The following is a 57,671-nucleotide window of genomic DNA, read 5'->3' on the forward strand; positions in this document are numbered from 1 at the left end:
CCCCCCCCCCCCCCCCCCCCCCCCCCCCCCCCCCCCCCCCCCCCCCCCCCCCCGGTCCCACTGTTTCAGCACCGTCTCACCCCGTCTCAATGTGCAACAGCATAGTCCCTGGCACTCAACCTTGATCGCGCACCAAACCCTTGTCATTCAAGGCCATTGCCACACCCGCCTCGCCTTGGCACGGCCATTGCGCAGGTGCCTGCACACTCCAATGACAAGAGGCACCGAACTATGCATTGCGAACTGCCCCTCCTCCCTGCCACCCGTGCGTTTCTCGAGCGCAAGCTGAAGATGCGCATCGGCGCCGATTGGCAGGACGCCGCCAGTGGCCGGACCATGAGTTTTCGTAACCCGGCCACTGGCGAGGTACTGGGAGAAGTGCCCTCGGCCGACCCGCAGGATGTGGACCGCGCAGTCAGCGCCGCGCGCCAGGCCTTCGACGACTCGCCCTGGAGCCGCCTGCGCCCACGCGAGCGGCAGAACCTGCTGTGGCGCCTGGCCGACCTGATGGAACGTGACGCCCAGGTACTGGCCGAGCTCGAGTGCCTGAACAACGGCAAGAGCGCTGCCGTGGCCCAGGTGATGGACGTGCAACTGGCCATCGATTTTCTGCGCTACATGGCCGGTTGGGCGACCAAGATCGAAGGCAGCACGGTCGAGCCGTCCCTGCCATTGATGCCGAACGAGCAGTTCCACGGGTTCATCCGCCGCGAGGCGGTGGGCGTGGTCGGCGCCATCGTGGCCTGGAACTTCCCGCTGCTGCTGGCCTGCTGGAAGCTCGGCCCGGCCCTGGCGACCGGTTGCACCCTGGTGCTCAAGCCCGCCGACGAAACCCCGCTGACCGCGCTGAAGCTGGCCGAACTGGTGGAGGAAGCAGGCTATCCGGCCGGGGTCTTCAACGTAGTCACCGGCACCGGCCTTAACGCTGGCGCCGCCCTCAGCAGCCACCCCGGGGTGGACAAGCTGACCTTCACTGGCTCCACCGAAGTCGGCAAACAGATCGGCAAGGCGGCCATGGACAACATGACCCGGGTCACCCTGGAGCTAGGCGGCAAATCGCCGACCATCGTCATGCCTGACGCCAACCTGCAGGAGGCCGCCGCCGGCGCCGCCACGGCGATCTTCTTCAACCAGGGCCAGGTGTGCTGCGCCGGCTCGCGCCTGTATGTGCATCGCAAGCACTTCGACAATGTGGTCGCCGACATCGCCGGCATTGCCAATGGCATGAAACTGGGCAATGGCCTGGACCCGTCGGTGCAGATGGGCCCGCTGATCTCGGCCAAGCAACAGGACCGGGTCACCGGCTACATCGAGCTCGGACGTGAACTGGGCGCCACCATCGCCTGCGGCGGCGAGGGCTTCGGGCCGGGCTACTTCGTCAAGCCGACGGTGATCGTCGATGTCGACCAACGCCATCGCCTGGTGCAGGAAGAGATCTTCGGGCCCGTGCTGGTGGCCATGCCCTTCGACGACATCGACGAAGTGGTGCGCCTGGCCAACGACAACCCCTACGGGCTGGGTGCGAGCATCTGGTCCAACGACCTGGGCGCGGTGCACCGGATGATTCCGCGCATCAAGTCCGGCTCGGTGTGGGTCAACTGCCACAGCGCCCTGGACCCGTCCCTGCCCTTCGGCGGCTACAAGCTCTCCGGGGTCGGTCGCGAGATGGGAGCCAATGCCATCGAGCACTACACCGAGCTCAAGTCGGTGCTGATCAAACTCTGACCCGCGCGCGGTTGCGGCCGGTTCGCGGGTAAATCCGCTCCCACAGGGTTTGCGTGAGTCACGCGAACAGGCCGCAACAGACAACACACAAAACAAAAACAAACATGGAGCACACCATGAGGCACACACTCGCCTGCACATTGGCCCTGCTGGCCGCCGCCCCCCTGACCCAGGCCCACGAACTCTACAACCAGGACGGCACCGTCCTGAACGCCGACCTCGAGGCGCTGTTCGGTATCTTCCACAGTGATGAAAGCTTCAACCAGGCCGGCAACCGCCAGCCGGGCAGCAGCGCCTGGCGCGAGGGCTACGTCAAGTATGGGCTCAGCGGGAGCCAGGCGCTGGCCGGCACCGGCACGCTGTATGGTGCCTTCAGCCTGCTCAGTTCCGCGACCTGGGGCGATGGCGATGCTGCCGGGTTGTCCGTGGGCGATGAGCGCCGCACCGCCGTCGAAGACGCCTACCTGGGCTGGCGCTCGGGCACCCTGTTCCCGGTCTTGGGCGAAGATGGCATCGATGTCTCCGGCGGACGCCAGGTGGTGAAATTGGGCGATGGTTTCCTGATCCAGGGCGACCCGGTCAATCTCGGCAACGTCGATCTAGGCGCCAACTTCGACCGCGGTGGCGCGTATTACCTGGCCGCGCGCAAGGCCTTCGACCGTACCGCCGTGCTGCGCCTGGGCGGCAGCCAGGGTTGGCGAGGCGATCTGATGTGGCTCAAGTCCGACAACCACTACCAGGCGGACACCTCCCTGGCCGTGACCAACCTGGAGCATGTCGCCGACGCAGGCACCCTTGGCGTGAGCTGGATCCGTGGGCTGGACGTCGACCATCGCTACGCCCAGATCATGGGCCTGGAGCACCGCGACGGCATGGACACCTATAGCCTGCGCGGGCGCGGCAGCCTGGGTGTGAAAGACCTGGAGCTGGCAGCGGAATACGTCACCCAGGACCGCACCGGCGGGCGCGAGGACGCCTGGTACCTGGAGGGCAACTGGACCTTCTCCGCCGTGCCTTGGTCCCCAACGGCCACCTACCGCTACAGCCGCTTCTCCGAGGACTTCGACCCACTGTTCTATGGCGCCAGCCGCGGCTATGGCACCTGGTTCCAGGGCGAGGTGGCGGCCAACTATGCCGGGCCGTTCAACAGCAACACCCGGGTGCATCACCTGGGGCTCAAGGCCAAGCCACGGGACAACCTGACCCTGGGCGCGCTGTACTTCGACTTCGACACCCTGGACACCGACCAGGGCAATCTGGGCGGTCGCGAACTGGACCTGTACGTGGAGTGGATGGTCAATGACCACCTCTTGATCAGCCCTCTGGTTGGGTTCTACAAACCTGAGCGCAGTGCCAGTGACGGCGGTGTACAGCTGGGTGGGCGAGATACCGGAACCTACCTGCAACTGCTGGTCGGGACCTTCTTCTAGCCTTTTGAGCTGCTGTGCAGCCCATTGCAGGCTTCGCCACCTCCCACCGGGTTTGCGCAACGGTTGGGAATGTGGGAGCTGGCGACGCCTGCGATGGGCCTCAACGCGGCCCCTGCGATCTCACCGATACCCCTGCTCGGCCAACCACCGCCGCACCATCCCCTGCTGCTCCATAGCCGTCCCGCCCAGGACCGACTGCAACGCCTCGCCCGCCTGCACGGCCCGCACCACCGGTGCAAGTTCGACCCCCTGCACGTGCCAGATCCCCAACGGCTGATCCCGGGTCAGGACCACCTCGACCTCCTCCACCAGACCGTCGCGCAGCACCGGTCGGCGCGCCACCTGCACAGCCTGCCAGTCCGCCTCAGCGTGCATCGGCTGGACGTCTGGCCACGCGCGGCGGCGGGCCCAGAACGGCTGCTCGGCCCGGCCCTGTTCCTGGGCATAGAAGTCCCGCCCGATACGGGCAAAGCGCAGGAACAATTGCTCGACCCGCGCTTGGTGGAACTGCCGCGCCAAGACGGCGCGCTCGGGCCGGCGCAACAAGGTGTTGATCACCGCCGGTGCCTGCAACGCCGACGACAGCGACTGGAAGATGCCATTGCCCGACAGTGGGTCCACGGCCATGGCCGCATCCCCCACCCGGATCCAGTCACTGCCCACGCACTCGCCCGCCAGGATCGCCGTGCTGCTACGGGCATGCACCTGGCAGGGCAGCAGCGCCTGCTCATCGAAAAACTGTGCCACCAGCGCTGACTGCCGACGCCGTGCGGCACAGTACGCCGGCAGCGCTGCCTTGCCCGGCAGGCTCGCCGCGCCGGCATCGAGCGTGATCTGCCAGTAGCACTGCCCGTCGGCCAGGCGCGCCATCCAGGCCCAGCCGTCGCCCAGGCTCTGCACCGCCGATGCCGGCTCCCCAGGCGGCCCCTGCCAGCGGTTGAGCAGGCTGACGGTTTCCGGGCCGCGTGATCGGTCAGCCGCCAGCGGTGCCTGGCGGCCACGGGCCTCCACCAGAAAATCGGCCTGCAATACCTGGCCGTCCTCCAGCCGCACCTGGTGCCCGTCCTCGTGCAGGAGGTCGCGCACCCGGCCTTCGACCACGGTCACGCCTGCCCGCAGCAGATCGACACGCAAGGCACGGTCGAACGCTGGGCGATCGAGCAGGTATTCCTGATTCAGTCGCAGATGCTCGCCATTCCAGAGCACTTGGCGCTTCGCCAGGCTCATCGCCTCGCCCAGCGCCCTGCCCAGACCGGCATGGCGCAGCCCCTCCAGCACCCGCTCGGAGACACCCTCGACCGCAGCGAAACGACGCCAGTCCGAGACGACCGTGACGGGGTAGCCGAGACGCCGAAGGCCCAGGGCCGTGGCCGCGCCCGCAGGGCCTGCGCCCAGTACGAGGATGCGCGGGTCAGCCATTGTAGGCGCCTCTGCGCTCAGGGCCGGTGAAAGCGGCAGTGTCGCGCAGGTGCGCCAGCAACCGCGGATGATCCATGTCCGGGTGTTGCTCCAGCAGGCGCGCTATCCGCCCGCTCAAGGCCGCGCAGGCCAGGCTCGCACCGGCCATGCCCTGCCCGCCGACATAACCGCCAAGGTCGGCCTGGCCGCTGCCCAGCCAGGACCACTGCCCCGGCGCGCAGCGCGCATCGCCGGTGATCCGCAGCACGCCGGGATAGCTGGCCGGATACACCGGCCCACCCCGGGCGGGGCTTGAGGCGCACAGCAGCACGCCAGCCGCCTGTGCCTCCGCGCAGGCCTGGCGCAGCACAGGCCGGTCCTGATGCAGGCCGAGGCTCAGGTTGACCAAGGTGGCGCCCTCTTCCACCAGCCAGAGCAATGCCCCGGCGACCTGCAGGGCGCTGGTGCTCCACTGCCGATCGAAGACCTGGGCCATCAGCATCGGCAACTGGCCGGCCTCCGATTGCAGGCGGGCCAACACCGCACTGCCATGCCCCAGGTGGTCGGGCACCGGCTCTCCTTCGCACAGCACACCTTCTTCGAGCCGAAAGCGCCGTGCCGCCACCAATGTCGCGGCCTGCTCGGGCGAGCAGCCGCTGTCGATCACGCCGATACGCGGCTCACGTGTCATGACCGGTGACCTCCTGGGGCCTGACCCGCAGCTCGCCATCGTGCAACTGCAGGTGCAGGTCGGCGTCGGCAAGGGTCGAGGCACGGTGGCTGATCAAAATGCGGGTGCGGCCGGCGAACAGTTGGTCGATGGCCGCGATGACATCACGCTCGGTGGCTTCATCCACCGCCGAGGTGGCCTCGTCGAGCACCAGGATCGCAGGGTCCTGCAGCAGCGCGCGGGCAATGGCGATGCGTTGCTTCTGTCCGCCGGACAGCTGCTGGCCACGCTCGCCGAGCAGGCCGTCCAGGCCCAGTGGCAGGCTTTGCACCAGGCTCTGGAGCTGGGTCAGGCGTACCACGCGTTCAAGATCGGCCAGGCTGGCCTCGGGCGTGCTGTAGGCCAAGTTCTGCGCCAAGGTGCCACGAAACAACACGATGTCCTGGCTGACCACGGCGATGCGCCGGCGTAGCGCCTGCAGATCCAGCTCGCGCAGGTCCGTGCCGTCCAACAGAATGCGCCCGGCATCGGGGTCGTAAAAACGCTGCAGCAGGTCGATCAGGGTCGATTTGCCCACCCCTGAGGCGCCGCTGATGGCCACCTTCAGCCCACCCGGGATACACAGGTTCACATCCTGCAACACCGCGCCCGGGCGTCCTTCGTGGGCGAAGGCCACCTGCTCCAGACGCAGCTCACCCGGGCCATCGGGCATGGGCTTGGGCGTCTGGGCCGCGTGCACCGCCAGCGGTTCCTGCTTGAGTTCCATCACCCTGCCCAGGCTCACCGCCATGCGCTGCACCGCCACGTACAGGCCCAGCAGGCTCTGCACCGGCCCCACCGCCATCCCCAGGTAGGTGGAAAAGGCGATCAGGGCGCCCAACTGCCAAGTGCCCTGGATCACCCACCAGCCGCCGACCAGAAATGCACAAGCGCGGCACAGGGAGGTCAGCGTGCCGGGCACCGCCTGGGTGAAGAACTCGATGACCTGGACCTTGAGCAACTGGCCCATGTAGCCCTGCCCGAGCTGCTCCAGGCGCCTGGCCTCACGGGCTTGCTGGCCCGCCGCCTGGATGAACTTCATGGCCGGCAGGGTCTCGACCAGAAATGACGACACATCCGTCGAACGCTCGCGCAGGCTGCGCACCTCGCGCTCGACCTTGCGCCGCATCCAGCGCAACCACAGCACTTCGATGGGGATCAACAGCGCCAGCAACAACGACAGTTGCCAGGAGAGCATCAGCATCAATGCCAGCGCGCCGAGCAAGCCGATCACGCTGGACACCGCCGAGAACAGCGAGTCCACGGCAAAGCGTTGGATCTCGGCGACATCGCCGTCGAGCCGGGAGAGGATGTCGCCGGTGCGCCGTCGCCCGTAGAACGTCGGCGAGAGCTGCTGCAAATGCCGATAGAGGTCGTCGCGCAGGGCAAACAGGATGCGCCCCGACAAGCGCGTGTGCAGGTAACGGTTGACGCCCGCCAGCAGCGTGCCGAGCACGCCGGCCAGGATCATCACCGCAGCCATGTGCCAGAGGGTCGTGTAATCGCGCGCCAACAGCCCCTCGTCGATCAGGGTCTTGACCAGCCAAGGCTGGGCCAGGGCCAACAGCGAGGCGCACAACGACAACCCCAGCAGCATGGCGATGGCCCGCCGGTGCGGGCGCACGAAGCTGTACAACCAGGCCAGGGCCTGGCGCATCAGTTGCGGGTCGCTGGTTTCCACCAGCCGTGCGAACAGGCCGCCCATGTCAACTGCGCAGTTGCTTGAGCTTGCGGTACAGCGTGGCCCGGCTGATGCCCAGGGCTTCGGCGGCGGCCGAGACATTGCCCTGGTGCCGGGTCAGGGCCCCACGGATCAGTTCCAGTTCGTTTTCGCGCAAGCTGCCGGAGGGCGCCGCACCGCTGGCCAGCTCGTCCAGCAGGCAGTCGGTGAGGTGCTCAAGGCTCAGCACCTGCTCACCTTCTTCGCGCATGGCCAGGGCGGTGCGCAGCACCATTTCCAGCTGGCGGATGTTGCCCGGCCAGTCGAAGCCCTCCAGCAGCTCGGCCAGGGCCGGGTCGAGGGTCACGCCCTTGGCGCCGAACTTGTCCAGCAGGCCTTCGACGATGCTCGCCAGATCCTCCCGCTCGCGCAGCGCAGGCAGGCGCAGGGAGACGCCGTTGACCCGGTAGTACAGGTCCTCGCGAAAATGCTGCTCGGCCACCAACCGTTTGAGGTCGCGGTGGGTGGCGCAAATCAACGCCACGTCGATCTCCTGCTCTTCGCCGGCTCCCAACGGCGCCACGCGGCGTTCCTGCAGCACCCGCAGCAGACGAGCCTGCAGCGCCAAGGGCATGTCGCCGATCTCGTCGAGGAACAAAGTGCCGCCGTGGGCCTGCATCAGGCGTCCGACCATGCCGCCCCGGCGCGAACCGGTGAAGGCGCCCTCCCGGTAACCGAACAGTTCGGACTCGATCAGGCCTTCGGGGATCGCCGCGCAGTTGACGGCAACGAAGGGTTTGTCCGCGCGCGGGCTGGCCTGGTGCAGGGCGCGGGCGGCCACCTCCTTGCCGGTGCCCGTCTCGCCCAGCAGCAGCACGGGCAGGCCATTGACCAGGCCCTGACGCGCCATGCGCAGGCCCCGGGCCAGACGCGCGTCGCCACCGGCCAGGGCTTGCAGGGCTGGGGATTTGTTCGAGACAGACGCCTTGCCAGGCGCTACGTTGACGCTGAGGTTGCCGTGACGCGGCAGTTGCAGGGCGCGGAAGAAGAACTCGCCCTTGGCGGTCTGCACACTGCTCGCACCGCCCTGCCACAGGCGGGCGATGAAGGCCGGTGAGCGCTCGCCGAGCAGGTCGCTGCTGCGTCGCCCGATCAGCGCTTGGCGGGAGACCTGCAACAGTTGGCAGGCGTTGTCGTTGGCCGCCAGCACTTCGCCGTCCAGGCTCAGGGCCAGCAGCCCCTGCCAGGCGCTGGTGAGGTATTGCGGGCGGCTGTGGAATGCCAGCACCAGATGCTCGGGGTGGCACAGGCCAAACAGCCGGCTTTCGATGTTGCCGGCGGCGAGCATAAGCGTGGAGAGGTTGTCCTGGGGTTGCATCATCACCCCTTCGCGGGTGATGTCCAGCACGCCGATCACCTCGCCACGCGGGTCACGCAACGGGACCGAGGTGCACGAGAACGGGCTGAGCCGATCCAGGTAGTGTTCGCCGCAGTTGATCAGGGTCGGTCGTCCTTCGACTACCGCCGTGCCGATGGCATTGGTGCCGCGTAGCGCCTCGCTCCAGCAACTGCCCGGGTGCAGATCACGCAGGCCTTCACGGCCAAGCACGTGGGTCTGCCCCTCGATGGCCAGGACGTTGGCCTGGGCGTCGCCGAGGATGACGATGCCGCTCTTGCCCTGGCGCTTGACCAGGTAATCGAGCTCTGGGGCGACCGCGTCGATCAGCAGGCGGTTGTGTTCGAGCAGCGAGCGCAGGTCGAGCCCCTGCCGGGTGCCCAGGCCCACCTGTTCGTCCTGCAGGCAGTCCAGGCCATGGCCGAGGCTGCGGCGCCAGGAAGCATCGATCTCCTCACGCAGCATCCCCGAGGGCAGCTCGCCCTCGTGGGCCAGCTTCAGCCGGGCCTGGCGGGATTCCTGCAAAGGGTCAGAGGCGTTTGTTATTGGGTATTGTCGCGCCATCGTTTACTCCAGCTGTGCCCCCGCAGGGGAAGGGCTCCGGGACTTGTTGCAGTGTGCGTCAGAATCCCCGGGCCGTCATCCGGTTGGGGTGGAGGTTGGCATAAAGCTTACGTTTACGTAAAGGCACTGACTCCCCGCTCACGCCCTTATCGCGGATAAACCCGCTCACACGGGGATCACACCCGCCTCTGGGCTCGGGTTGACCCGCGAAAATGACGCCCCACCAGGCGCGCCCCAATTCCCCAATGCTGGGGGACTCAGCCCACTACCGTGAGCCGTCAATGAGCCTTGTGAAATCATCAGGAGCCCCGTTCTGCAAGGCCTGCAGCGCAATATCAAAAAACTGGCACGGCTGTTGCCGATCCCTGTGCAGACGCCCCAACCCATGGGCCCGTTTGCAGGAGGGTTTGACTCATGCACCGACCGACACCCCACCCGCTGGCAGTGGCGATCTTCGCCAGCATGCTCCAGCTTCCGGCCCAGGCTGCACTCAATGCAGTCGACCAGGGCACCTACACACCGGAGAACGGCGGCTTCGCCGCGTGGTACCAGGACACCCACGGCCGGGTATTGGACCTGTGCCTGACCAAGGCGGTCAGCTCACGGGTGGCAGGTGCTCCAGGCGCGCCGTCGTACATGTGCACGCTGCTGCCGACCCCGGGCGTGTTCGACGATACCCAACCGATCGCTTTCCCCACCAACTTCCCGGACGAGGCATTCTGGTTTACCGCCGATGCCGCCATCAATGATGCCGCCCGCGGGGTCAACCTGGGGTATGTCTCGGCGATCGAAGCCGCGTTCGGCGGTGGCGACCCTCTCGAAGGCGACCAAATCAGCTTCGCCCGCGTGCGCATCCGCGTCGATGTCCCCACCGCAGGGACCTACATCATCACCCACCCCTACGGCGTCGAGGTGTTCGACGTGGCCACCCCGGGCCGTCGGGCCATCAACATGACCCGCGATATCGGCATCGGCTCGCCAGGCAACTTCACCGGTGCGCTCAAGGGTGACATCGGCCCGTTCCTGCGCAGCGTCAATGGCCCGTACACCGAAACCAATCCCAGCACCGGGGCCAGCGAGCAGTTCATCGGCGACCCGAACCTGAACGAAGCCGTGACCGGCAGCCCGTTCAATACCAACTTCGTACGCATCGAGGGCCCTAACGGCATCGACCTGCGCACCGAGCTGTTCGCCGTGTCCGGCAAACTTTCCACGGTCAACCTGCCGACCCCGTTGCTGCCTCAACGCAGCACCTACTCACGGCACACCGAAAATGGGGACTTGCGCGCCCAGCAGGATGTGTTCGCCTTGGCGCCGCCGCCACCGGCGACCGTGACCCTGACCAGCCAGACCCCCAACCTGCCGCTGACCGAAGCCAACAAGACCGGCACCTGGTACGGCCAGTCGACGCTCGACCCGACGCTGCCGGCCACCCTGACTCTCAGCGCCGACAACAGCCTGGCCATCCCCACCAGCACCGCCACCAGCGCCAACCTGCCGCTGACCGACCTGGTGACCATCACCCGCGCCGAATACAGCCTGGCCAGCGGTCAGCTGACCCTGGTCGCCACCAGCAGCGACGAAACCTCGCCGCCCGCCATGGTTGCCCGCACCGGCAACGGCACGCTGATCGGCAGCCTCTCCGGCAACGGCGCAGTGAAGACATTGAGCACAGGGTTCTCGCCGATTCCGCCCGCGAAGGTGCAGGTCACCAGCAACAGCGGCGGTAGCGACAGCGAAGACGTGGTGCTGGTGCCATGAACAGACAAAGGCTTCGCCTTCAAGGAGGCAGCATGAACACTTGGCCACGCCGGGCGCTTTACGCCGCCGGGCTCTCCCTCTCTCTTTGCGGCGCGGTATCGGCTGCGCTCACCGAGGTCGATCCAGGCCCTTACACCCTGGCCACCGGGGGTTACCCGATGTGGTACAAGGACGCCAGTGAACTGTCCCTGGAACTGTGCCAATCGCGCGCGACCAGTTCGCGGGCACCCGGTGCACCGGGTGCACCTGCCTATATGTGCACCTTGCTGCCGGAGCCAGGCGTCTACGACGACACCCTGCCGCTGGTCTTCCCGGACAACTGGCCGCCGGAGATGTTCTGGTTCCTGGCCGAAACGTCGATTCCTGCCGTGGGCAACAGTGGCTATGAACTGGAGGTGTACGTCGCCGGCGTCGAAGCGGCGTTCGCCGCTGAAAACCCGGTGGACGGCGATCAGCAGAGTTTCGCCCGCATTCGTATCCGCGCCTCGGTGCCGACCGCCGGCACCTACCGCATCACCCACCCCTATGGCGTCGAGACCGTGGTCGTCAACACCCCCGGCCGGCGCGCGATCAACATCACCCGTGACATCGGCATCGGCGCCCCAGGTGACTTCAGCGGTGCACTCAAAGGCGACATCGGGCCGTTCCTGCGCAGCGCCACGGGCTTCTATACCGAGCTCAACCCGGACACCGGCGCCACCGACACCTTCATCGGCGACCCCAATATCACCGAAGCAGTGACCGGCAGCCCGTTCAACACCAACTTCGTGGCCATCGACGGTCCGGCCGGACACATCCAGACCAACGTGTTCACGCTTTCGGGCAAGGTACTCGACCCGCGCGCGCAGACACCGGTGAACCTGGAGCGCGCCACCTACCAGCGCAACGGCAACGGCACCCGCGTCGAGGTGTTCGCCAAGGCACCGAGCGATGCCAGTCTGTGCATGCGCTATGGCCTGGCCCTGGTCGGCACCCCGGGCTCGCCCTGCGAGTTCAACTTGTTGTCCGACAACAGCGGGCTGTTCTTCAGCCAGCAGTTGAACCAGACCGCGCCGCCTCCGGTGGTGGTGGTCACCGCCAGCAGCACCGCAGGTGGCACCCGGCCAACGGCGTTGTCCAGCAAGCTCAGCGACGTGGTGAAGATTCGCACTGCCCGCTTCGACTGGGTCAGTAAACGCCTGATGATCGAGGCCAGCTCCAGTGACGAGGTGCAGATACCGGACTTGGTGGCCCAGGGCTACGGACGTCTTTCCAAGTCCGGCACGCTGCAGACCTTGACCGTCAGCGACCTCACCCAGCCGCCGGCCACCGTTACGGTCAAGTCCGCCCGTGGCGGCAGCGACGTCGAGCCGGTGACGGTGGTCGGCAACGCGCCGATCACAGCCGCGAACCAGCCTCCATTGGCCCAGGCCGATGTTGCCGGGACCAGTGTCGGCGTACCGGTCACCCTCAACCTGCTGACCAACGATACGGACCCCGACGGCGATGTGCCGCTGACCATCACCGACCTCACCCAACCAGGTACAGGCTTGGGCTCGGTGGTCCTCAATGGCACCACGTCGGTGACCTATACCCCGCCTGTCGGTGCCACGACGGCCTTCCCGGCGATCTTCAGCTACCGCGCCCAGGACGCCAAAGGGCTGAAGTCCGAGCCAGCCACAGTGACCGTCAACGTCGTGCCTAACCGCGCACCGACCGCTGTCGCCGACAGTGTCGCGACCCTGGGTGTACCGCTGACCATCAACGTGCTGGCCAACGACACCGACCCTGAAGGCAACCTGCCGCTGGCCGTAGCCAGTGTCACTCAGCCCCCCGTCGGTCGCGGCACGGTCAGCCACAACGGCACCACGGTCACCTACACACCACCGGCCACGGTCACCGCACCGTTCACCACCACGTTCACCTACGTGGCACGTGACTCGATCGGTGCGCTGTCCGGCAACGGCACCGTCACCGTGCAGGTCTCACCCAAACCGCCGACCGAGAACCTCACGGTCACCGCGGCGACGGTCACCGCACGCTCCAACAACCGTTACAACTGGGACATCAGCGGTACGTCCTCGGTGACCACCGGCAACACCGTCACGGTGCAGGTGACCACCCGTAACGGCCTGGTGACCCTGGGCAGTACGGCGGTGCCAGCGACCGGCCGCTGGAGGGTGATCGTGAGCAACAGCACCACCCTGGTACCGACCGCCACGCCGTCAGCAACCATCCGTACCAGCCAAGGCACCGTTCGCACCGTGCCGGTCAGGCTGCAGTAAGCCCGGGAGGCCGCCATGAAACGCCTGAACCCACTGCTGCTCTGCCTGGCCCTGGCGGGGCAGGCCCTCCAGCCCGGCTGGGCCGATGACCTGATGGACAATGCCGACCTCGCGGCCGGCAACGACCTCGGCGAACCGGTGATCATGCGCCTGCTGCCGGCTGGCGCCGGCCAGCTGGCAATGATCGAGCAGCAAGGTTCAGGCAACCGTGCCGCCCTCGACCAGAACGGTCAGGCCCTGCTGGGCCGGATCGTCCAGAGTGGCGGCGCGCAGGAGGCGTACATCCTGCAGGAAGGCATCGACCTGCTGGCCTCGATCGTCCAGCAAGGCCAGGGTAACAACGCGGCGATCCGCCAGAGTGGCAGCAACAACACCGCGTCGATCGAGCAGTTCGGCAACTACAACACCGCCAACATCCAGCAGAGCGGCACGGGGCTCACCAGCGCCGTGACCCAGGCCGGCAACGGCCAGCACGTTCAGATCACCCAATACTGATACACCTGGAGGCACCACCATGTTCAAGCTCGCTCCCCTAAGCGCCGCCATTGTTCTGGCGATTGCCGGCCAGGTCATGGCCGATGACAGTACCTCGACCCAGAACCAGCAAGGCAAGGAAAACATCGCCGAAGTCCTGCAAAACGTGGCGCCTTATGCCTCGGTCACCCAGGACCAGACCGGGCAGGGCCATAATCACCTCGCCGTGCAGGACACCAGCACCAGCGACATCAGCCAAAGTGCCACCGGTTCGTACAACGCCGGCTACGCCGACCAGATCATGGAAAATGGCAGCACCACCATCCAGCGCTCCGGAGGCACCCTCAACGACAACTTCTCCAGCCAGTCGCTCGGCCAGGACAACCAAGTGCTGCAGGTGCAACAGGGCACTGGCAACATGTCCAAGGTCTTCCAGGAGTTCCAGACCGGCGCCCAGGCCACCACACTCCAGCAAGGCAGTGGCAACGACGCCGTGGTCGAGCAACTGATCGGTGGCACCAACAACCGCGCGCTGATCATGCAGGAAGGCAGCGGCAACACTGCCGCCAGCGAACACATACTCCACGACAACGGCGACATCAGCATTCAGCAGAAGGGCCAGGCCAGTTGGGCCTACGGCGACCAGCGCAACGGCCTGGGCGGCACCATCGACATCCAGCAGGTTGGCAGCAGCCATTCCGTGGAGGTCTGGCAGGACACCCAGGTCGCCAGCCAGGCCAGTGTCTATCAGCAAGGCCAGCTCAACGAGGTCTATATCGACCAGAGCTTCGGCCAGGGCAACAGCGCCAATGTGTCCCAGAACGGCCAGCGCAACGCCAGTTGGTCGGACCAGTTCGAGACCAACAATTCGGGGGTCAACATCACCCAGAACGGCAAGGACAACCTGCACTACACCTACCAGACCGGTGAGAACCAAAGCCTGACCATCAACACCACCGGCAACGGCAACAAAGTCCTGGCCAGCAACTGGAAGGGCGAGAAGTTCGGCGGCCAGTTCGGCGCCGACCAAAAGGCCGTGATCAAGCAAAACGGCAACGCCAACAGCGCCAACTTCAACCAGGAAGGCATGAATCAGTTGGCCAAGCTGGAGCAAAAAGGCAACCGCAACACCATGGAGACCAACCAGGTCGACAGCAACAACGAGCTGTATTTCGAACAGAACGGCAGCGACAACCTGCTCATCGCCGCGCAACGCGACAGCGGTAACTATGCCGAGGGCTTGAGCGCCGGTAATGGCAACGTCATCAACCTCGACCAATCCGGCCAGGGCAACCAGAGCTACACCTACCAGCTGTATGGCAGTGGCAACACCGCCAACATCACCCAGAGCGATGTCGCCAACGTCGCCTATGTCACACAGGGCGGCACCGGCAACCTGGCGACCGTCACCCAGAGCAACATGAACCAGAACGCCGCCATCACTCAGTACGGCAGCACCAACACTGCCATCGTCACCCAGCAGTAACGGGTCCCCCCTTGGACCGCGGTGTTCCCTCTCCCTGGCGCCGCGGTTCCTTTTTACTCCCCTTCTTTGGCGGTAATCCCGCTTCCATGCCATAGCGTTTGGCTTAAGGTCGCCGCTGTCCCTTTCGCGGGTAAACCCTCGCCCACAAGGAGTGCGATGAGCCTGCGGGGGCGGGGTTACCCGCAAATGCAGCAGCGCTGACGCCACGCAGGCAGGCGGTTCGTCGCTTCGACTGGCCCACGAACAAGCCGCCAGCATTACAATGCGTGCAGACCCAACCGACGCCAACCCCATGATCCAATCCGACCTCGACCTGTTCGGCCACCAGCCGCAACGCCTGGCCAGCCACACGGTGCTGCTGCCAGGCTTCGCCCTGGCCGAAATCGAGGCTGTACTCGATGCCCTGCGCCCGGTGCTGCGCGCCGCGCCCTTTCGGCACATGCGTACCCCAGGCGGTCTGCACATGGCCGTGGCCCTGACCAACTGCGGCACCCAGGGCTGGGTCAGCGACGAGCAAGGCTACCGCTACAGCCCCACCGATCCCAAGACCGGCCTGCCCTGGCCGGCCATGCCCCAAGCCCTGCTCGACCTTGCCGATCGCGCCGCCTGCGCTGCCGGTTTTGACGGCTTCGTCCCGGACGCCTGCCTGATCAACCACTACGTACCCGGCACCCGCCTGACCTTGCACCAGGACCGTGACGAGCGCGATTTCGGCCAGCCGATCGTGTCGCTGTCCCTGGGGTTGCCAGCGGTGTTTCTATTCGGTGGGCTGCAGCGCTCGGACCGGACTCAACGGATACCCTTGAGCCACGGCGACGTACTGGTATGGGGAGGCGAGGATCGACTGCGCTATCACGGGGTGATGCCGATCAAGCCTGGTGTGCATCCGAGGATGGGTGAACGGCGGATCAACCTGACACTGCGCAAGGCGCGTTGACGGTATACAGCGCTCTGACCTGTTCGCGGGTAAACCCGCTCCCACAAGGATCGCACCGCATCGGGGGGCGAAGCTGTACCTGTGGGAGCGGCGGTTCGGCGCTCCGATTTACCCGCGAAGAGGCCAGTTCAGCCAATCACTGCTGCTGGTTCTGGCTCAAGAACTTGTCCACCTGGGCGTTGCCCTCCCCCGCATCCGCCACCTGCCACAACCGGCGCTCGATGCCCTGGGCCAACAGGTGCCCCACTGCCGCCTCGATCGCCGACAGCACGCACAGCTGCGCCGGTTCGTTGGTGGTGTAGCCCACCTCGGCTTCGAGCAGTTTCTTGAACTCGATGAACTTGAACACCCCGGCGCTGCGACCGACCGAATAGATGGTCTTGCTGGTCATCACATTGGCCAGCACCTGGCCACTGCGCACATCCACCGCCCGCAGGTTCACGGTCACCTGATCGACGCGGTACTCGCGGGATATGTCGATGCCCAGGTAGCGAGCACCCTCCCCGCCGCTGCGCACGTTGGTGTCGTAGGCGATGATGCCGCCTTCGAGCATCAGGTTGGCCGCCTGCAGCGGCGGCAACTCGCCCTGGATGTTCAAGGGGGCGTCGGGTTTCTTCTGCGAAGCGCGGATGATCTTGCGCTCGGTCAACAGGTTCTGCAGGCCTTCGCGCTCCAGGACCACGAACCAGCCGCTGGCACTCAAGGCGTCCATCAGCATGCTCGCCGCACCTTGGGTGACGCTGGTGGAGAAGGAACTTGCCGGCGTCGGCTTGTACTGCCCGGTCTGGTCCCGGAAGCCGTACACCACCGCCATCAGCCTGCCCTTGGGCCGTGGCATGTTGATCAGATCGTAGTAGGTCGAGGCCCGTGGGGTCAGGGTCGGAGTATCCGTATCCTGTTCGGCGGGCATCGGCTCGCGCAGGCCGCAGCCTTGCAAGGTGGCGAGGATCAGCAGAGTGCTAAGCAAACGTTTCATGGTCATTCTCCCCTGTCGACCCTGCCCCTTACGGGTTCAGGCCACTGACCTTGATGAGCGAGACTTCCCCTGTCGCACGATCGGTGACCCTGATGCTCAGGGCGCCGGAATCGTCGATCACATCGATCAGGAAGGAATCCGTGGACATGCTGCCGGTCTTGCCGTCGCTGATGTTGTCCAGCAACTGGGACAACAAGCGCGATTCAAGCTGGTTGCTGAAGCGCTCCAGGGCCGAGGTGCCGCCAAATGCCGAGGTGCGATCCTTCAGGTCCGGGTCCTCGTAATCGTTCTGGGCCTGGGCGTTGTTCAGCAGCCAGGTGCCATTGAGCGGATTGCCGCCGAACGCCGGGTTGACCGGGGTGTACACCAGCTCCGTGGCCTGGGCATGGCCGACGCAAAGGCCGGCCAGCAAGCAGACGGCGACACACCGGGGAATATGGTTGCTCATAGCTCGTCCCTCTCCAGATCAGTGGTGTCCTGCAGCAGGCGCCGGAGCTTGTGCTCGATGATCTGCTGCTTGACCAGGTCCGCTGCCGCGATGGCCTCGTCTTTAAGTTGCGTGGTGTTGGGCGGCAAAAAGCGCCGATACAACACCTCGCGTTCATACTCCACCGTCACCAAGCTGCCCCAGCGTGCATCAGGGCGTTCGCGCACCACCAGGTTGAAGTCCAGGCGGCTCGTGGCGCGCAGGCGGTCGGTGAAGTCGTTGTAGAAGTCGTGCCCGATGTGCGAGATGGTGTTGTCGACGATGAACCCCTTCATCTCGTCCTCGGCATCGGCATGGGCCGAGGTGCCAGGCAAGGCAAGCAGCAGGCACAGCCAGCACAGGGCAGCGAACGGTTTCATGGCGTATCTCCCGGGCCGCTGTGGGTGCGTGCAGCACCGCTGCTTTCGGCGAACGGCTGCTCAGCGACGAATTGCCAGTCGCTGTAGTGCTCGAGCCCCTCGAAACCGGACCACTGGGCATCGAATCCACTGCGTTTGAGTGGCGTGGCATCCGAACGGCTGTGAATGCCGGTGATCCGCCCGTCCTCCGACCGCAGCAGGCCCCACGCTTCGCCCCTGGTGATCGGGTCGGGGTACAACCGGCGGATGTGCCGCTGGGGCGATGGGAAGCGATTGTCCTCCAGCAGATCTTCCAGCGCCTGCGGGTACTGGGCCAGGCCTGGCGATGCACGGTAGTAGCTGCGCAGCGCCTGGGCGTACTGGCCGCCGATCCACAGCAGCTGGCGCTCGTGCTCGCGCTGGGCGGCCGTGGCCCACAGGGTGCCGGTGGCGGCCAGGGCCATGCTGCTGACCGCGATCAGAAACAGCACGCCCAGGTAGGTGAAGCCCGCGCAGGCCTTACCATTCGGCATAGAGGCTGCCATCACGCGCCCTCCCCGTTGCCCCGCTCTTGATATCGGCCACCCCACCGGTCACTCCCTCCGGCGGTGGCACCAGTTGCCAGGCGTCGCTGCGTTCGGTGATCGGGTCCACCGGGGTGTTGCGCAGGTAGCGCTGCTCCACCAGTTGCTCCAGGGACTCGGGGTAATGGCCGGTATCGCCGTAGTAATGGTCCAGGGCCTCGCGCAGCACGGCCAGGCTCTGGCGCAGCGTGGCCTCGCGGGAGGCCTCCAGGCTGTTGAAATAGCGCGGCAAGGCAATGGTCATCAGGGTGGCGATGATCGCCAGGACCACCAGCAGTTCGATGAGGGTAAAGCCACGGTTGCGTTTCATGACCGTCACCATTGCCCGTAGGGGATGCCGTTCAGGCCAATGCCGCTGGCCTTGGAGTACACATCGAAGACGTCCTTGCCATCGCGCGGATTGTCGGCGCTGCTGTCGTAGGCACGCAGGCCCCAGCCCCCGTCGTCCTCACGCTTGACCGCCACCAGCGGGTCATGGGGGATGCGCCGCAGGAAGTAGAACTTCGCCCCCTTGGCACTGCGCACGTCGCGCACCCCTTCCACCAGCACCTCCAGACTCGGCGGGTAGCCACTGCTGTCCAGGCGCTTCTCGATGTAACCGGCATCGAAGGCACGTTTGTAGGCGTCGATGGCATCGCGAATCTGATACAGCGCTTCGCGCAGCTGTTGCTCCTTGCCCCGGCGCACCACGGTTTCGGTCAAGGGCGCGGCCATGCTGGCGAGCAACCCGAGCAGTGCCAGGGTCACCACCACTTCGATGAGGCTGAACCCCCGCTGCTGGCGTTTCATGGCCGTGGGCCCACTGGGGTGGTGACCGCGGCCGGGACGGTGGCGACCGCGCCCTGGGTCGGCTCGGCCTCAGGCTGCGCCACCGGGGCCATCATCTGCTGACGGACCTGCAGGCTCGACTCGGTGCCCGTGGCGAACTCCATGTCCGACGGGCTCTGGTACGGCAGGTTGCGCACGATGCGCGGGGTGATCGCCAGCACCAGCTCGGATTTGCTTTTGTCGTCGCGGTTGCTGCCGAACAGCCTGCCCAGGCCCGGGATGTCACCCAAGCCAGGGATCTTGTTACCGCTGGAGGTCAGGTCGTTGCGTACCAGGCCCGCCAGCACCTGAGTCTCGCCATCGTGCAGGCGCAGGCTGGTCTGGGCGTTGCGGGTATCGACCTGGACCGGGATGGTGCCCTGGCGGGTCGGCTCCAGCGGTGTGGCGTTACTCACTTCCAGGGCCACCTTGATCGCCACTTCGTTGTTCAGGTGCACGGTAGGCTGCACCTCGAGTTTCAGACCCACGTCCAGGTAGGTAACGCTTTCGGTGATCACCGGGCCCTGGGTCGACGGCACCGACGTGGCGCTGATGATCGGCACCCGCTGGCCGATGTGGATGCGCGCCTGCTCACGGTTACTGACGCGAATGACCGGGCTGGCCAGGGTATTGATGTCCTTGTCGGCGGCGTTGATCTTCGCCTGGGGCGCCGGGGCAATGCTGATTCGGCTGGAGTCGATGCCGCGCAGCTGGTCGAGCACGCTGACCGGGTTGCCCTCGTCGTTGAGCACACCGAAGGTGCTGGGCCATTGCAGGCCCAAGTCCAGGATGCGCGACCGGGCCACCTCCATCACCTCCACCTCCAGCACCACTTCCGGGTTGGACTGGTCCTGGGACTGCAGGAGCTTCTCGGCCATGCGGACGGCGTCGGGGGTATCGCGCATGGTCAGGGTGTTCAGGCGTTCATCGACGAACACATCGCGGGTCTTGAGCATGGTCTTGACCATGTTCAGCGCAGTGTTGGCGTCGATGCTGGTCAGGTAGAAGGTACGCATGACCAGTTCCTGATAGTCCTTGGTCTTCTGCGGCGAGTCGGGGTAGATCAGCAGGGTGTTATCGTTGACGATCTTCTGGTGCAGCTGGTTCTGCTCCAGCAGCAGGGCCACGGCGTCCTCGATGCGCACATCGCGCACAAAGATGGTGGCTTTCATGTCCGGGCGCAGGTCTTTGTCGAAGATGAAGTTGATCCCGGCGACCTGGGACAGCACCTCGAAGATGGTCTTGAGGTTGGCGTCGCGGAACTCCAGGGTCACCGGGCGCTCCAGCTTGCTGCGTAGCTGTGGGAACGGCTGCGCGGTGCGCGCCTGGACGTTCTCGATGTCGCTGCGCAGCGCAATGCCCTTCTGGTTCTGCGGATCCAGGCGCAGCACATCGCGCATGTAGCGCTCGGCGCCGAACAGGTCGCCCTGGCGCAGCGCCGCCTGGCCCATGGCAACACGTTCGTCGAGGTTGCGCACCAGCTCCAGCTGGCGAATGCCTTCCTGGGCCCGGCGGTTGTTCGGCTCGATGGTCAGGACCCGGCCATAGCCCATGCGTGCGCTAGCGAAGTCATGGCGGATGCGGTCTGCGTCGGATTGGGTCAGCAGCGCTTCGACAGCCTGCTGGCGGCCATGGGCCAGGGCGATGTTCAGCTCGGTGTCGCGCGGGTCTTCACGCAGCGCGTCTTCGAGCATGGCGATGCCCGCCTCGTACTGGCCCTCCTTCATCAGCTCGGCGCTGTCCTTGCGCGTACCGCTGGAGCCGCAGCCCGCCAGGGCCACGCACAATGCCAGCATCATGAACGGAGCAGGCTTGCACAACTTCGAAGGCTTCATGGTGCGCTCCCGACAGACAATGTCTGTGACTGGTGCAAAGGCAGGTAGACCAGGTCCAGCTCAGTGGCCGAGATCCGGTCGAGGCGGTAGGTGTGTTCAATGACATCGCCCTGGCGCACGACATAGAGTTTCTCGCCGTTTTGCAGGAACACCTGCAGGTCGTCGCGATCCCCCAGGCGACCGACGAACTGGAACGGCAACACCGGGGCGGTGGGTGCGGCCTCCACCACCGGCGCCGGGGCAACGGGTTGCTCGGTGACGGTGGCCATGGTTTTTGGCGCGGTCCATTGCTGGGCCGGGAACAGGTCTGTTGAGGCCTTTGCTTTTCCTTTCGCGGGCAAATCCGCTGCCACAGGTGATGTGCGGGCGCCGGTTGCCGTAGGCGCGGGCTTACCCGCGAAGGGCTCGACACTGTCTTGCTCGCCGAACCAGTGCCCTGGCGCCCAGGCCAGAGCGCCTGAAAGCCCGAGAAAGCCGACCCACATCACCGCGCGTTGAGTGTTCATCACGACCTCGACAGGTAAAGGGTCATGCGCAGGCGACCGTTGAGTTCGCGCTCACCGATGCGTTTGCGCTGCAGCTCCAGGTCCTCAAGCACCAAGGTCGGCACCTGGCCGAGCAGTGCCTGGAGAAAACCGCGGATCTGCGGGTAGCTGCCACGCACCGGCAGCACGATCTGGTAGCGCGCCAGCTGGGTTTTCGGGTCGACGCCCAGGGCGTACTCGCCACGCGCCAGGCTGATGCGCTCGGCGCTGGCCAGGTGATACAACCGCTCGATCAGCTCACTGGCCTGAGGTTGGCCAGGCAGTTGCTGACGCAGGCTGTCCAGCGCCTGCTGCTCAGGCTGGACCGCCACCTTGAGCTCGCCGCGCTTGACCCGTTGCACCTGCACCGCCGCATCCGCCTCGCTGGCCCGCAGTTCCCGCACGGCCTGCCATTGCGGCAGCACCCAGGTGACCCCGACCAGCAGCGCCAGCGTGCCGACGGCGACTGCGGCGCACCCGACACGGCCCAGGCGCGCAAGGCGCTCATGGAGAATCAGGCTAGGGACGCGCATGGCCGGTCTCCCAGGTAGCGGTCAGGTTGAAGCGCACCGGATGCTCGGGCTGGCCTGCCACTACCTCGTGGTTGAGCAGCGAGACATCGCGCAGTTCCTCGCTGCGCTCCAGGCGCTGGTGGTACTGCAGCATGGCTTCCAGGTTGCGGGCTTCGGCGGCGATACGGACCTGGCCTTTGCGCGCATCGGGGGTCAGGCTCAGCAGCGCCACATCTTCCTGGGGCATGCCCTCGAGCATGGCGAACAGTTGCTGCCAGGGCCGTTGCAGTTGCTGGGAGACGCTGCGCATCTGCGCCAGTTGTTCGGCCTGCTCGCGGCTGGCGGCGCTGCTCAGGGGGGCGGCATTGACCGGGCGGCGCCCCAGTTGCTGTTCGAGCAGGTGGACCCGGGCCTGAAGGTCCGCTTGTTCGTCCTGCAAGTGCTGCTCGACCAGCAGCATCGCTGCCAGTACGGCGCACCCCAAGGTCAACAGCGACCAGGCGATCGGGCTGCTGGGGGCTGGCTGGAATTCCAGATCGAGGCGGCGCATGTCAAGCCACCGCCCGCCACATGGCGCACAGCGGATCGCTGTCGCCTGCCGGCTGGCACAGTTGCACGGCGGCCAAACGAGGCACATCCCCTCGCCCCGGCGCATGCAGGTAGACCCTGGGCAGGTGTTCGCCGTACAGCTCACAGGTGCGTTCGATCAGCGCCTGCAGCGCCTGGTCATTGTCGGCGCAGCCCTGGGCCAGTACCTGTTGCCAGGCGCCACCGGCGGCCAGCAGCAACACACTGCGCCGTGGCTCGGCGAGCACGAAGAGAAAATCGCCCTCCTCCAGTTGCGCCGAGCAGCGGTTGTAGGCGGCCATCAGGTAGGGCTGTACCGAGCGCAGGCTCAGGCGGCTTTCCCGACCCAGTGCCTGCAGGGCCTGCAGCAGCGCTTCGGGCAAGGCCGTGGCGATGCGCGAGGCACCTGCCGGCTCGGGCGAGAGCACGATGCGCCAGTCGTCCAGCGACTGACCGTAGAGGTTTTCGAAGCAGGCCCGGGCGTAGGCGTCCAGCTCACGCGGATGGCCGATGGCATCGCTCCAGGGCACCAGGCAGAAGCGGCTGTAGCGTGCCGACAGCAGCACCCGCAACTGGGCCCCCCGTGGCGCATGTTCGGCCAGCAATTCGGCCAGGGCCTCAAGTGCCGGTGCCCAGGCCGGTTGGGCGGGATCGCAGGAGAAGGCGCGGCTGCCCAGCCACTGGTGTTGGTTGGCGTGCCAGCGACCCAGGCCGACACCCTCGGCGCCGAGCACGGCGCAATAGCGATCAAGCGATAAATGTGACACGGTTGATCTCCTCAAGCGTGGTACGGCCCTCGCGGACCAGGTCCAGGGCAGAGGCGCGCAGCAGACGCAGACCACGCTGGCAAGCCAGCGACTTGATCTGCGACAGGGGCCGGCGCTCGACGATCATCTGCCGCAGGTCGTCATCCAGGTGGAGCAATTCGGCGATGGCGCTGCGTCCGCGGTAGCCACTGCCACGGCACTGGCCGCAGCCCTGGGCACGAACGAAGGTCCATCCGGCCACGCCTTCGCGGGTCAGCCCCGAGGCGGCCAGGGTTTCGTCATCCGGCTCGGCGTGTACCGCGCAGTGCGGGCAGGCCAGGCGAATCAGGCGCTGGGCCAGCACGGCGTTGAGCGCCGAGACGAAGCTGTAGGGGTCGACCTGCATCTGGCTGAAGCGGCCGATCACATCGAAGACGTTGTTGGCGTGGATGGTGGTGAACACCAGGTGCCCGGTCAGCGCCGATTGCACGGCGATCTGGGCGGTGTCCGGGTCGCGGATCTCGCCGACCAGGATCTTGTCCGGGTCATGGCGCAGGATCGAGCGCAGGCCCCGGGCGAAGGTCAGCCCCTTCTTCTCGTTGACCGGAATCTGCAGCACGCCCGGCAGTTGGTACTCGACCGGGTCTTCGATGGTGATGATCTTGTCCACGCCGTGGTTGATCTCGCTGATCATCGCGTAGAGGGTGGTGGTCTTGCCGCTGCCGGTGGGGCCGGTGACCAGGATCATACCGTAGGGCTCGGCGGCCAGGCGGCGCAGGGCCACCAGGGTGTGGTCGGCAAAGCCCAGGGCCTGCAACTGCACACCGCTGACCCGGTCGGACAGGTCCTGTTTGTCCAGTACCCGCAGCACGGCGTCTTCGCCGAAGATGCTCGGCATGATCGAGACGCGGAAGTCGATCTGACGCTCGCCCACCGCCACCTTGAAGCGACCATCCTGGGGCACGCGCTTCTCGCCGATGTCCAGCTCGGCCATGACCTTGATGCGCGAGATCACCTGGTCGGCGAAGGCGCTGCCGCTGGCCTTGCCAGCACCGTTGAGCACGCCATCGATGCGGTACTTGATGGTCAGCCCCTGGCCGGTCATGCCCAGGTGGATGTCGCTGGCATGCTGCTTGAGGGCGTCGTAGAGGGTCGAGTTGACCAGCTTGACCACCTTGCTCTGGTCTTCGCTGATGCTGGTCAGCGACAGGCGTTGCAGCGGATCGGTCTCTGTGCCGGGCTCGGCATCGTGCTCCAGGGCGTCGACGGCATGGAAACTCTCCTCCTGGCGGGCCAGGAAGGCGGCGATGTCGGCGGCGTGGGCCAGGTAAAGCGGCGCGCCTTGCAGGCAATCGTCGATCCAGGCCAGGCGGGTGTTGTCGAAGGGGTCGGCGAACACGCCGACGGCCTGGCCTTGGTGCTGGACCAGGATGAACTCGCGTTTGAGGCACTGTGCCAGGCTGACCTGCTCGAACAGCGGCGTGCTGGCGAACAGTGCCTGGCTGTCGAGGACGGGGTAATGGAGGGTGGCGGCCAGGCGTTGGGTGAAGGTGGCGGCGTCGTCGCAGGCAAGGCGCGCCAGGCAGCTGAGCAGGCGTTCGTCACCGGCTTGCAGGCGGGCCTGGGCTAGCAGTTCGCGGGGGTAGGCACAAATCCGTGGCGCATCGTTCGCGGGTAAACCCGCTCCCACAGGCTCAGCGCGTTCCTCAAGGCAATGAAGATCCTGTAGGAGCGGGTTTACCCGCGAAGGACCCTGTGCAGGCTGGGGTGCTTGGGCTGTATCGACGACGTCTGACATGGCCTGCGACTCCGCTCAGGGGCGCGTCGCAGGCTGGCTCGGGGTTGCCGGGGTGGCCGCGGGCGCCGCTATTCCCCGGTGAGCAGTTCGTCGTCAGGTGTGGGAGGCTTCACGCCGTTGCGTCGGCGGTCGGCCAGTACCCAGCTGCCATCGTACATCTGCAGGGGGAACGTCTGGTTCCTGTTCTGGCGTCGTTCGACGAACCCCTCGGCCTGTGTGTCCGCTGCCCGGGTCTGGCGCTGTGGGCCGGTCAGGTCGGCTACCGCGCGGGCCAGTTCCACCAATGGGAACGGCTTGAACAGGACATGGGTGACACCGAGTGCCGCGGCCCGCTCACGGACCTCGGCGGTCGGGTGGGCGGTGATCAGCACGAAATGGCACTGCATGCTCCTGCGCACGGTCTCCAGGACCTTGAACCCCTCCATGTCGGGCAAGCGGTAGTCCAGCACGATCACATCCGGTGTCAGGCTCTGAGCCTGGGCAATGCCACTGGCACCGTCATGGGCGACATGGACTTCCAGGCCTTGCGTCTGCAGGTAAGCCTGCAAGTTCTGCGCAAGGGTCTGTTCGTCATCGACTACCAATACTCTGTTCACCAAGGTCGACTCCCAAGAACTGCCCGGTTGCCCGGTCTAGGGTGTTCGGCCTTGTATAGGCTTGAGCATCCTTCGTGCCAGGCGTGAATAGTCATGTCGCACCACTGTAAGTCGTTGATTTTGCGGTATCACCCAATCCAGGCGAGGACCGACTCCCCCACTTGCGGGGAAGTTGATGGCACTTTGCCCGATCGCTTACCCCCAGCATTGGGGAAAACCCCCTGCCGGGCAAGCCCGTGGCTGCGCAATGTGCGAGCGGCCTCTCACATTCAGTCGGCAAGCTCCACCTTCGCACCTTCACGCAAGCGCTTACGCACCGACTGGCGGGCCTGGGCCTGAATCTCGTCCACGAGCGCGAGCCTGGCCAAGGCCAGACCCTGCTCTCGTTCGACTAAGGTATTGGTACTTTGGTTCTGCATCCGTTGCAATCTTTCCCTGTTTGCCTGATAGAAGGCTTCGACCTGCGCTGGGGTGGGCTCATCGATGGCGGTCATCTGGGCGTACAGTTGCTGCGCGGCCATCTCGTGACGAGTGTAGTCGGCGTACCCGGCCCTATCGAAGCCGGCTTCGGCCAGACGTTGCTCGAACACCGCAGGGCTGCCGAAGGCCCGCTCCAGCTCAGCGATACGGGCCGATACGCTGTCCTCGCTGACGACCACGCCACGACGCTGGGCCTCCTGCCACAGCAGCTCCTTGTCGATCAGCTCGTCCAGGGCCTGGTCGCGCAAGCGCTTGTACAGGCTAGGGCTGCGAATGCTGGCGACCGGGCGCCCCTGGTCCTGCAGGTATTCGGCAAAATAGCGCTCCAGGCGCATGCTGCTGATCTCGACGCCATTGACCCTCGCCACGGCGACGTCCGCCTGACTCAACGGCGCAAATCCCAGCAGCAGACACAGCAACACGATGCGCATGACGACCTCCTTCAAGGGGTGACGGGCAGTGGCTTGTACGCGGCGACAGTCTGGAACTGCGGGCCAGGCAGCGTCACCGCCACCACGTGGGCACCGGCAAGGCCCTGACGCCGGCCTGGGCCGAATCCCAGCGCCGGCGTGAGGCCGGTGTCCAGGTCGTGCAACCCCTCCAGGGCACGCACCAACTGCTCCCGGCTCGCGTCCCGCCCTACCTGTCTGAGGGCCTCGGTCATCAGCAGCAGCGCGCAGCGGGTGCTGACCTGCAACGACGCCTGGCGGCCATCGAGGCCTTGGCGCTGACGCAGCCCATTGAGCGCGGCCCGCCCTTGCTCGGTCCAGTCCTGGGGCGTGAAGGGATAGGCCAGGAACAGCCGCTGCGACCAGTCGGCAGGCAACCCCGCCAGGGCGCCTGCGACCTGGCTCGAGGCTGCGAACAGGTAGGGTTTGCGGCCTGCGGCCTGCTGCACCTGCGCCAACTCGCCAAACACCTGGGCGCGCCCCAGGAAAACGACGCCCTCGCCCTCCACCGCCTGGCCCGAGAAGGCCTGCACCGGCCCCGGCGTCCAGCCGGCGGCGAGCAGTCGCTGGCGCAGCGCCTCGGCAGGTGCCGCCTGCTCGCTGCCGGCATAGACCACCCGCAGCCCGTCAGGCCCCAGGCCCAGGCGATCACGGGCGAAACCGGCCAGGCTCAGCAATTGCTCGGGCAGGCCTGGCAAAGGGTCGAAGATCTGCGCACTGGCACCACTGCCAGGGGGGCTGCCGACCAGCGGCACGCCACGTTGTTCGAGTACGCTGCCCAGGCGCGCGTCGAGCATCGGCGCCAACGGCGCGATGAGGGCGAAGACCTGCGCGTCGTCGAGCAAACGCTCGAGGGCCTGTTCGGCGCTGGCGGGCGTCTGACCCGGGTCTAGCACCACCAGCTCCAGCCGCCGGCCATGCAGCCCGCCTTGCTGGTTGAGTTGCGCCAAGCCGTCCTCCAGTACTGCGCGCACCACCCTGCCCGCGTCGGCCAGCGGCCCGCTGGCCGGCAGCAAGGTGCCCAGGCGCAACACGTGTTCCTCCACGCCGGGGTCGCGTTCCTGGCCCAGGCGCTTGAGGTAGGCGGTGAGGTTGCGCTGGTCGGCCAGGGTCAATTCGAAACGTGGCATGGCCGGATCCAGGCGGTTGCCAGCCGGGTCAACGCCTTGCCCGATGGCACGGGCCAGGCTTGCCTCGGCATAGGCCGGGTAGCGCCGGCCATTGGCCTCACGCTCGCCCTGCCCCAAGGCCAGGCGCTGCCAATCCAAGCTCGGCGGGCGTACCCCGCCTTCGGCGCGGCCACGGCCATCGTTGCCATGGCAACTGGCGCACGGCAGCACACTGGCCGGCACACTGATGTCGCTGGCGCCCACCCGGGCCATCAACTGCGCGTCGCTGCTGGACACCCCTTCGCGGTACAAGCGCCTGCCCGCCTGCTCCTGCTCGGTCAAGTCCAAGGCCAGCGCCGCGTGGCTCGCGAACAGGCCGAGCCATAACGTCAGGGGCAGGAGCAGGCGCATGGCGCTCACCGTCCCGCCAGGGGCTGGGCCAGCAGTTGCATGCGCTGGGCGATGGCAACGGGCGGGGCGTCAGGGCGGATCTTGCTCCAGCGTTTGCCGGCCACGTCGCCGGCGATCAACTGGGTAGAGTGCTGCTCGGGGCTGGGCAGGAACTGCCCGAGACGCCCCAGCACCAGGTCGACATTGGCCTTGTCCCCGGTCAGGAACAGCCAGTTCGGTCCATCCGCACCCTGTTTCTGGGCAAAGGCCTTGAGCGCCTCGGGGGTGTCGTTGAGCGGATCGCTGCTGATGGACACGAAGGTGACCTGCCCGGCCAGCTCAGGGCCCATGGCTTCGCGTACCTCGCGCAGCTTGCGGGTGATCAGCGGGCAGGCGTCGTTGCAGTGGGTGAAGATGACGTTGAGCATCACCACTTTGTCCTTGAGCACATCGCTGTAGAAGCGCAGCTCACGCCCGTTCTGGTCCTTGAGCACGGTGTCGGTGAACCAGGTCTGCGCATCGCGGGTGCCGCCACCGCTGCTCATCGCTTGGGGCGCGGGCTGTGGCTGGGGCGCGCTCGGCGCATTCCCGTCATGGGCGCCGTCATGGGCCAAGGCCACCGAAGCGAGGATCCACAGGCAGCCGACCAGGGTCAGCCAATCCAGGCCCCGCATGCCGGCGCGGCGAATCGTCGAGCTGCTCATGGCTGCACCTCCTGGCTGTCCGGTCCGCCGGCGATGGCGGTGCTCTTGGCGTGCACCCGGCGGGCGCTGAGGCGGTTGATTTCGCTGATCAGCACGCCCGGATCGGTAAAGCCGTAGTAACGGGTCCAATGGCCGCTGCGCCCGTCACCGACCAGGATCAACGGCGGATGCTGGCTCAGGTCGGCACTGAAGCTGCCCAGGCCCTTGAGCGTCTCGGTAATGGCGTAGGACGAGCCAGTCAACCAGCTCCATCCCGGGCCATGCTGGAATGCCTTGGCGTAGCCAAGCAGGCGCTTGGAATCATCGCGCTGGGGGTCAACGCTGATCGACACCAGCTGGATCTCCTCGCCCACGCGTCCACCCAGCTGCTGCTGGACCTTGGACATGATCGACGAAACCACCGGGCAGACCGTGGTGCAACGGGTGTAGATGAAGCCCATGACCACCAGGCGGTCGCCCACCAGGTCCTTCTCCAGGCGCACCGGCATGCCGTTCTGGTCGAGCAACGGCACGTCGGCAAAGCGCACGCTGGCCTTCTCCTGACGGGCTGCCGGCGGTTGCTCGGCGTGGCCGCTGTGGTCATGCCCGGCGTGGGCCAGGGCGTGCTCGCCACCGAGCAGCAGGCTCAGGGCAAGCAGATTGCAGGCGAGCTTGGCGTTCATCTCACACTCCTGGGTTCCCCTTGGGAAGCGGTAGGTGCGGCGGCCGGCAGGACGCGCAGGCTGGTGTAGTTCTCTTCGGCGAACTTGCGGCCCAAGGTCGGCGACTGCACGTGCAGGTACCAGGCGCCCGTCTCGGCCAGTTGCAGCGATCCTTGGTAAACACCGTCCCCCATCTCTTGCAGCGGCAGGTTGCGCGGCATCGACGAAGGCGCCAGGAAGTAGCGCAGGCTAAGGTCACGCAGGCCCAGGCGTGGCTCACCGTCGTCACCGAGGATGCGCACGCGGGCGATATAGGCAGTGTTCTGCAATGCAGGCTGCTCGTTACCCAGGAACTCGGCATGCACCCCCTTGCGCTTGACCGCGTCCGGCGCTGCCGAGACCTGGGTGCTGAAGCAGTGGATGATCTGTGGCTGGTTGAGCAGGAACGCCACGTCGAAGGTGCCCGCTGCCGGCAGTTTCACCGTCGAGCCGTACACCCCTGGGGCGATTTCGCGCAGGCTGCGGTCGACCACGATCGCCGCGCGGGCCTGGTGCCCTCGGTTGTTGTAGCCCGACATCGGGGCGTTCATGCCCTCGGCGTAGAAGTACGTGGTGTTGTCCACCGGGTTGACCACGAACACCGAGTTGTCGTCGCGGGCCACGGTAAGCCCCTGTGCCAACGGCAGGTCACCTGCCTGGCGCGGCGCGGCGGGACCGGCCTCGAAGCCCTGGATGATCGGCTCACGCCCGCCCCCCAGGCTGGCCAGGTTGATCATGCTGACCTTCGGTGAGGCCAGACCGCGCACGTAGGCATAGCCCTTGGTGAAGGTCAGTTGGTACGGCTCGGCCGCGACCGGGATGCGGTGAATCAGTTGATCGTTGCTCGCGTCGATCACCAGGGCCTGGTTTTCCAGGGTGTTGAGCACGATGCCGTAGCGACCGTCCTCGCTGAAACGCATCGGCCCCAGGCCCGGCTCAGCCTTGACTGTGTTGCGCAGCTGGTGGCTGCGGGCGTCGACCACCCGCACCGTGCCTTCCTTGCCATCGGCCACGTACACCGCCTGGGACAGCGCCGAATAGGCCACCGACAGCGGATGGGGGCCCACCTGCAGGGTCTTGGCCAGGCGCATGTCGGCGATGTCGATGATGCTCAGGGTGCCGGCGTCGCGGTTGCTGACGAAGGCGTAGCGTGAGTCGCTGCTGAAGGCGATCTCGTGATGCCCGGAGCCGGTGACGAAGGTCTTGAGCGTGGTGCGACTGGGCACATCGATCACCGTCACCCCTCCCTTGGCCGGGTCGGCGCTGTTGTTGCCCACCCACAGCCGGCGTTGGTCCGGCTGCAGGGCCACCCGCAGCGGCTGGTCGCCCGCCTCCAGGTTGGCCACGCGGGTGAAGGTCTCGGTGTCGATCACCGCCACCTGGTTGCGCTCGGGCATGGAAACGAACACCTGCCGGTCATCGCCTGTGGCCACCCAGTCCATCGGCCGGCCTGGCAGGTCGATGCGCGCCAGGGTGCTGGTGACCCCACCCACCGAGACGGTGGGGTCGATCACCGTGAGGCTGGCATCCTTGTTCAGCACCAGCAGGAAGTAGCTGTTCAGATCCAGCAACGGCCGCGCGCCGATGCTGCTCTTGAGAAACAACGCCACCCGCGCCTTGCAGCTGCTCTCGCGATCGCCGGACGGCGCCGACTGGGCCGGGTCCAGCCAGGCGCCAGGGGCCATCCCTGAGAGCGGCTGGCCGCTGGTCTGGTCGCTGACCTTGAAGCGGATGTTGGCGAAGTTGCCCTCGCGCAGTTCGCCGCCATCGAGGGGCCGCGCCTCGAACTCCACGGTCACGCCGTCCCGGCTGAGCCGGTGCATGCCCTGGGGATCGGCCTGCTCCTGCAGCAGCTCGCGCGGGTCGCACCACAGCTTGTCGTAGGCCAGGCCCAGGCCGATCAACGTCAACCCCACCATCAACCCCAGGTAGGCGGGACGAGTCTTCTTGTTCATGCGCGCTCCCCCTCTTCTCATTGTGCCGGGGCGGTGGCCGGCGGGGCTTCATTGGTGACCCGCAGAATCCCCCACAGCCCCGAAAGGTTGCCGTAGGCCCCGTAGTCGCGGAACAGGTAGTCGCCCGGCACACCGTTGGCGCCGCCTGCGCTGGGCAGCATGAAGCTGAAGTGCGCGGCCGGCAGCACGCTTTCCTGGGCGCCGATGTACATCGCCATCGGGTTGTAGCCAAAGCGCACCGAGCCGATGCCAGGCAGCCCCATGGGGTAGCCATTGACGTCGCTCTTCTCCGCCTGGTGAGCGTGCAGTGGCCACAGGTGCCCATCGAGCTGGTAGATCATGCCGCGGCTGCCACCGCTGGGCATGAGGATGTGGTTGCGCAGCGGCTGGCCGGGCTTGGCCCAGAGCACCGGGGTCTGCGGGTCGCCACCGACCAGTTCGTTGCTGTAGGCCATATGGGCGTTGGGTACATCGCCAAAGCCCAAGCCATCGGCACGGCCGAACGGCGAGTCGGGCGCCATGCCAAAGCGCAGCCACAGCGGCTCGGTCTTGTAGTTGACGGCCATGTTGCCGTTGTCCTGCGGGTCGCCCGCAGCGCCGTTGCCCTCGGTGTTGATGCCCTCCACCGGCCGACCATCGGCCCAACGCATATTCAGCGAGCGCTGCCACACCGTGACGAAGTCGCGGTAGTCAGGCTGGCCACTGACCTTGACGGTGGCCTGGGCACGGCTGGCTGTGTCCTCGGTCCAGGTCGCGCCCTGGGGCAGGATGCTCATGGCACCGACCAGACCTTTCTGCGGCTGCTTGATCACATCCGCCGGGGTCAGGTTGAGGCCGCCAAACTCGATGGCCGTGGTATTGATGTTGTCCACCGTGCGCCCCAACTGCAGCACCGGCTTACCTTCGCGCTCCAGGTGCCCGGCATAGAACTGGTACACCTTGCTGGGGTAGGCGCCACTGGTGCCCACGCGTGGCGGTACGGTCTGCACCGGATTCAGGCCAACGTTGGTACCGTCGGACTTGGTGATGTCGTAGGCCAGCAACTGGGCGTGCAGGCCCACGTGGCTCGATGGCCGCATCTGGTTGTTGTTGAACGCGGTGGAGCCTTCGCTGTCGTTGCGGTCGCGCTTGACCACACCATGCATCACCGCGGTGCTGGCCAGATCCGGCATGACCATCGGCAGGCGGTTTTCCAGGGTAATGCTGATGCAGTCGCCGGAGTTGGCACGCAGCACCAGCGGCTCCACCGGTACGCCAGCCTTGAGCTTGCCGGTGGTCGGGTCCAGGTCGGCCTTGCGCACGTACAGGATCGCGGTCGGGTCATGCAGCGGTGCAGCATGGCCACCGATGGTGAAGGTCTCCCCATCTTCCGGATCGACTCCACTGACCAGCGGAATGCTGGTCCGACGGCTGTTGAACACCAGGGTGCCGCCGTTGGCCTTGAGCGGGCCACCGACATGCTGGCCGATGCCGGCCGGGTCGGCGATGCTGACCCCGTTGCGGTTCTCCAGGATGTCGTTGGCCAGGGCCGCGACCACTTCATAGCTGCGCTTGACCGTTGGCCGGCTGCCGATGCCATTGGCGTTGGCCGTGGTTTTCGGGCAGATGCCGTCGAACGCCACGGTGTTGCGCATGGCCACCGGTTGCGGGTTGTTCGGCAGCGGGAACAGGTCCGCGCGCTGGGCCGTGTAGTTGCGCATGATGCCCCAGATGCCGTTCCAGTACCCCTCCAGCGCCGCATCGAGGGAATACAGGTAGTCACCGTTGGTGGCGGCGGAACTGGAGATCATCGATACCGGGGCCATGAAGCCCAGTTGCTCAGAAATCCCGATCATCTGCGACGACTTCCAGCCCGAGTTGGAGCTGTTGCCGAAGCCAGAGCCGTTCTGCAGCCATTTCACGCCGTGCAGGGTGATGTTGTGCTCCTCCTCGTGACCACCGGCATGCATGCGCAGCCGCACGTTGTCACCCGAGTAAGTGCGCAGCATCGGGGTGAACGGGTCGCCCGGTTCGGTGCCCTGGTTGATGTGCGGTGGGAACAGCGTGGTGCCGCCGGTCGGGCCAACCGCCGAGGTGATCGCCGAGGGCGCCAGGTTCATCGCCGGGATGGCGCGGTCGGTACGGCTTTGCATGGCGTAGGCCAGATCGCCGGCCATGCCGTCGGCCTGCATGCCGCGCTTGCCGTCCGGGCCGACCTTGTTCGGGTCGAACACGCGCAAGGCCAGCGGTTCGTTGCGGTAGTTGACGACGAACATGCCAGGGTCATCCACCGAGATCGCCTGCGGGCATGGACGGCTTGGGCAGCCCGGGGCCAGCCCGCCGCGCGACTCGACGATTGCTTCGAGCAGGTTGGACGCCTTCTGCCGCACTGGCGGGTTGATGGCGTAGCGGAAGCTATCAGCCGTGGCCGGATAGGCCTGGCCATCAGGCTTGCCGTCCGGGCCCGCCCCCACATACACGCCCGCTTCATAGGCATGCTGGAAGTCGCTGTATTCCAGGAAGAACTCGCGATAGCTGTCGTTCTTGCCGTCACCGTCGTGATCGCCGGTCTGGATCACCGCTTGCCACGAGGTCGGCCCACCATCCTGGCGTGTGGCCGGGTTGTACAGTTTTTCGCCCGTTTCGGCGTGGTACCAGGTTGAGCCGGCAGGCTCGGCCAGCACCGTGGCGTACAGGCCCAGTTGCTGATGGGTCGATGGGCCAAGGTGGTCATGGGTGAAGATGGTGCCCAGGCCCCGGTCGACGTTGTGCACGTTGATCAAGGGGTCGGCGAACCAGCGCTGCATGGCGGTACGCGCGCCCAGCCAGTCGGCCCGACCAAAGCGCCCGAAGTACGGGTGCTGCTTGGCTTTCGGGCAGGCGTCGGTGCCGTCGCGCGGATCGCCCTCGGTGCACCCGTTGAAGCTGCGAATGGCCTGTATACGCTCGACCACACTGCCGGGCGAGAGGATGCCGTCTTCATAGTTCCAGCCGTTGGCCGAGCCGTCGGCAGCGGTCAGGTCCCACTTGGGCAGATGGATGTGCTGACCGATCACGTCGGTCGGAGTGCGCACCTGGTAGTCGTCCATCTCATAGAACGACGGGATCAGGTTGGTGTGCTGGTACATGGTGCAATCGAAGGTATTCATGCGCATCACCAGCGGCTCCGGTGGGCGCTGCTTGGTGATCACCGGCCACGCGTCCTCCCACAGGGCGATGATGCGCGCCTGCGGGAAGTGATAGCCGACCTTGTTGTACACCGCGTCGAACTGGATGTTGGCGCCTTTGTAGATGCGCGGACGGTCGGCGGTGAAGGTGGAACTGCCACGGAAGTTCATGCCGCTCAGGCTTTCGCCGCTGGCGAACTCGCCCACGCCCGAGGACTGGGTCAGGCGCTTGCCGCGGTCATCCATGCATGGCTCGTAGTACGGCGCGCCGGCCGTGGGCAAGGCACCGTTGGTGCGGAAGTTGCGCGGTATCGGCGAGCTGCTGAGCATCAGTGCATAGCTGGGATGCTCGGCCTTGGCGTGGAACTGCATGGCGGCCTGTTCGACTTCGGTGCCTTCTTCCGGCAGGTAGATCGGCTTGGCCTTTTGCACCAGCTTGGAGAAGTCCAGCTTAGTGGTGGTGATCTCGGCTTCGCCGCCGGCGGAAACGCCGTCCAACGCATGGCGGCCCAGGCCACCGTTCCAGCCGTCGACCTGGTTGGGGTCGAGGTTGGCCCACAGGGCCTTGCCGCTGTCCTTGAGCTGACGGGCCAGGGCCGGGTCGAGCATGTCCAGCGGCGGGGTCGGCGGACGTTGGCCGACACTGCTCTCCATGCCCCCGATCCAGAACGGATAGCCGGGGTTCTTCAGGGTGCCATCGGCGTTGCGATTGCTCTCGCTGCGATCGACCAGGGCCAAGGAGCCCACGGCACGCGGCGCGGTGGCTCCCTGCGGGTGATCGTCATCACCTGCTTGAGGTGCGTCATCGTCGTCCTGCTCGGCCACGAGGGTCTCGGCCAGCTTCGGCACCACGGTGACCTTGCCTGGCATCGGCGCCATGGCCTTGCCGGGCAGCGGCACGATTGCCGGAATCGGTGTGCCGGCAATGATCTCGCCATCCGGCAACGCCCGTGCGCCCACTGCCGGCTTGCCGCTGCGCAGGCCGAAAGGCACGGTGTGGAAGCCATTTTCGCCGTCACCGCTCACGGCCAGGCGGGTGCCCTCCTCGAACACATCGTGCACCCGCCACATGGCCCACATGCCTTGGGCGAAGTGCGGGTAGAAGTGGCAGTGGTAGATGGCATCGCCCGCCACCCGGTTGCGGTTACCCGAGCCCCCGTTGGCGATCTCGTAGGTATAGCCGCCACCGGCACCGATGCCTTGGGCATCGATGTAGTCGGAGTTGTCGTCGTTGGGGTTGAACAGCCATTGGTGGCCGTGCAGGTGGAAGATGTGCTGCTCGTGGCCATTGTGGGTATTGCGGAACTTGGTGAAGTCACCGATATAGCTGTGGTGCACGTTGGCCGGCTCCGAGGGGTACAGGGCCATGGTGGCCTTGACCCCGACCGCATTGGCCGGCGGCGTCTCGCCAGGGCGGATGTGCTCCAGGCCGACGTTGGCCGGGACGTCCACCAGGGTGCCGACGTCACCCACGGTGTGGGCACTGAGGAAGAACTCCTCGTAGGCGCAGGACAGGCAGTCATGCATCGGTCCCACGCCCAGGCGGTTGGCGATCACTTCGGCGCCCATGCCGCCTGAGCCGTAGTTGATCATGAACGAATCACGGGTCGGCTCCAGCACATGCCCCATCACCGGGTCCGCCCAGTAACCGGGGAAGGCCTGGGTGCCGGCCACTTCATCGGCGAACTGCGAAGCGAAGTCGCGGAAGGCTTCCAGCCGGTTGGGCAGCGCCGGGTTGCGCTTGCCGATAGACTCCAGTGGGTAGGTCGACGGCGGGAAACTACCGTCCTGGTTGGGGCCCATGACGATGGCGTCGGTTTCGCTGCTGAGGATTTCGTTGCCATCGACCATGGCGATGATCGGCTTGCCCGCCTTGCCCTCGGCGATCCACGGTTCGACCTGCGGATAGCGGGCGTTGTAGTTGATCACCGGCTGGCCGGTGGCGGTACGACCGGTGGTGGCCAGGCGCATTTCCTCTTCAGTCAGGGTGTTGCGGTAGGTCCGCCCATTCTTGGGGACCACCACCACCTGGCCGAACAGGCCGTTGGAGACGTTACCCGCCGTGCCTTCGCCGCCGAAAGTGGCGCCCTTGCTGGTGGCGGCGAACGCACCTTCACGCTCGGCATAGAGGGTGTAGCTGCGGGTGTTGCCCGGGGCCACCAGGAAGTTGCCGTTGCGACCGGTGTTGGCGGCAATGTCACTGATGCCGTTGACCGCCTGCATACCGTTGACCTGGAAGCCTACGAAGCGGTCTGCGACCTGCTCGTCGGCGACAAAGCCTTCGTTTTCGGCTTCGACTTCAAGCTCCGGCCCCTCCTCGCCCTCGACTTCATTCTCTTCGGGGTCGAAGCCATGCTTGTTGGGGTTGGCCTGGTAGGCCAACAGGTTGGTCAGGTTGACTGTCAGGCAGTCACCGGCCGCAACCCGCAGCACGATCGGCCGCGGACGCTTGTCCGGCCGCAAGGTGACCTTGCCGGGAACCGCCGCCCCGCCGTTGCTCAGGGGCACCAGGTGCTCGTCCACCACGTCCTGGCGCAGGGCGAAGATCATTCCATTGGCATTCTGTGCCCCCAGGCGGTTGAACATCAGCGGCTGATCCAGTGCCACTACGTTGGCCACCAGCGTGCGCTGGCATTGCACCGCCGCTTCGCTGGTGGCTTCCCAGCCCAGCAGAAACAGAGCGATTGACGTCAGGACAGAGCCTTTCAACCGGGTCATCATGCTGCACCTCCGGGGAACGCAGAAGTTCTGCGCTAGGCCGGAGCAAGTGGCATGCCATAATTTTTCTACTGATTTTTCAACGTGTTAGACGGGCATTCAAAGCAGATTGGGGAGGATTCCCCAGCCGATTCCCCGATTCGGGGGTAATGCGTCGAGATCGCATTGGGGGTGGTCTAGGTCGTTGGGGGCATGGCGGTTGGCCAGTGCACTCTATCCATGACTGCAGCGGCGCTCCCACCGACGCTTTCGCGGGTAAACCCGCTCCCACAGAGGCGGCGGCGCGCTTGCGATGCCGGCGTACCCGCGAATGCAATACTGGACTCACCCCATAGGGAGTGGTGAACGTGTCCAGAGCGTCTTTACTTGCAGGTAACTGCCCGCAGAACGGACGCACGCCTATGAAGATCGTGATCACCAGCATCCTGGTCGACGACCAAGCCAAGGCCCTTGCCTTCTACCACTATGTGCTGGGGTTCGAGCCCAAGCATGACGTTCCCATGGGCCAACACCGCTGGCTGACCCTCACCTCGCCCAACGACCCTAATGGTGTGGAGTTGCTGCTCGAGCCCGATGCCCATCCCGCCGCCAAGGCCTACAAGACCGCCCTCAAGCAGGATGGCATCCCGGCCACGTCCTTCGGGGTACGCGATATCCAGGCTGAGTACACCCGTCTGTGCGCAGCCGGGGTGCGCTTCACCCAACCGCCGACTGCCATGGGCCCGGTGACCGTGGCCGTATTCGACGACACCTGTGGCAACCTGATCCAGATCGCCCAGCGTCACTGAGACGTGTCGGCCTCCAGGCGCAGGCGCAAGGTAGCCCGCAGCCCATGGGGGGCGACGTTGCACAGCTGCACGTTGCCACCTAGGCGCTTGGCGATCATGCTGACGATCGACAACCCCAACCCCGCGCCATTGGCGGAATCCTTGCTGTAGAACCGTTCGAACACCCGCTCGAGGTCCGCTTCGTCGATGCCGGGCCCTTCATCCTCCACGCAGAGCAACACCTGCCCTTCGACCTGCGCCAACGACACGCGGATCCGCCCGCCAGGCGGGGAATGGTTCACCGCGTTGGTCAACAGGTTCTGCAGAGCGATGGCCAGGGCGCTGGCATCGGTTGCCAGGTGATAGTCGCCAGGGGCGATGTCCAGCGAAGGTTCCTGGCCCTGCTCGAGAATCCATGGTGTCAGCTCGGCCAGATGCTCGGTCACCAGCACCTCCAGGTCGACCACCTCCCGATTGCGCTGCGCCAGGCGTGGCTCCAGCCTTGCCAGGGTCAGCAACTGGTTGACCACCCGGCCAAGCCTGTCGACGCCTGCGATCAGAAAGCCCAAGGCCTTTTGCCGCTCCTCCTCGGTGGTGGCGGTCTGGGCGTTCTGCGCATGCAGGCGCAGGATCGCCAAGGGCGTGCGCATCTCGTGGGCGGCATCAGCGATGAAGCGGTGCTCGCGGCACAGCAGTTGCTCGATCTGTGCCAGCAAGCGGTTGATGGCTGCCTGCATCGGCTCGAGTTCGCGCGGCAGCGGCACCAGTTGCAGCGGCGCCAGGGACTCGGCGTGCCGCCCGCGAATCACCTGGGCCATGTTCTGCAGCGGCATCAGGCCGCGACCAATGGCCAGCCACACCAACAGCGCCAGCGCCAGACTGCCCAACAGAAACGGCAGCAGGGTATGGCGCACGATCCGCCCGACCAGGTCGGCGCGCACATCGCTACGCTCCCCCACCCAGATGATCCAGTGCTGGTCGGGCACCGGCAGGACAAAACTGCGCCACTGCCGCCCATCCACCACCACATCGGAAAACCCTGGCATGGCCGGCGGCGTGACGAACGCGGGCGCGCTCGGTGTGCGCAACAGCAACGGGCCATCGTCGCGCCAGACCTGAAACGCAAGCTTGCTCTCGTACGGGTGCCCAACCCCGCGCCGCCTGGCCTTGCCCAAGGCAACATCCAAGGCCTGGTAGAGGTCGTCGCGGTGCTGCTGGTGCAGCGGCAGGCTCAACACGCCCTGCAGCAGCCGGGCGTTCTGCGCCAGATGGGCGTCATAGACCTCGGCAATTTCGTGCCGGCTGTCGTGATAGTTGTACAGGGCCAGCAAGGCACTGCCGAGCACAAGCACCAGCATGACCCGCCACAAGGTGCGCCGACGCAGCGAACTCATGGCTTGCCTTCCACCAGGTAGCCGATGCCACGCACGGTACGGATCAGCCCGTTGAACAGCTTCTTGCGCAGGTGATAGATGTGCACTTCCAGGGTATTGCTCTCCGGTTCTTCGCCCCAGCCATACAGCAGCTGGGTCAGGCGCTCGCGGGTGAACACCTTGCCCGGTTGGGCCAGCAACTCGTGCAGCAGCCGGTACTCGTTGGGCGTGAGCACCACCGGTTGGCCGTTGTAGCTGACTTGCTGGGTGGCCGGGTCCAGCGCGACCCCGGCATGTTCGATCACCAGCCGGGCCCGGCCGGCACTGCGGCGCAACAAGGCGCGCAGGCGGGCCTTGAGCTCGTTGAGATCGAACGGCTTGATCAGGTAGTCGTCAGCCCCGGCGTCCAGCCCTGCGATCCGGTCCTCGGTGGCGTCACGCGCCGTGAGGATCAACACCGGCACCGCATTGCCGTCCACGCGCACACGCCGCAGCAGTTCGACGCCATCCAGGCGAGGCAGCCCCAGATCCAGTACCACCAGGTCAAAAGGCTCATGGCGCAAGGCGTGCAGCGCGTTGATGCCGTCCTGCAACCAGTCGAGGGTATAGCCTTCCTGGCGCAGGCCGTCGCAAATCCCCTCCCCCAATGCCCTGTCATCCTCCACCAGCAGCAGCCGCATGTTCAGTCCTGTTTGTCTTGGATGCTCTTGAGTAAAGCATCGATTTCCTGACGCCGGCCTTGGTCCGCCAGCTCCCGTCCGGGTCGGGCCGGTGCCTGACGTGCCTTGAGCAAGGCCTCTCTGGCCTGGGCATAGTGGCCTTCGCGCACCAGATGATCGGCCCAGAAGTAGTTGCTGTCGATACCCTCGGGATTGAGCGCCAGTGCCTTGCGCAGCATCGCCTCGGCCTTGTCGCTGTCACCAAAGCCGATGGGCCATCCCGGCACTTGGTCGTACAAGGCCCCCAGGCTGGTATAGGCCGAGCCCTGTAGGGCGGCAGGGTCCATGGCGATGGCTTTTTCCAGGCTGGCGCGGGCAGCCTTGACCTTGCCCAGCGCCCCCAGCCCGCCCGTGGCGCCGGCCCAACTGCTGTTGACGATGCCATCCCAGATCAGCGCCTCGGGCGAGCTTGGGTACTGGCGCACGAACGCACCGCTGTCGGCGGCGAGTTTTTCCAGCGCATCGGCGCGCTGGGCCAAGGGCAGCGTGTACTGGATCTGCGCCCAGCGCTGCTGGACATCCGTCAGGCGCTGGGTGCCCGCCTGGTCCAAGGCCCAGGTGAAGGGGGCGGCGACCAGCAGGCCGGCGAGGATCAGGGATCTCATTTGTTCGACTCCTTGCTGTTGGCATCGCTGTAGCGGCGGATCAGCGGCAACTGCTTGCGCAGCGCCCGGTCGACTATGCCGGGCAGCATGCCGTTGAGACGCACGAAGAGTTTTTCCGGCCAGCCCAAGTACAGTTCGCTGCGCTCGGCCTGCACAGCATCGAGCACGGCCTTGGCGACGTCGCCTGGGTCATCCATCCCGACCTTGAGCGCTTTGTTCAAGGCCGTGGCGGCGCTGCTGTTCATGCTGGTGCGGGTCGCCCGGGGTGCGGCGTACAGCACGTTCACCGAGGTGTCGGCAAGCTCGCGCCGCAAGGCTTCGGAGAACCCGCGCAAGGCGAACTTGCTGGCACTGTAGGTGGCGTAGCCGGGGTAGCCGATCGAGCCGTAGATGGAGCCGACGTTCACCACCAGTGCCCGGGGTTGTTCGCGCAGCAACGGCAGCAACCCGCAGGTCAGCTGCAGGGTGGCCTTGATGTTGAGGTCGATCAGGTCATCCAGGGCTGCCTCGTCGAGCTGTTCGAACAGCGCGAAACGATTGACGCCGGCGGCGTTGATCAGCAGGTTGGCACCCCCGAGGGTCCGCGCCGCAGCGATCACGGCTTGGCGCCCGGCAGGGCTGCGTAAGTCGGCCGATTGCCAGCGCAACTGTTGGGGGTAGCGGTTCATCAGTGCCGCCAGCGGGCCCATGTGCCGACTGACCGCCAGCACCCTGGCTCCAGCGGCGCACAGCTGGCCTGCCAGCTCCAGGCCGATGCCTCCGCTGGCCCCGGTCAGTACCGCCGAGCATTCAGACAGACGCATGGTGCAACTCTTGCCCGGTGGCACGCGGCAGGCCCTGGAACATCTCGGTGTACAGCCGGTACACCACTTGGGCGGCATGGATCACCGCCTCCTGGTCTTCGGGTTGGTCCAGGCGATCCATCAGGCCGCGGTAGGTAACCATGTGGTCCTGGTCCAGCGCGCCGTGGGAACTGAGGTAGCTGAAAGCCTTGTCCGGCAGACCAAGGCTGCTCTGGATGGTACCTGCGGCCTGGGTGGCCAGGGCAATGCTGGTGCCTTCGAGCACGTTGACCATGCCGAACAGCCCCACCGGGTTACCCCGGGCGATGGTGTCGTAGAGAAACGCCACCATCAGTTCGATCGGCAGCGCCGGGCGGCTGTTGCGCACCCGGTCGGGATCACCGCCGCAGGCCGCGATGTCGTCGAGGATCCAGCGCTCGTGGCCGTACTCTTCGTCGATGTATTCGCACACCGCACCGCGCAGCCATTCCAGGCGCGCGGGCAGTCGTGCGCCGCAGGCCATCATCAGCGGCACGGTATGGCGCACGTGGTGATAGGCCTGGGTCAGGAAAGCCACGTAACCCTCCAGACTGACGGTACCGGCGAGTGCATCGCGGATGACAGGCACGCTGAACAGGGCGCCGCGTTCCTGGGTGGTTCGTGCTTGAAGGGTTTCAAAGAAGGACATGACAGGCCTCATGAGTCAGCAATCGCGGATAACAAGCCGTGGTAGCGCTGCAGGATCTGATCCCGGCGCGGACGGCCATTGGCGGTCAGGGTGGCACTGGCGACGCTGAAGGGTTCGGGCAAGCGTCGCCAGGTGTGTACACGGGCGTAGTCCGGCAGGCCGGCATTGCACTTGGCCACGGCCTGCTCGATCAGCGGATCCCCGATGCTCGGGTCAAGTGGCCAGAGCAACGCCACGTTGCGGGCCAGGCCCTCGCCATGGACGAAGGCCTGGAGGATCACCCCGCCCTGGGTCAGCTCCGCCTCGACCCATTCAGGGTTGACGTTGCGTCCAAAACTGGTGATGAACTGATTCTTCTTGCGTCCTGCGAGGTACAGGTAGCCATCGCCGTCGAAATGGCCGATATCGCCCGTGGGCCACCACTGCCCGGTGAAGGGTGGCTCGCCCAGGTAGCCCAGCAGGGTCGAGCCGGCCACCAGTACTTCGCCGTCCTCGGCGATGCGCACCTGCACATGGGGCAAGGGCTGCCCGACACTGCCTGGGCGCTGCGCCCCCGGACGGTTCAGACAGACCACCGACGCGCATTCGGACAGCCCATAGCCCTCGAACACCGGCAGGCCCATCGCCTCGGCGCGCGTCAACAGACTTTGCGCCACGCGTGCCCCGCCCACGGCGACGAAACGCAGCGGGCCGACCCGGGTCAAGCCCCGCTCGATGGCACTCACCAGGCCCAGCAGCAGTTGCGGTACCAGGATCAGGCTTTCGGCACCGCTCAAGGCGATGCTGCCCAGTAAGCGCTTCCAATCGACCTGGCCTGCGCCCTGCAAGCCCAGTTGCGCCTGCGGGTAGACCATCACACGGGCACCGGCCAGCAAGGCTGCGTAGAGACCAAGGTTTTCCAGCAACACGCCCAAGGGCAGCACTGCCAGATACGTGCTCGGCGCCGCCGGCCGACTGGCTGCCTCCAGTTCACGGGCCACCCGCAGCATCGCGTCGGCCCCCAGGCACACGCCCTTGGGGGCCCCTGTACTGCCGGAGGTGTAGGTGATCTTGAGTGTGCCCGCCGGCAGGGCGTTGGCCACCTGCATCTGGCGAGACCAGACACCCTCTTTCTCGTTGAAGCCTGCCGCCTGCAGCGTCGGTGCAAAGTCAGGCTCGGCCAGCATCAGGGTCACTCCGCTGTCGTCGAGGCTGTGACGGACCTGCGCCGGCGTGAAGAACGGCGGCACGATCACGCATGGGCGTTCGGCCAGCAGTGCCGCCAGGTCCCAGAACACCGCTTGGGGGCCGTTGTCCAGGGCCAGGGCGAAGGTGCCTGGCGGTTGAGCACGCAACCAGGTCTCGCGCTGTTGGACCTCGCTCAACAACTGGCCATAGTCGTAGCGGGCTGCTGCCCCTTGCAGCGCGATCTGCGATCCGCGCTGACGGGCATGCAGGTTCAGCACCTCGCGAAACGCCTGCAACTCAAGCAGCATGACCGGACTCCTGCAACGCCGCAGGCAACCCCAGGCGCTGGAACACGCCCGCGCGCATCAGGGCGTCATGGCCCAGGCCGATATTGCCGGCGAACACGTGCGGGTGCTGGTTGTAGTAGCTGCCCCAATGGCCGCGCTCGCCATTGAGCCGGTCCGGGTCGGCGTCAGCCAGCAAGGTCGGCACCAAACCCAGGCGGTGAAAGCTGTTGACCAGCGTCGAGGCGCCGGTGAAGGCGACCCAGTCCAGCCCACGGGCAGCGAGCAGCCAGGTCACGACGATGATCATGATGCGGGCACTGCCGGCGCTGAGCGCTGCGAGATTGCCCACCTCGACCACCTGTTCGCGGTTGACCTGCGCACCGGCCAGGCGTGAGGCCGCCTGCTCCACGGGCTCGTCCAGGTAGCGTTCGAGAAACAGCGGCCCGTCCCCGGCCAGGCGCATGCCCGCGGCGGCGATCAGGCGGCCATGGCTGTCGCTCAGCCCAAGCAGCTCAGGCAGGTAGTGATGGACATCGGCGTGGTGGATCGAGGCAAAACGCTGATGGATGAAGTGTTCGAACAGGTCGCGGCTTGGCTCGCCCGCAAGGCTCAGGGTCAGGTGCGCCATACCGCGCTCGGCGTGGGTACCGATGGCCAGCGGAAACAAGGCACGCCAATGTGCGTTGGTCATGGAAATCCCCCCAGGGGACGTTTCGATGGGGGAAGTATCGGCGGCTAATCTGAACGCAATCTGAAGACAGTCTCAAGGCCTTGCGCTACAGTCAGCGGCCCTCACCAGCGCAGCCATAACAAGGAAAACCCGATGCGCTACGAATTCAGCGAAGTCCTGAACGATCTGATCGATTACTTCATCCTTGGCGATATCCAGTTGCTCCATCGCTTCAAGGAGGAACACGCGCTGCCGGACGACCTGGCCCACGCTTTCACCCATGGCGACAGCGGCGACCAGGCGGTGCTCGAGGGCATCGTACTGCCGCTGGCCGGGGTCGAGAACCTGCCCTACCGGATCATCTTCAGCCTGGACGACCACACCCCCGCCCTGCTCGCCCCCGGCAGCCGCCTCAAGCACCGTCGGCCGGGCTATGTGCTGCAGGTGGAGAACCGCTCGCTGATGCTGTTTACCTGGCGCATTCTGCAGCACTTCACGCCCAAGGCCCTGGGCGATTTGCTGGCACGCTACCAGCAACCCGGCCGGCCCATCATCGAGCTGGACAACGGCTGGTACCACGTGGAGGTGCTGGCAGGTGCCGTGCTGCGCGACGGCTTGTACGAGCCAGCCTTCGAGTTTGTCCTCAAGAAGACCCCCGGTCGCGGCAGCGCCACTGGGGTCGATATCGGTTATCGCTTCGCCTTGCGCGGCTGTTTCGATTGACCCGCGAAGGGGCGCATTGCGCCCCTTCGATTGCGCCACTCAGGCGTGATGAATGTCCCGGTCCTTGGTCTCCGGAAGGAAGAAAGTCCCCAGTATCGCAGTCATCACCGCAATGACGATCGGGTACCACAGCCCATAGTAGATATCGCCCGTCGCAGCCACCATGGCAAACGCCACAGTCGGCAGGAAGCCGCCGAACCAGCCGTTCCCGATGTGGTACGGCAGCGACATGGAGGTATAGCGGATCCGCGCCGGGAACAGCTCCACCAGCCACGCGGCGATCGGCCCGTAGACCATGGTCACGTAGATCACCAGCAAGGTCAGCAGCAACAGCACCATCGGATAGTGGGTCTTGGCGGGGTCGGCTTTTTCCGGATATCCCGCTTCCTTGAGCGCGCTGCCGAGGGTGGCGGTGAAGCTCTCGCTCTGGGCCTTGAAGTCCGCCGCAGCCAACGCACTGCCGTCAAAGCTTGGGATCACCCGCTCGCCAATGCGGATCTGCGCCACGCTGCCTGGTTCGGCGCGCGCGTTCTGGTACGGAATGGCCCGCTTGGCCAGCAAGCTCTTGGCGATGTCGCAGGAGCTGGTGAATTTGGCCTTGCCCACCGGGTCGAACTGGAATGCGCACTGGTCCGGGTCGGCGATCACCACCACCGGGTTCTGCTCCTGGGCGACGAACACGTCCGGGTTGCCGTACTCGGTCAGGGCCTTGAAGATCGGAAAGTAGGTCAGTGCGGCGATGATGCAGCCGGCCATGACGATTTTCTTGCGGCCGATGCGGTCGGACAGGCTGCCGAACAGGATGAAGAACGGCGTGCCGATCAACAGCGAACCTGCAATCAGCAGGTTGGCGGTCTGCGGGTCGATCTTGAGCATCTGCAGCAGGAAGAACAGCGCATAGAACTGCCCGGTGTACCACACCACCGCCTGGCCGGCGGTGCCGCCGAGCAGCGACATGATCACCACCTTGAGGTTGTCCCAGCGGGCGAAGGATTCGGTCAGCGGCGCCTTGGAGGCCTTGCCTTCGGCTTTCATCTTCATGAACACCGGCGACTCGTTGAGCTGCATGCGGATGTACACCGAGATCGCCAGCAGCAGGATCGACAGCACGAACGGGATGCGCCAGCCCCAGTCCTCGAAGGCCTCCGAACCCAGCAGCGTGCGGCAGGCCAGGATCACCAGCAACGAGAGGAACAGCCCCAGGGTTGCGGTGGTCTGGATCCAGGAGGTAAAGAAGCCACGCCTGCCCTTGGGTGCATGCTCGGCCACGTAAGTGGCCGCTCCGCCGTACTCACCGCCCAGCGCCAGACCTTGCAGCAGCCGCAGGGTGATCAGGATGATCGGCGCCGCCACGCCGATGGCCGCATAGCCGGGCAGCACGCCGACCACGGCGGTGGACAGGCCCATGATGACGATGGTGATAAGGAAGGTGTACTTGCGCCCAATCATGTCGCCCAGGCGGCCGAACACGATGGCGCCGAACGGCCGCACGGCAAAGCCGGCGGCAAAGGCCAGCAAGGCGAAAATGAAGGAAGTGGTCTCGTTGACTCCGGCGAAGAAGTGCTTGGCGATGATCGCCGCCAGGGAGCCGTAGAGGTAGAAGTCGTACCACTCGAACACTGTGCCGAGGGACGAAGCGAAGATGACCTTGCGCTCCTCCCGAGTGATGCCACGTTGGGGCGCGCTGCTGCCCGTGGATGCGCTGTCGATGACCGCCATGGGTTGCCTCCGTCTCGAGGTTGCAGGCCGCAGGTGCCTTTCATGCATTCACCCGTACACCCAGGCCCAGGGACTTGCAGAGTGTGCGAAGCACGACAGGCGAAGCGCCCAGGGTCGCAGCAAGGTCAGTTGAAGCATAAACGGCTTTGCCGGTATGGCCATGGGACACCGACCACAGGGCACCCGAGCGGGCTGTGCTTGCCGATATTGCAGGGCCGCTAAGCGCCCCTTCGCCCGCGCCTACAATTCTGTGCCGTTCCTGTAGGCGCTGGCGAAGCCTGAGATGGGCTGCGCAAAAGCCCCATGTTCAGGCCAGCGGCCCCTTGAGCTCCACCTGGTTGCCGTCCGGGTCGAAACAATACAGCGACTGGCCTTCGCCCTCGGCGCCGTAGCGCTTCTCGGCAGGTTCGACGGTCACGCCCGCCGCTTGCAGGTAGGTGATCAGAGCCTGCTCGTCGAACGGCGCGATGCGCAGGCAGAAGTGATGAAGGTTGTTGCCCTGCCCGTTCGACGCCGGCCCGCCCGGGCGTCCCAGGGGGCCGTCGAGGGTCACCAGGTCGATCATCGCGGTGCCCGCGGCCAGGTGGACCATCCCCAGGTCTTCACGCGTTCGGCTCACCTGGCAGCCGAGCAGATCACGGTAGAAGGCGATGCTGCGCTCCAGATCCTGGACCCGTAGGACGATATGATCGATGTGCTGGATGACGAAAGGTGGCATGCCGCTGCTCCTTGTGGCGGACCCTGAAAAGGTACGCAGGCAACATAGCCCATCCCAACGCCCGCCGACAGCCCCTGTCTCTGGCCTACTCGTTGACCAGACGCTGCAACTGGCCGCTGTCGTGGCTGGCCAGCACCCGCAGGATCTGGTCGACCAGCGCCCGGTCAGGCGCCTCAAGATGGAAATGATGACCGCCTGGGTGCCAGGTGACCCGGGCATGCGCGGGCAAAGCACCCTGGCGCTGCTCGAAGCCGTCGCCGGCGAACGCCCCCTGGCGCCCCAGCATCAGGTACAGCGGGCAGGCAATCTGGCGCAGCAGGTCACAGGCCTCGTGCTCGGTCAGCGGCATCGGTTCGGGCAAGACCAGGCGCGGGTCGTGGCGCCAGCAGTAGCCATCGCCCACTTGCAGCAGATCGCGCAACGCCAGAAGACGCGCCGCCTCGCTGGACAACGTGCTGTCCAGACGGTTGCGCCGCTGCAGCAGCGCCGACTCCAGATCATCGAACTGACAGCCACCAGGCTCGGCGAACCCCTGCAGCCGGCTGCGCCGGACCATGCGCTTGAGACGGTAGGCCCGGGCCAGGTGCTGGACGCGGTCATCGGCGGCCACGGTAAACGGCACGCCCATGCCATCGAGGAAGATCATGCTGGCGATGCTGCTGGTGAGCGCCGCCAGCAACGAAGCGATGCCGGTGCCCATGCCGTGAGCCACCACATGAAAATGCCCAAGGCCCAGGCTGTCGACAACGGCCAGCATGTCCTCGGCGTGTTCCCACAAGTAATAGCCGCTGTCATCGCGCCGATGGTCCGACCGACCATGGCCGGCCAGGTCCGGCGCCACCACGAAGCACCCATCGAGCAAAGGTGCCAGCCGCTCGAACGAAGCGGCATTGTCCAACCAGCCGTGCAAGGCAAGCACAGGGATGCCATCCTCCGGTCCCCAGCAACGCACGGCGATCTCGACGCCATCGAGGTCTAGCAGGTGATCCTTGGGACTGCACTGCGAACGCATGAACTCTCTCCCTTGGCTATGGCCTGGCACCCCCGCGTCAGGCCGGTAACCTACCTTGGCCCAGGCAGGCCAGGCTCGCTGGCCCGCGACCGACGGTAACGTGTTCGACACCGACCCCTTGGGTGTTATCTCGTTATCACCTGCGCCAGGCACCGAAGCCGCTCAATGGCAGCTCTTTGTAACGGAGTTGACCATGACCACCGAGCCCCCCTTCCATCACGCACAGATCGTTCGCGCCTTGCCAACCTGGTGCAAGGCCCTGCCCGCCCGACGCGTGCCCGACCTGCTGAGCCGGCTGCGCAAGGACTACCTCCAGGCCGATGGCACCGCCCATGCTTGGTACACCAAGGCCAGCGCCGAGGATCAACAGGCTCTGAACGCTGCCATCGACCGCCGGGACTCCAGCCGCAGGGCCCTGCAGGATGCGCTGGAACCACTCAAGGGCATCACTGACTTCTGCAAGCCATTGCTCGAACAACGCCTGGGCATCGATGACCCCGTCGATCAGGCGCAGTACCACTTCCAGCCGTTCAGGCAAGTCCTCGAAGTGCTGACGGAAACGACTGCCACCGTTGCCGCGCAGACTGACACAGCACGCTATGAACGCGACCCCAAGGGCAAGCCGCGCAGGCTCAGCCTACTGGAGGCGGCGCTGCACAATTTCGAAAGCGCGGACGAAGCCGGCCCCTTCAGTACCTTGCAGCGCAGCAAGACCGACACCAGCCCAGTCACAAGTCCCGTGGCAGGGCTGACAGCCGCTGGATTCGTCAAGATCTGCCGTGACCTGGACCTTGGTCGGCAGTACCAGACGCATCTCGACTCACTTTATGACGGCCCTGCCTCGACCTGGATCCAGCGCCTGTCCATCCAGGCCAGCCAGGACGAGCTGCGGGTCCAGGCATGGATTGCCCGACTGCGCGAAAAGGTGAGCGATGCAGGGCATGCTGCGCTGATGCAATGGTGTGAGAACGGCGCCAACCCAAGCTACCAGGGCCACGCACTGAAATGCTGGCGGATCAACCTGTTCAACACCCCCCTGAACGAAGTGTTGGTGATCGGCCCGGAGCAGAACGATGGGACCAACCCGTGCATGGTCTACATTCCCGGCGCACCGGATGCGCCCTTGCAGGAGTACCCGTCGGCGAGCCAAGCCGCAAGCGACCTCGCCAAGCGCATGCAGGACACTGACCTGCTGCGCTTGATGATCGGCTTGGCCCCCCATACCCTGCAGGCCGACTTGAACGCCAAGCTGCGTCAGGCCTTGTTCGCTGAAAAGCGCTTGTTCGGACGCAAGGTCCGGCTGAACAAAAAGGCGCCCAGGCTCCTCTATGAGCGCGTGGCCCTGCCTGACACCCCCTGGGTCACCCTGCACCGCAACCACGTACGCCGACTCAAGAGCGATGCCGCCAGCATTGCGGTCCCCACCGCCGATGCCGATGCCAAGTCGCGCCTGGAGCGGTTGGAGCACTGGCTGTCGGTGGGGCTGGACGTGCTGAACGTCGCGGCGATGTTCGTTCCGCTGCTCAACCCGATCATGATGACCATCGGTGCTGCGCAAATCATGGGTAGCGTTTTCCATGGCATTGAAGCCTGGGAGGACGCCGATACCACCGAGGCGCTGGCCCAGGTGGAGTCCATCGCGGTCAACATCGCCAGCGCAGCGGCCCTTGGTGCCGGACTCACGGCCCTGAAGGCATCGGGCTTCGTCGATGCCCTGCAATCGATCCGCCACGAAGGGGGCGAACGCCTGTGGCGCCCTGATCTTGCGGCCTACCAGAGCTCTGTCGAGCTGCCTGCCGAGCTGTCTGCCGATGCTCAAGGCCTGTATGCGTTGGACGGTAAGCACTACGTCCGCATCGAAGGCCAGACTTACCCGCTCGAGCAAGACCAGCATGGCGATTGGCGCCTGCTTCCCTCCAGTACCACCGATGCCTACCGCCCGCGCCTGAGCCATAACGGCCACGGTGCTTGGCGCCTGGCCCTGGAGCAACCGCTGGACTGGAGTGATCTTCAACTGGTGCGCCGCCTCGGGCCTGTGACCGACGGGCTGGAAGATGCCGACCTGATGATGGCCATGGCTGCCACTGGTACCGACGCCGATGTGCTGCGTCTTGTGCACATCGACGGACAACGGCCGCCGGCGCTGCTCATCGATGCGCTCAAGCGCTTGCACATCGACAAGGAGACTGACGATGTCGTTTTCCGTGTCCGCCATGCCAAACCGCTTGCCGCCTACAAGCACTACGCGCTTGCGGCCCTGCCCACATTGCCAGGCTGGCCTGAGGATCATGTCATCCTGGCTTTCGAAGGCGCAGAATCGACAGGCAACGTCACTCGATATGGCGCGGCACAGGCCCCTGACGAAGTGCAGGTCAAGATCACGCTCACCGAACTGGAACAGGGCCAACTCAGTCAAACCGTCATCGCGCAGATGAAGCCGCAGGCCCTCAGCACGCTGCTGTCGACGCAGGGCGCGGACGAACAAGGCGCCTCGGCCCTCAACGATATCCTGGCCGATCATTTGGCGGGCCAGCGCGCGTCGATGTTCGAAAGCCTCTACAAAAGTCGTCAACCGGCCTTGAGCACACCAGCCGAAGTCTTGGCCGGGCAGTTTGACGGATTGCCCGTCGATGCCCTGGACGCCATCGTCGACAACGCCAGCGCCAGCGAAGAACAGCGCCTGGCAGCGGGCCGTGTGTCGTTGCGCATCGCCGAGGAGGCACGGCGCCTTCAGGCCCGTGCCCGGCTGGATCGGGCCCTGTTGGGGCTTAATCGGGCAAACCTGGCCAACGCCGACAGCCAGCGACTGGCCGACGCCTTGGCGGTGGAACAACCCGATGCCAGCCCGGCGGAGCGTCTTGAAGCGGCGCAGGCAGACCGGGACCTGGCCGCCCGCTTGATCGGCCAGCAACCGATCAAGCCCCGCTGGCGCTCGCCGATGCGCCTGAGCGACGGGCGGGTGGGTTATCCGCTCAGTGGCAGGTTCCGTTTTTCGAACCTGCTCAGAGGTGGCCAGGACGCTAACCATACCCACCTGCAAAGCCTGTATCCGGGCCTCACCCGGGAGCAGATCCGCGCGCTGGTCCGAGACATGGCCCGCCATGGCGATGTTGCGGGGCAGATCAGGGTGCTTGGCGAGCAACGCACGACCCTGGCCGAATTCCTGCAAAACTGGACCGATACCGGCACGGAGGATGAATACGACAACCGCCGAAGGCTCAGCCGCCTGCTCAATCGCACCTGGTGCCGCGATGCAGGCCAGCACCTGCACCTGGACTACCTTGTGCTCGATACCCTGCCCTCATTGCCGGTCCCGTTTCCCCATATCACCGAGCTGTCCATGGATGGCCTGCATTTGCAGACGATTCCACACGACTTCCTGCAGAGCTTTCCAAACTTGCAGCGATTGGAGCTGATCAACAACCCCCAACTGGACACACGCACCTTGTTCCAGGCACTGCGCAACGCGCCTGGGCTGCGCGAGCTGGGGATCAGCCGTACACCACTTGGCCAGCTCGACGCTGACGCTCGCGAAGCCCTCAGCGCCATGCGCCACCTACGCACGTTACACATCTTTCGTGCCGGATTGACCTTGGACGTGGCCGACATGCAGGTGCTGGAACGGTTGCCGCTGCAGATACTGCGGCTCGACAGCAATGCCATTGAACTCACCCCAGGGCTGGCGGCGCATTTCAGCCAGTTGACGTCGTTACGTGAGCTGAGCCTCACGGACAACCCGCTGGGGATCGCCCCACAGCTGGCTGGGCTGCACAATCTTGAAGGTCTCTACCTCGACGGCTGCCAACTCACGCAATGGCCCACCGGACTCACCGAGTTGATGGAGCGGCAAAATTGCCGACTGCGCGACCTGCAATTGAATACCAACCAAATCACCGAGTTCCCGGCGCTCGAGCGGATCCTGCAAAGCGCCTTTGTCAACGAGCTGCGCACCGCCAGACGCTTGATCATCTGGACCTTCTTTGACAACGGTATCCCCCAGCAGACGGCCGAACGCTTGCGTGGGGTAGGCGTGAGGATTCTGGAAACACGCGAGCTGCTACCTCAGGCCCCGGAGGCGGGCTTGCCCGCAGTGCCCCCTGAAGTCGCGCCGGTGCAGTGGCTGGCTACGGCCACCGACATCCAACGCCAATTGTGGAACGACCTGTTCAAGGACGGCACCTACCCCTATTTGCATCAGGTCATCGAGCGCGTCGGGCGCTCGGTACAGGCACGCAACAGCCCCCAAGCACTGGCCCAGCAAATCTGGACTTTGCTGGAAACGGCGAGCCAGGATGAACACCTGCGCGCTCACCTGGATCAGATCGCCAGTGACTTCCCGCCCACCTGCGGCGATGCCGGCACAGATGGGCTCAGCACCCTCGAGATCGAAGTCCTGGCTTATGAGGAAAGCTCCAATGGAGAGATTGCCGGGCCACGCTTGTTCGTTTTATATAGCCGCCTGTACCGGCGCGAGCAGGTAAACGAGCTGGCATTTCGTATCTACACAACCCGCCTGCGGCGTCAGGCGCGCTATCTGGCATGGAGAAACCTGCCGAGCGCGCGCAGGGGCCCTCGTCCAGCATTGCCCCCACTCGACCCGCTGGACAACATCAGCCTGGAGCAATTGGGGCAAGGCCTGGTCGATGACATCGAGATCCGCTTGGCGTTGCGCCAGGCCGCCGCCTCTCGGCTCGACTTTCCCGAACCCACCCACGAGATGCTCTACCGTCAGACCGCGATGATTTCCGATCACACCGTGGATGAGGTCGTTCACGCCGTTGAACGGTTCGAGGAAGACAAGGAAAACGACCTGCTGCGACAGGCTTGGGTTGCCCGACAGCCGAGTTGGCAGCGGTTTCTCAAAAAGCGTTACGCCCAGGACTTCGACGCCCTGACCGCGCGCTGGCAATCAGGCCTGGACTACCTTGAGTACTGCATGGATTCCGACGCTGAGCCGGTCGAAACCCTGGACGAGGCCGTGATCGAGGTGCTCACGCCCGTGTTGCCGGAGTCGCCGCTGAATGCAACAGGCCAGTTGCGCCGGGTAGAGGTCAATGAGGGGGGGCAACTCAAAGCGACCCACGTGCTGCTCGAAGGTCGCCAGAAAGAGGAAGAAGCCCTGCTGCTCGACCTGACCAAGCAACAGGACCCAAACGCTCACTGACCGCGTAGGTCTTCGAAAAACGCGTGCCGACCAGCCACCTGGCCGGACGCGCGAGGCGCACCCACCGACTCGCCGTTGGCGGCTTCCACGTGCCAATAGCAGTGCCTGACCGCGCGGGTCACCGCGACATAGGCCAGGCGCTGCACCTCTTCCTTCTGCGCCGTGTCGAAGGGTTGGGCATCACCGGCACGCCCCAGACCGGCCATGCGGTACGCCTGGTTCTTGTACGGCGAGCTCGTCAGGTACTGGCAATCACCGAGCATGAATACGGCATCGGCCTGTAACCCTTTGGCGCTGTGATAAGTCAACTGGCGCAGCCGACGTTGCTCAGGCGGCAAGCTAGAATCAGCTTTATAAACAGGAACTAAATGCTGCTCTATCAATGACTTATCAGAACTTTTTCGAAACAACATCATGACCGTTTCGCCGCGCGCGTAGTGCTCCATCAAGGTCTCGGCCAGGGCCGCCTCATCGCGGTCGAAGACCTTTACCGGCGACAACGGCAGCTCGGCCGCCAGACCACTGGCCTTGGCCTTCTTGCCAGCGATGGCCGGTGCGCCTTTGACCAAGTGCTCGGCGGCATCGATGATGTGCTGCTGGCTGCGGTAGTTCTCCACCAGCATCACCCGGGTATTGGCCGGTGACGGAAACGCCTTGGTGAATTCCATGAAGTACTTCGGCGAGCTGCCCCGCCAGCCGTAGATCGACTGCCAGTCGTCCCCCACGCACATCAATGAACTGTGCCCGGCGTTGCGCCCGACGTGCATGGCCGGGCCACGCCGCCGGATCTCGGCCAGGCTCGCCCGTAGCCAACTGACGATCTGCGGGGAGACATCCTGGAACTCGTCGATCATCAGGTGCGCCAGCGGGCGCAGCAGCGGGTCGGGCAACAGGCGCAGGTTCTCCGGATTGTTCTCACCGAACAGGGCGAACATGCGGTTGTAGGTCATCACCGGTGGCGACTGGGCCAGCAGGTGCGCCTCCAGGGCTTTCCAGAACAATGCCAGCGCCTCGAAGAACGCCGCGTCGCTGTCATCGGCCGGGAAGCTCATGCCGGCCACCGCAGTGCTCACTTCCAGCCCCAGGTTCTCGATGAAGCTGGCGGCAGCGACGAACGCATCCAGAAGCGGCGCCGGTGCCAGCTCGCCCTTGACCTTGTACTCAAAGCCCGGGCCCGCTACTGCCTCACCGGCCAAAGAAGCTGCCAAACGCTTTGCTGCAGTGTAATTATCAAGCCATATCAATGGCTTATCGCAGAAAGCTTGAAACAACGTGCGCTTTACAGCCCACTCCGCCCGCACCCCGAGTTTGGCGCCGGGGCGCTGGTACTGGGCACTTTCGCAGGGGTCGAAACCGAGTACCACCCAAGCGTCCAGCCCTTCAAGACGGCCATGCACATGAAAACGACTGCCACGGATCTGCACCGTGTCGCGGCAGGGCTCGATGCCTTTGATCGGCCAGGCCCCCGCGGCGAACCACAGGTCTTCGATCACGTCGCACAGTTCTTCGTCGCGCTGGGCCGCCAATTGGGTCACTTGCACGCGCTTCTGTACATCGGGGTGGTCGGGGTCCAGGGGTTTTAACTGCAATGCCTCCCGGCGCAGCGTGCCGATGAGCTCGGCAAAGCGGGGGCTGGCTTGCAGCAGATCGCGGTAGCAGAGGTTGAGCTGCTGGCGCTGGGCATCGTTCAGGCGCAGGTCGAACGGGTTGCCGTCGGCATTGGCCTCGCCGCCTGTGGGCAGTTCCTGGCCCAGGGTCTCGAAGGCCCGCAGCTGGCCAAAGCCCGGCAGGCTTCGCACCAACGGCAGGATGCGGGAATGGAAAGTGCGCACCAGCTCCCGGGCCTGGGCTGGCTGCAGGTCGAGCTGCCACAGGGCAAAGACCTGCACCAGGCGCTTGATGAAGTCCTTGCGCGATTCGCGGGTGAAGGTCACCACGGTCATGGCGTCCAGCTCATAGCCCAGGTAATGACGCAGCAACAGGATGCGCAGCACCAGGGAGGTGGACTTGCCCGCGCCGGCGCCGGCCACCACACAGGTGGAGGGGGTGTCGCTGAAGATCAGCTTCCACTGGGCGGCGCTGGGTTGGGCCGAAGCTGGCAGGCGCTGGGCGACGTCGGCCTTGAAGCGCTTTTTCAGCTCGGTGGTCAATGGCAGACGCCAGTCGTCGAACAGGTTGGAGTCCTGGCCCGGAACGGCCGCCGCGTCAGGGCGCAGGTCACGGATCACCAGTACCTGACGCCCTGCCTCATAGCCCTCGACGCGGCCACGCTCGTAGCCTTCACGCAGGCCATCGGCATGGCCGCTGCGCTGGCCGGTGGCATGACCCAGGAACCAGGAGTCGCGATGCTGTGCCTGCAATCGGGTCAGGCCGCGCCCCAACAGGCGGGCGGCCAGGCGGCGAAACCAAGGCAGTTGGGCGGGCGGCGTCAGCTCGGCCGGAGCCGGGGGATGCTCGTGGGACACAGTCACTCCGTTGAAGATCGAATCAGCGGGCCATGTTCACCTCATCCGTGAAAAATCGCCAGCGAATGCTTTCAGATCAGGGTATTAGGCGATGAATCGCATGTATTTGTGCACACAAAAGAATCCAATAAATAGATAAAAACAAGCCGATATTTACGCTTATTTTCGATCTTTGTTTGGCGCATCATGGCGCCATTCCACCCATTCAAGGAGCACGACCATGCTGCAACTGCGACCGTTCGAAAGCCTCGGCCACGCCAACCACGGCTGGCTCGATGCCCATCATCATTTCTCGTTCGCCGAGTACTACGACCCAGCGCGCATGAGCTGGGGCAACCTGCGGGTCTGGAACGATGACTTGATCGCCGCGGGCAGCGGCTTCCCGCCCCACCCGCACCGCGACATGGAAATCATCACCTATGTGCGTGAAGGCGCCATCACCCACCAGGACAGCCTGGGCAACAAAGGCCGTACCGAGGCGGGGGATGTTCAGGTGATGAGCGCAGGCACCGGGATCGTGCACAGCGAATACAACCTGGAAAAGGTCGACACCCGGATCTTCCAGATCTGGATCATGCCTGAGCGCGTCGGCGAAGCGCCGTCCTGGGGTACCCGGCCCTTCCCCAAAGGCGAGCGCGGCGAAGGTTTCGTGACCCTGGCCAGTGGCCGGGACGGCGATGAAGACAGCCTGCGCATCCGCACCGACGCCCGCCTGGTGGCCGCCACCTTGCGTGCCGGTGAAACCGCCGAGTACCGCTTCGACGCCGGCCGCCGGGGCTATCTGGTGCCGGCCAAGGGATTGGTCGAGGTCAATGGACTCAGGGCCAAGGCGCGTGATGGCGTGGCCATCGAGCAGGAAGAAGTGCTGCGGGTCAGTGCGATCGAGGACAGTGAAATCGTCCTGGTGGATGTGGCCTGACTACCCGCCTTCACGCCCGAAGTAGGCTGACGGTGAACCCCCAAGCGTTCGGCGGAGCATTGCGCTGAACGCACTGGGGCTTTCATAGCCCAGGTCCAGCGCGGCCTCCAGCACCGACTGACTTTCGCACGCGATTAGTCAAATGCTCACCTCAAAGCGGGCAGACCGTCGAAGGGCTCAGCGCGTTTGCAAGAAACTCACGACCTGCTCGGCCGCCGCTGCCGGGTCTTCCTGCATGAAGCAATGCCCACCCGGCACCTGCTGGACACTCACTTGGCGGTTCAATGCAGCCAGCCGCTGCACCGAGTGGGGTACGAAAGGATAGGTATGTTCGCCGTAGAGGATACGAGTGGGGGTCTGGATCCGCGCCAGATGGGTCCACATCCGTTCGGGAAACGAACTGAAGATCTCGACCTCGCGGCTGGGCCGGCACTTGAGCACGACACCCTCACCGCACTCACCGATGGCATGCTCCACATAGGCGTGCAACGAGGCATCGGTCCAGCCCTTGAAAATGCCCCGCCCTTTCAGCGAGGCCAACGCCGCCTCCCGATCCGGCCAGTGGCTGCGGCGGGTCGCAGCCTTGCGTGCCAGAGCATGACGACGGTGCAGCCCGACCAGTGCGGCGGCGCCCATCACGCCGATCATGCGCCGGCTGAACAGCACCGGGTCCAGCAGCACGGCGCGC

Annotated in this window: 46 protein-coding genes and 1 pseudogene (1 of these 47 running past the window's edge); 11 read left to right on the forward strand and 36 right to left on the reverse strand. The window is 65.6% G+C overall.

All coding sequences use genetic code 11. The annotated features are described in order from the left end of the window. Positions 1-231 precede the first annotated feature (231 nt). A complete protein-coding gene (locus ABOA88_RS22005; protein WP_196171108.1) occupies positions 232-1,725 on the forward strand; it encodes an aldehyde dehydrogenase family protein in 1,494 nt (497 codons plus the stop codon). Between the two features lie 116 nt (positions 1,726-1,841). Next, positions 1,842-3,155: a hypothetical protein gene (locus ABOA88_RS22010; protein ID WP_367852097.1), complete on the forward strand. Its 1,314-nt coding sequence runs from the start codon at positions 1,842-1,844 to the stop codon at positions 3,153-3,155. 120 nt (positions 3,156-3,275) lie between these two features. Here the strand turns inward: ABOA88_RS22010 and qhpG are convergent, their stop codons facing one another. Genes qhpG through ABOA88_RS22030 form a run of 4 tightly spaced genes read right to left on the reverse strand, consistent with a single transcriptional unit; the run spans position 3,276 to position 8,882 of the window. Continuing rightward, positions 3,276-4,574, reverse strand: a complete 1,299-nt coding sequence (qhpG, locus tag ABOA88_RS22015; protein ID WP_367852098.1) for a flavin-dependent monooxygenase QhpG — start codon at positions 4,572-4,574, stop codon at positions 3,276-3,278. Further along, positions 4,567-5,244: a subtilisin-like serine protease QhpE gene (gene qhpE / locus ABOA88_RS22020; protein WP_196171105.1), complete on the reverse strand. Its 678-nt coding sequence runs from the start codon at positions 5,242-5,244 to the stop codon at positions 4,567-4,569. The genes qhpG and qhpE overlap by 8 nt, the downstream gene beginning before the upstream one ends. Beyond that, positions 5,234-6,967: an ABC transporter ATP-binding protein gene (locus tag ABOA88_RS22025; RefSeq protein ID WP_367852099.1), complete on the reverse strand. Its 1,734-nt coding sequence runs from the start codon at positions 6,965-6,967 to the stop codon at positions 5,234-5,236. Before ABOA88_RS22025 ends, qhpE begins: the two co-directional genes overlap by 11 nt. A gap of 1 nt (position 6,968) precedes the next feature. After that, entirely contained in the window at positions 6,969-8,882 is a 1,914-nt protein-coding gene (locus tag ABOA88_RS22030) for a sigma-54-dependent Fis family transcriptional regulator (protein WP_196171103.1), read from the reverse strand. 414 nt (positions 8,883-9,296) lie between these two features. Here ABOA88_RS22030 and ABOA88_RS22035 point away from each other — a divergent pair, with 414 nt between their 5' ends. From ABOA88_RS22035 to alkB, 5 genes are all read left to right on the forward strand, one after another. Next, positions 9,297-10,643: a hypothetical protein gene (locus ABOA88_RS22035; protein WP_196171102.1), complete on the forward strand. Its 1,347-nt coding sequence runs from the start codon at positions 9,297-9,299 to the stop codon at positions 10,641-10,643. A 32-nt stretch (positions 10,644-10,675) separates the two neighbouring features. Continuing rightward, complete coding sequence (locus ABOA88_RS22040; RefSeq protein ID WP_367852100.1) at positions 10,676-12,907, forward strand: Ig-like domain-containing protein; 2,232 nt, start codon at positions 10,676-10,678, stop codon at positions 12,905-12,907. A 15-nt stretch (positions 12,908-12,922) separates the two neighbouring features. Further along, complete coding sequence (locus tag ABOA88_RS22045) at positions 12,923-13,402, forward strand: curlin (protein ID WP_196171100.1); 480 nt, start codon at positions 12,923-12,925, stop codon at positions 13,400-13,402. Positions 13,403-13,421: 19 nt separating this feature from the next. Then, positions 13,422-14,867 carry a curlin gene (locus ABOA88_RS22050; RefSeq protein WP_367852101.1) on the forward strand — a complete coding sequence of 482 codons (1,446 nt, stop codon included), beginning with the start codon at positions 13,422-13,424 and terminating at the stop codon, positions 14,865-14,867. A gap of 292 nt (positions 14,868-15,159) precedes the next feature. Beyond that, positions 15,160-15,804, forward strand: a complete 645-nt coding sequence (alkB, locus tag ABOA88_RS22055; protein WP_367852102.1) for a DNA oxidative demethylase AlkB — start codon at positions 15,160-15,162, stop codon at positions 15,802-15,804. Positions 15,805-15,940: 136 nt separating this feature from the next. Here the strand turns inward: alkB and ABOA88_RS22060 are convergent, their stop codons facing one another. The 19 genes from ABOA88_RS22060 to mnxG all read right to left on the reverse strand — a co-directional run bounded on the left by ABOA88_RS22060 (position 15,941) and on the right by mnxG (position 37,208). After that, a complete protein-coding gene (locus ABOA88_RS22060) occupies positions 15,941-16,780 on the reverse strand; it encodes a CsgG/HfaB family protein (RefSeq protein WP_196171097.1) in 840 nt (279 codons plus the stop codon). A 28-nt stretch (positions 16,781-16,808) separates the two neighbouring features. Continuing rightward, a complete protein-coding gene (locus ABOA88_RS22065; protein WP_196171096.1) occupies positions 16,809-17,228 on the reverse strand; it encodes a curli production assembly/transport component CsgF in 420 nt (139 codons plus the stop codon). After that, positions 17,225-17,626: a curli production assembly/transport protein CsgE gene (gene csgE, locus ABOA88_RS22070; protein ID WP_196171095.1), complete on the reverse strand. Its 402-nt coding sequence runs from the start codon at positions 17,624-17,626 to the stop codon at positions 17,225-17,227. The genes ABOA88_RS22065 and csgE overlap by 4 nt, the downstream gene beginning before the upstream one ends. Further along, entirely contained in the window at positions 17,623-18,150 is a 528-nt protein-coding gene (locus tag ABOA88_RS22075; RefSeq protein ID WP_196171094.1) for a type II secretion system protein, read from the reverse strand. The genes csgE and ABOA88_RS22075 overlap by 4 nt, the downstream gene beginning before the upstream one ends. Then, positions 18,125-18,499: a type II secretion system protein gene (locus ABOA88_RS22080; protein ID WP_196171093.1), complete on the reverse strand. Its 375-nt coding sequence runs from the start codon at positions 18,497-18,499 to the stop codon at positions 18,125-18,127. The genes ABOA88_RS22075 and ABOA88_RS22080 overlap by 26 nt, the downstream gene beginning before the upstream one ends. A gap of 5 nt (positions 18,500-18,504) precedes the next feature. Further along, the gene (locus tag ABOA88_RS22085) at positions 18,505-18,978 is read right to left on the reverse strand and encodes a type II secretion system protein (RefSeq protein WP_367852103.1); all 474 of its coding nucleotides are present in this window, start codon (positions 18,976-18,978) and stop codon (positions 18,505-18,507) included. Beyond that, complete coding sequence (locus ABOA88_RS22090) at positions 18,975-20,831, reverse strand: secretin N-terminal domain-containing protein (RefSeq protein ID WP_196171091.1); 1,857 nt, start codon at positions 20,829-20,831, stop codon at positions 18,975-18,977. Before ABOA88_RS22090 ends, ABOA88_RS22085 begins: the two co-directional genes overlap by 4 nt. Then, the gene (locus ABOA88_RS22095; protein WP_367852104.1) at positions 20,828-21,337 is read right to left on the reverse strand and encodes a hypothetical protein; all 510 of its coding nucleotides are present in this window, start codon (positions 21,335-21,337) and stop codon (positions 20,828-20,830) included. Before ABOA88_RS22095 ends, ABOA88_RS22090 begins: the two co-directional genes overlap by 4 nt. Continuing rightward, a complete protein-coding gene (gene pilO, locus ABOA88_RS22100) occupies positions 21,337-21,888 on the reverse strand; it encodes a type 4a pilus biogenesis protein PilO (protein ID WP_367852105.1) in 552 nt (183 codons plus the stop codon). The genes ABOA88_RS22095 and pilO overlap by 1 nt, the downstream gene beginning before the upstream one ends. Continuing rightward, entirely contained in the window at positions 21,875-22,417 is a 543-nt protein-coding gene (locus tag ABOA88_RS22105; RefSeq protein WP_196171088.1) for a pilus assembly protein, read from the reverse strand. The genes pilO and ABOA88_RS22105 overlap by 14 nt, the downstream gene beginning before the upstream one ends. Position 22,418: 1 nt before the next feature. Further along, positions 22,419-23,201 carry a hypothetical protein gene (locus ABOA88_RS22110; RefSeq protein ID WP_196171087.1) on the reverse strand — a complete coding sequence of 261 codons (783 nt, stop codon included), beginning with the start codon at positions 23,199-23,201 and terminating at the stop codon, positions 22,419-22,421. Beyond that, entirely contained in the window at positions 23,182-24,978 is a 1,797-nt protein-coding gene (locus ABOA88_RS22115; protein ID WP_230388065.1) for a GspE/PulE family protein, read from the reverse strand. The genes ABOA88_RS22110 and ABOA88_RS22115 overlap by 20 nt, the downstream gene beginning before the upstream one ends. A gap of 68 nt (positions 24,979-25,046) precedes the next feature. Continuing rightward, entirely contained in the window at positions 25,047-25,577 is a 531-nt protein-coding gene (locus ABOA88_RS22120; RefSeq protein WP_367852106.1) for a response regulator, read from the reverse strand. A 266-nt stretch (positions 25,578-25,843) separates the two neighbouring features. Beyond that, the gene (locus tag ABOA88_RS22125; RefSeq protein ID WP_196171084.1) at positions 25,844-26,485 is read right to left on the reverse strand and encodes a SurA N-terminal domain-containing protein; all 642 of its coding nucleotides are present in this window, start codon (positions 26,483-26,485) and stop codon (positions 25,844-25,846) included. 11 nt (positions 26,486-26,496) lie between these two features. Next, complete coding sequence (locus ABOA88_RS22130) at positions 26,497-28,023, reverse strand: ABC transporter substrate-binding protein (RefSeq protein WP_367852107.1); 1,527 nt, start codon at positions 28,021-28,023, stop codon at positions 26,497-26,499. Positions 28,024-28,028: 5 nt separating this feature from the next. Further along, on the reverse strand, positions 28,029-28,706 hold the full coding sequence (locus tag ABOA88_RS22135; protein WP_367852108.1) for an SCO family protein: 678 nt from the start codon (positions 28,704-28,706) through the stop codon (positions 28,029-28,031). Continuing rightward, entirely contained in the window at positions 28,703-29,368 is a 666-nt protein-coding gene (locus ABOA88_RS22140) for an SCO family protein (protein ID WP_196171081.1), read from the reverse strand. The genes ABOA88_RS22135 and ABOA88_RS22140 overlap by 4 nt, the downstream gene beginning before the upstream one ends. After that, complete coding sequence (locus tag ABOA88_RS22145) at positions 29,365-31,341, reverse strand: cytochrome D1 domain-containing protein (RefSeq protein ID WP_196171080.1); 1,977 nt, start codon at positions 31,339-31,341, stop codon at positions 29,365-29,367. The genes ABOA88_RS22140 and ABOA88_RS22145 overlap by 4 nt, the downstream gene beginning before the upstream one ends. Before the next feature lie 17 nt (positions 31,342-31,358). Further along, complete coding sequence (gene mnxG, locus ABOA88_RS22150; RefSeq protein ID WP_367852109.1) at positions 31,359-37,208, reverse strand: manganese-oxidizing multicopper oxidase MnxG; 5,850 nt, start codon at positions 37,206-37,208, stop codon at positions 31,359-31,361. A 398-nt stretch (positions 37,209-37,606) separates the two neighbouring features. On the opposite strand from mnxG, the gene ABOA88_RS22155 reads away from it, so the two are divergent. Further along, the gene (locus ABOA88_RS22155; RefSeq protein WP_196171078.1) at positions 37,607-37,993 is read left to right on the forward strand and encodes a VOC family protein; all 387 of its coding nucleotides are present in this window, start codon (positions 37,607-37,609) and stop codon (positions 37,991-37,993) included. Here the strand turns inward: ABOA88_RS22155 and ABOA88_RS22160 are convergent. Genes ABOA88_RS22160 through ABOA88_RS22190 form a run of 7 tightly spaced genes read right to left on the reverse strand, consistent with a single transcriptional unit; the run spans position 37,987 to position 44,284 of the window. Continuing rightward, positions 37,987-39,366, reverse strand: coding sequence for a sensor histidine kinase (locus tag ABOA88_RS22160; RefSeq protein ID WP_196171077.1), 1,380 nt, complete (start codon positions 39,364-39,366; stop codon positions 37,987-37,989). The genes ABOA88_RS22155 and ABOA88_RS22160 overlap by 7 nt on opposite strands. Next, the gene (locus tag ABOA88_RS22165; RefSeq protein WP_196171076.1) at positions 39,363-40,025 is read right to left on the reverse strand and encodes a response regulator; all 663 of its coding nucleotides are present in this window, start codon (positions 40,023-40,025) and stop codon (positions 39,363-39,365) included. The genes ABOA88_RS22160 and ABOA88_RS22165 overlap by 4 nt, the downstream gene beginning before the upstream one ends. 2 nt (positions 40,026-40,027) lie before the next feature. Then, positions 40,028-40,669: a tetratricopeptide repeat protein gene (locus tag ABOA88_RS22170; protein WP_367852110.1), complete on the reverse strand. Its 642-nt coding sequence runs from the start codon at positions 40,667-40,669 to the stop codon at positions 40,028-40,030. Further along, the gene (locus ABOA88_RS22175) at positions 40,666-41,472 is read right to left on the reverse strand and encodes an SDR family oxidoreductase (protein WP_196171074.1); all 807 of its coding nucleotides are present in this window, start codon (positions 41,470-41,472) and stop codon (positions 40,666-40,668) included. Before ABOA88_RS22175 ends, ABOA88_RS22170 begins: the two co-directional genes overlap by 4 nt. After that, positions 41,459-42,139 (reverse strand): TenA family transcriptional regulator, encoded by a 681-nt coding sequence (locus tag ABOA88_RS22180; protein ID WP_367852111.1) that lies wholly within the window; start codon positions 42,137-42,139, stop codon positions 41,459-41,461. The genes ABOA88_RS22175 and ABOA88_RS22180 overlap by 14 nt, the downstream gene beginning before the upstream one ends. Before the next feature lie 8 nt (positions 42,140-42,147). Then, a complete protein-coding gene (locus ABOA88_RS22185; protein WP_196171072.1) occupies positions 42,148-43,614 on the reverse strand; it encodes an AMP-binding protein in 1,467 nt (488 codons plus the stop codon). Continuing rightward, positions 43,604-44,284 carry a thermostable hemolysin gene (locus ABOA88_RS22190; RefSeq protein WP_196171071.1) on the reverse strand — a complete coding sequence of 227 codons (681 nt, stop codon included), beginning with the start codon at positions 44,282-44,284 and terminating at the stop codon, positions 43,604-43,606. The genes ABOA88_RS22185 and ABOA88_RS22190 overlap by 11 nt, the downstream gene beginning before the upstream one ends. Positions 44,285-44,416: 132 nt before the next feature. Here ABOA88_RS22190 and ABOA88_RS22195 point away from each other — a divergent pair, with 132 nt between their 5' ends. After that, the gene (locus tag ABOA88_RS22195; RefSeq protein ID WP_196171070.1) at positions 44,417-44,986 is read left to right on the forward strand and encodes a hypothetical protein; all 570 of its coding nucleotides are present in this window, start codon (positions 44,417-44,419) and stop codon (positions 44,984-44,986) included. A gap of 39 nt (positions 44,987-45,025) precedes the next feature. On the opposite strand, the gene ABOA88_RS22200 is transcribed toward ABOA88_RS22195, so the two are convergent. The 3 genes from ABOA88_RS22200 to ABOA88_RS22210 form a co-directional block, all read right to left on the reverse strand. Further along, positions 45,026-46,705, reverse strand: a complete 1,680-nt coding sequence (locus ABOA88_RS22200; RefSeq protein WP_196171069.1) for an MFS transporter — start codon at positions 46,703-46,705, stop codon at positions 45,026-45,028. 307 nt (positions 46,706-47,012) lie between these two features. Beyond that, positions 47,013-47,423: a VOC family protein gene (locus ABOA88_RS22205; protein WP_367852112.1), complete on the reverse strand. Its 411-nt coding sequence runs from the start codon at positions 47,421-47,423 to the stop codon at positions 47,013-47,015. A gap of 85 nt (positions 47,424-47,508) precedes the next feature. Beyond that, positions 47,509-48,435, reverse strand: coding sequence for an alpha/beta fold hydrolase (locus ABOA88_RS22210; protein ID WP_196171067.1), 927 nt, complete (start codon positions 48,433-48,435; stop codon positions 47,509-47,511). A 193-nt stretch (positions 48,436-48,628) separates the two neighbouring features. Here ABOA88_RS22210 and ABOA88_RS22215 point away from each other — a divergent pair, with 193 nt between their 5' ends. Beyond that, positions 48,629-53,599, forward strand: coding sequence for a dermonecrotic toxin domain-containing protein (locus tag ABOA88_RS22215; protein ID WP_367852113.1), 4,971 nt, complete (start codon positions 48,629-48,631; stop codon positions 53,597-53,599). Here the strand turns inward: ABOA88_RS22215 and ABOA88_RS22220 are convergent. Beyond that, positions 53,593-56,064, reverse strand: coding sequence for a UvrD-helicase domain-containing protein (locus tag ABOA88_RS22220; RefSeq protein ID WP_367852114.1), 2,472 nt, complete (start codon positions 56,062-56,064; stop codon positions 53,593-53,595). The two genes, ABOA88_RS22215 and ABOA88_RS22220, sit on opposite strands and share 7 nt — an antisense overlap. A 220-nt stretch (positions 56,065-56,284) precedes the next feature. On the opposite strand from ABOA88_RS22220, the gene ABOA88_RS22225 reads away from it, so the two are divergent. Beyond that, positions 56,285-56,983: a pirin family protein gene (locus ABOA88_RS22225; protein WP_196171064.1), complete on the forward strand. Its 699-nt coding sequence runs from the start codon at positions 56,285-56,287 to the stop codon at positions 56,981-56,983. Here ABOA88_RS22225 and ABOA88_RS22230 read toward each other — a convergent pair. Continuing rightward, a pseudogene (locus ABOA88_RS22230) lies at positions 56,984-57,103 on the reverse strand (helix-turn-helix domain-containing protein); the annotation flags it as partial. A 57-nt stretch (positions 57,104-57,160) separates the two neighbouring features. Continuing rightward, positions 57,161-57,671, reverse strand: the 3' portion of a protein-coding gene (locus ABOA88_RS22235) for an alpha/beta fold hydrolase (RefSeq protein WP_367852115.1). Its footprint extends 365 nt past the window's final position; the window shows 511 of its 876 coding nt (coding positions 366-876); its start codon lies beyond the right edge, outside the window — the gene reads right to left on this strand; the stop codon is at positions 57,161-57,163.

The sequence above is a fragment of the Pseudomonas sp. PKS genome (genome assembly GCF_051913525.1).
In the GTDB taxonomy this organism is placed as follows: Bacteria; Pseudomonadota; Gammaproteobacteria; order Pseudomonadales; family Pseudomonadaceae; genus Aquipseudomonas; species Aquipseudomonas guariconensis_D.

Coding starts and splice junctions, on each gene's coding strand:
- ABOA88_RS22160 (WP_196171077.1), bottom strand. CDS start 39,366: ATGAGTTCGCTGCGTCGGCGCACCTTGTGGCGGGTCATGCTGGTGCTT.
- ABOA88_RS22045 (WP_196171100.1), top strand. CDS start 12,923: ATGAAACGCCTGAACCCACTGCTGCTCTGCCTGGCCCTGGCGGGGCAG.
- ABOA88_RS22115 (WP_230388065.1), bottom strand. CDS start 24,978: ATGTCAGACGTCGTCGATACAGCCCAAGCACCCCAGCCTGCACAGGGT.
- qhpE (WP_196171105.1), bottom strand. CDS start 5,244: ATGACACGTGAGCCGCGTATCGGCGTGATCGACAGCGGCTGCTCGCCC.
- ABOA88_RS22065 (WP_196171096.1), bottom strand. CDS start 17,228: ATGAGCAACCATATTCCCCGGTGTGTCGCCGTCTGCTTGCTGGCCGGC.
- ABOA88_RS22175 (WP_196171074.1), bottom strand. CDS start 41,472: ATGCGTCTGTCTGAATGCTCGGCGGTACTGACCGGGGCCAGCGGAGGC.
- ABOA88_RS22040 (WP_367852100.1), top strand. CDS start 10,676: ATGAACACTTGGCCACGCCGGGCGCTTTACGCCGCCGGGCTCTCCCTC.
- ABOA88_RS22210 (WP_196171067.1), bottom strand. CDS start 48,435: ATGCGTTCGCAGTGCAGTCCCAAGGATCACCTGCTAGACCTCGATGGC.
- ABOA88_RS22030 (WP_196171103.1), bottom strand. CDS start 8,882: ATGGCGCGACAATACCCAATAACAAACGCCTCTGACCCTTTGCAGGAA.
- alkB (WP_367852102.1), top strand. CDS start 15,160: ATGATCCAATCCGACCTCGACCTGTTCGGCCACCAGCCGCAACGCCTG.
- ABOA88_RS22225 (WP_196171064.1), top strand. CDS start 56,285: ATGCTGCAACTGCGACCGTTCGAAAGCCTCGGCCACGCCAACCACGGC.
- ABOA88_RS22155 (WP_196171078.1), top strand. CDS start 37,607: ATGAAGATCGTGATCACCAGCATCCTGGTCGACGACCAAGCCAAGGCC.
- ABOA88_RS22130 (WP_367852107.1), bottom strand. CDS start 28,023: ATGCGCCTGCTCCTGCCCCTGACGTTATGGCTCGGCCTGTTCGCGAGC.
- ABOA88_RS22005 (WP_196171108.1), top strand. CDS start 232: ATGCATTGCGAACTGCCCCTCCTCCCTGCCACCCGTGCGTTTCTCGAG.
- ABOA88_RS22075 (WP_196171094.1), bottom strand. CDS start 18,150: ATGGCAGCCTCTATGCCGAATGGTAAGGCCTGCGCGGGCTTCACCTAC.
- ABOA88_RS22190 (WP_196171071.1), bottom strand. CDS start 44,284: ATGACCAACGCACATTGGCGTGCCTTGTTTCCGCTGGCCATCGGTACC.
- ABOA88_RS22010 (WP_367852097.1), top strand. CDS start 1,842: ATGAGGCACACACTCGCCTGCACATTGGCCCTGCTGGCCGCCGCCCCC.
- ABOA88_RS22035 (WP_196171102.1), top strand. CDS start 9,297: ATGCACCGACCGACACCCCACCCGCTGGCAGTGGCGATCTTCGCCAGC.
- ABOA88_RS22080 (WP_196171093.1), bottom strand. CDS start 18,499: ATGAAACGCAACCGTGGCTTTACCCTCATCGAACTGCTGGTGGTCCTG.
- ABOA88_RS22170 (WP_367852110.1), bottom strand. CDS start 40,669: ATGAGATCCCTGATCCTCGCCGGCCTGCTGGTCGCCGCCCCCTTCACC.
- ABOA88_RS22125 (WP_196171084.1), bottom strand. CDS start 26,485: ATGCGCATCGTGTTGCTGTGTCTGCTGCTGGGATTTGCGCCGTTGAGT.
- pilO (WP_367852105.1), bottom strand. CDS start 21,888: ATGCGCGTCCCTAGCCTGATTCTCCATGAGCGCCTTGCGCGCCTGGGC.
- ABOA88_RS22105 (WP_196171088.1), bottom strand. CDS start 22,417: ATGCGCCGCCTCGATCTGGAATTCCAGCCAGCCCCCAGCAGCCCGATC.
- ABOA88_RS22025 (WP_367852099.1), bottom strand. CDS start 6,967: ATGGGCGGCCTGTTCGCACGGCTGGTGGAAACCAGCGACCCGCAACTG.
- ABOA88_RS22180 (WP_367852111.1), bottom strand. CDS start 42,139: ATGTCCTTCTTTGAAACCCTTCAAGCACGAACCACCCAGGAACGCGGC.
- ABOA88_RS22090 (WP_196171091.1), bottom strand. CDS start 20,831: ATGAAGCCTTCGAAGTTGTGCAAGCCTGCTCCGTTCATGATGCTGGCA.
- ABOA88_RS22205 (WP_367852112.1), bottom strand. CDS start 47,423: ATGCCACCTTTCGTCATCCAGCACATCGATCATATCGTCCTACGGGTC.
- mnxG (WP_367852109.1), bottom strand. CDS start 37,208: ATGATGACCCGGTTGAAAGGCTCTGTCCTGACGTCAATCGCTCTGTTT.
- ABOA88_RS22060 (WP_196171097.1), bottom strand. CDS start 16,780: ATGAAACGTTTGCTTAGCACTCTGCTGATCCTCGCCACCTTGCAAGGC.
- csgE (WP_196171095.1), bottom strand. CDS start 17,626: ATGAAACCGTTCGCTGCCCTGTGCTGGCTGTGCCTGCTGCTTGCCTTG.
- ABOA88_RS22135 (WP_367852108.1), bottom strand. CDS start 28,706: ATGAGCAGCTCGACGATTCGCCGCGCCGGCATGCGGGGCCTGGATTGG.
- qhpG (WP_367852098.1), bottom strand. CDS start 4,574: ATGGCTGACCCGCGCATCCTCGTACTGGGCGCAGGCCCTGCGGGCGCG.
- ABOA88_RS22195 (WP_196171070.1), top strand. CDS start 44,417: ATGCGCTACGAATTCAGCGAAGTCCTGAACGATCTGATCGATTACTTC.
- ABOA88_RS22085 (WP_367852103.1), bottom strand. CDS start 18,978: ATGAAACGCCAGCAGCGGGGGTTCAGCCTCATCGAAGTGGTGGTGACC.
- ABOA88_RS22200 (WP_196171069.1), bottom strand. CDS start 46,705: ATGGCGGTCATCGACAGCGCATCCACGGGCAGCAGCGCGCCCCAACGT.
- ABOA88_RS22145 (WP_196171080.1), bottom strand. CDS start 31,341: ATGAACAAGAAGACTCGTCCCGCCTACCTGGGGTTGATGGTGGGGTTG.
- ABOA88_RS22050 (WP_367852101.1), top strand. CDS start 13,422: ATGTTCAAGCTCGCTCCCCTAAGCGCCGCCATTGTTCTGGCGATTGCC.
- ABOA88_RS22165 (WP_196171076.1), bottom strand. CDS start 40,025: ATGCGGCTGCTGCTGGTGGAGGATGACAGGGCATTGGGGGAGGGGATT.
- ABOA88_RS22140 (WP_196171081.1), bottom strand. CDS start 29,368: ATGAACGCCAAGCTCGCCTGCAATCTGCTTGCCCTGAGCCTGCTGCTC.
- ABOA88_RS22185 (WP_196171072.1), bottom strand. CDS start 43,614: ATGCTGCTTGAGTTGCAGGCGTTTCGCGAGGTGCTGAACCTGCATGCC.
- ABOA88_RS22215 (WP_367852113.1), top strand. CDS start 48,629: ATGACCACCGAGCCCCCCTTCCATCACGCACAGATCGTTCGCGCCTTG.
- ABOA88_RS22095 (WP_367852104.1), bottom strand. CDS start 21,337: ATGAACACTCAACGCGCGGTGATGTGGGTCGGCTTTCTCGGGCTTTCA.